Here is a 57,671-nt window from a genome sequence, read left to right on the forward strand (position 1 = left end):
CTGTTCAATAACATGAACGATCCGCAAAACCGTTATGCCCTGTGTCTGACCTGTGGTGACGTGAAGTAACGTTCATTTATACCGCAAACAGTCAGCCCGGAGCCTCTTCCCGAGACTCCGGGCTTTTTTTGGGTGGGACACCGGCAGCGAAGTCTTTATACTCACCGCAGTTGCTTTCACCTTTCTATAAAAAGAACACCTTCGATGACTAAAAAATCTATTTATGTTGCCTACACCGGCGGCACCATCGGTATGCAGCGTTCAGAACAGGGTTACATTCCGGTTTCCGGCCACCTGCAGCGACAACTGGCGCTGATGCCGGAATTCCATCGCCCTGAAATGCCTGAGTTCACCATTCAGGAATACGCCCCGCTGATGGATTCCTCCGACATGACGCCGGAAGACTGGCAACACATCGCTGATGATATTCAGGCACATTATGAAGATTACGACGGTTTCGTTATCCTGCACGGCACCGACACGATGGCGTTCACCGCCTCGGCGCTGTCGTTCATGCTGGAAAACCTGAGCAAGCCGGTTATTGTGACAGGGTCACAAATTCCGCTCGAAGCGCTGCGTTCTGACGGGCAAATCAACCTGCTCAATTCCCTGTACATTGCCGCGAATCATCCGGTCAACGAAGTGACGCTGTTCTTCAACAATCGTCTGTATCGCGGCAACCGCAGCACCAAAGCGCATGCGGATGGTTTTGATGCCTTCGCATCACCGAATCTGACGCCGCTTCTGGAAGCCGGGATCCACATCCGCCGCCTTTCCACGCCGTCTCTGCCGCAGGTGCCGGCCGCCAGTCTGAAAGTCCACAACATCACTCCGCAGCCTATTGGCGTGGTGACGATTTATCCGGGAATTTCCGCAGAAGTGGTGCAAAACTTCCTGATGCAACCGGTCAAAGCATTAATTCTGCGCTCCTACGGCGTGGGAAATGCGCCGCAGAAAGGCGATTTGCTGAAAGTTCTGAAAGACGCGTCGGAGCGTGGCATTGTGGTGGTTAACCTGACGCAATGTATTTCCGGTCGCGTGAACATGGGCGGCTATGCCACCGGCAACGCGCTGGCGCATTCGGGTGTGATCAGCGGGTTTGATATGACCGTTGAGGCGGCGCTGACCAAACTGCATTATCTGCTCAGCCAGTCGCACACCCCGGAAGCAATCCGGGAACTGATGCAGCAAAACCTGCGCGGCGAACTCACTGAATAAGAGGCGATATGAAATCTGCATTGTTGCTGGTTGATCTGCAAAATGATTTTTGTCAGGGCGGCGCATTAGCCGTTGCTGAAGGTGATGCCACGATTGCGGTCGCCAATCAGATGATGGCGTGGTGTAAAAAGCGCAATGTCGCCGTCGTGGCGTCTCAGGACTGGCACCCCGCAAAGCATCGCAGTTTTGCGGTGAACTCACATGCAGAAGCCTGGACGATGGGTGAACTGGACGGCCTGCCGCAGGTCTGGTGGCCAGTGCATTGTGTGCAAAACGAACCTGGCGCAGAGTTTCACCCGGCGCTGGAGACACAACGTCTGGATTTCGTGGTGCAGAAAGGCACGAATCTGGATATCGACAGTTACAGCGCGTTTTACGATAATGGACACCTTTCGGCAACTATGCTGAACGACTGGCTGAAAGCGGCCAAAATCACCCATCTGTACGTCATGGGCCTCGCCACGGATTACTGTGTGAAATTTACCGTGCTGGATGCGCTGACGCAGGGTTACGAGGTCACACTGATCACCGACGGCTGCCGTGGTGTAAATCTTCAACCGCAGGACAGCAGCGACGCCATTGACGCCATGCAACAGGCGGGCGCGAAAGTGAGCACCTCGGCTGAGGTTCTGGCGTAATTTCGTTTCGGGGCGTCTTTGTCTGGGGCGCCCCGATTCCCTGCACCTCCCTGAAATTAAAGAAGATGTCCTGAAGACTCAGGCGTGAAACTGAAAGTCCGAACACCTTGACGTTAATTTACCAAGTTTAATCTTGTTTAATTAACGAGATCGGTTAGGGTAGTCCTTCATTCATTTCACGAGGGACGTTTACATGCCTGTTTTGCACACAGCACATGGCGATATCGATTATCAGGACATGGGTGCGGGTGATACGACGCTTTTTCTCATGCCGGGTTGGTGCCAGCCGAAAACGGTTTTCCATGAGTTCGCTGCGCTGGCGGCCAGCAGCTTTCGCGTGGTGATTATCGACTGGCGAGGTCATGGAAAATCATCGACCGATGGCCGGGATTTTGACGGCGCGGCGTTATTAACCGACGCTCTGGCACTCATCGGACACCTCAACCTTCTGCGGGTAATCCCTGTTTCCGTTGCGCATGCCAGCTGGATAGCCTTTGATTTGGCGGAACGTTTACCAGAACGCGTGCCTGCAGTGGTCTTTCTTGACTGGATAATGAATCAACCCGCGCCGGAATTCTTCAGTTCAATCGAAGAGATGCAGGATGCAAATAGCTGGAAAAACGCCCGAAATGAACTGTACGAATTTTGGCTGGCAGGAAGCGAATCACCTGACATCATCCACCATCTTAAAACCGAAATGTCCGGATCCAGTTTCCAGCTGTGGCGACTTGCAGGACAGGTCATCGCCGATGCTTATCATCAGCACGGTTCGCCTCTGCGGCGCCTCGAAAAACTCCGTCATCCGCCAAAGGCTACCCACATTTATTCCCTCGACAGAAATGACGAATACCTGCTTTTACAACAGCGTTTCGCGGCGGATCATGACTTCTTTGCGGTGAAACGGCTGGAGAATGCCATCACGCATCTGGCCGTGCTGGAAAGGCCGGGCGATGTACTTGACGCGATGTTGGAAAATCTGGAGGGAGAACATCTCAGGAGAAAAACATGTTGAAAGTGATTGCAGAAGATTTTATTAAACCGGAGTCGATCGGCACAGTCATGCCATTTTATTCCGAGTTGGTTGAGGCCACCCAACGGGAACCTTTATGCCTTGCTTATCATCTGTTCATTGATGAAAAGGATCCGGGTCATTTCATTTTTATTGAAGAGTGGCCAGACCATGCAGCACTCGAGGCACATTGTGCCAGTGAGCACTTCAAACGGCTTGTCCCGCTGATTGATCAACACAAACGCAAAGACGCCACCTATATTCTGATGAAAAGTGCGTTATAACGGCGCCAGCTCTGAAAGATAATGAATGCCAGGGAATTCAGAAAACCCAAGCCCCGCAAACCGGGGCTTGTTACCTTCTGCTGACGCCGGCGGGTTAGAAGGGAATTCCCCCCAACACCGGTGCAACAGAAGGTATTTACCCGAAAGATTTTCTGTTACTCCGGTCTGAGCCGAATCAACGTCTCTTCCGCGAACTGTTGTTTCAGTTCCTGTTTGCTTTTCGTGACGATCTGGCCGTCGGTGCCGATGCTCATGTGTTGCGCATCCACGTTGTGACGCGACTGATACAGCATCACTGCCTGCAAACTGTGATCTTTTTGTTCCGGGGTCAGCGCCACGCCGTCGGGCCATTTGCCCAGTTCGACGGCCTGTGCCAGACGCGCGTAAATTTCCGGCGTCATCACATCAATGAGTTGATTTATTTCCATCTGCTACCCCTGTTCGTCACCATTATTCACGGGAATTTGAATAATTGCTGAATCGATTTTGTCGGTAAAATTACGTCAGGTTGTCTCTATCGCTCAGCCTGCGGTTTTATCGCCATTTTCACCGTCGATAAAACTCATCGACGCGGAGTTGACGCAATAACGCTCACCGGTCGGCTCCGGGCCGTCAGGGAAAACGTGCCCTAAATGCGCTTCGCAATTCGAACAGCGGATTTCCACCCGCTCCATACCGTGGGTATTGTCGGTCAGGTAAGTAATGGCGTCGTGTTCAACCGGCTGATAAAAACTTGGCCAGCCGCATCCGGAGTCATATTTGGTGTCGGAGTAGAACAGAGGCGCGTTGCAGACCAGGCAATGGTAGATGCCGTCGCGTTTATTGTGCAGCAGTTTACCCGTATACGGACGCTCCGTACCGTGTTCCTGCGTCACATAACGTTGAATTTCAGTAAGTTGTTCGAGTGAAGAAGATGATTTGGATTCATTGCTCATAATAATCGTTCTCTGACGAATAGAAAAATCAACTAAAATAACAGTTTATAATAACAAAAAATTAACAACAGGTCTGCCTGTTTTGTCCTAAACTGTAGGGCATCAGCGTTAGCCAGCTCCAACTTGTGATGGCGATCACAATCCTGCTCTTGTGACCCTTTATATTCAGTTTTTCGCCCCCATGTGGTTGTGAGCCGATTAAAAAAACGGAACGTGCAATAAGCGAACAACAGTAGGTCGTCGCTTTGACTTACAGCAATAATTGACACGATTCCGCTTGACGCTCAGCAAGGTTTTTGTAATTTTACAACCAACCTTTTATTCACTAAAAAAATAGCTGGTGGAATATATGACTATCAAAGTAGGTATCAACGGTTTTGGCCGTATCGGTCGCATTGTTTTCCGTGCTGCTCAGGAACGTTCTGACATCGAGATCGTAGCAATCAACGATCTGTTAGACGCAGAATACATGGCATACATGCTGAAGTACGACTCAACTCATGGTCGTTTCAACGGTACCGTAGAAGTGAAAGACGGTCACCTGGTTGTTAACGGCAAAACCATCCGTGTTACCGCTGAGCGTGACCCAGCTAACCTGAAATGGAATGAAGTGAACGTTGATGTTGTTGCTGAAGCAACTGGCCTGTTCCTGGACGACGCGACTGCACGTAAGCACATCACTGCTGGCGCTAAGAAAGTGGTTCTGACTGGTCCATCTAAAGATGACACCCCTATGTTCGTTATGGGCGTTAACCATAAAGAATACGCAGGTCAGGAAATCGTTTCTAACGCATCTTGCACCACTAACTGCCTGGCACCACTGGCTAAAGTGATCAACGACAACTTCGGTATCGTTGAAGCGCTGATGACCACTGTTCATGCAACTACCGCAACTCAGAAAACTGTCGATGGCCCGTCTCACAAAGACTGGCGCGGCGGCCGCGGCGCATCCCAGAACATCATCCCTTCTTCTACCGGTGCTGCTAAAGCAGTAGGTAAAGTTATCCCAGCTCTGAACGGTAAACTGACTGGTATGGCGTTCCGCGTTCCTACCCCTAACGTTTCCGTGGTTGACCTGACTGCACGTCTGGAAAAACCAGCGACCTACAAAGAAATCTGCGCAGTGATCAAAGCAGCTTCTGAAGCAGGCGATCTGAAAGGCGTTCTGGGTTACACCGAAGACGACGTTGTTTCTACCGACTTCAACGGCGAAAAACTGACTTCCGTATTTGATGCGAAAGCAGGTATCGCTCTGAACGACAACTTTGTGAAACTGGTTTCCTGGTACGACAACGAAACTGGCTACTCAAATAAAGTTCTGGATCTGATTTCTCACGTTTCCAAATAATTGGCAATGTTGATGAACTGATTGAAGGGCGACGCAAGTCGCCCTTTTGCTTTCTGTCAGATGCACTTTTTATCAGGCACATGAGTGCGATCAATCACAAAGCTTCCGTTCATCTGTAGTCTTGGTTCTTATCATCGTAATTATTTATCTACCCGATATAAAATCAACAGGACACCAGATAATGATCGAGCAACTCCTCTCCCTACCCGTTGTAAACCAAATCTCCACCACCATCAGCCAGCGTCAGATCGATGAACTCCCGGTTATCGTGGTTGCCCATCCGAAAGTTCATGCAGCCGTGGCCCTTCAGGGCGCGCATCTGCTGGCATGGCAACCGGAAGGCGAAGAACCGGTGCTGTGGATGAGCAGCGCCAGCGCATTCAAAGAAGGCGTGGCAATACGTGGCGGCATTCCAATCTGCTGGCCGTGGTTCGGCCCTGCCGGTAAACCTTCCCATGGTTTCGCACGTAACATGCCGTGGACACTGACCGAACACCAGGAAACCCAACAGGGCGTGGTGTTGACGCTGACGCTGAAAAGCTGTGAAAAAACGCGCGAACTTTGGCCACATGATTTCACGCTGACAGCCCGCTTCACGCTGGGTGAAACCTGCCACATTGAGCTTGAATCTACCGGTGATTTCGAGGCCAACAGTGCCCTGCACACCTATTTCAACATTGGCGATATCGCCGGTGTCAGCATTAAAGGTCTGGGCAACAGCTTTATCGATAAAGTTGACGGCGCAAAAGCCAAGCAGGAAGAAGGTGATTTGACCTTCACCGGCCAGACTGACCGCATTTACACCCAGCCGCAGGCGACCAGCGAAATCGTCGATCCTGTGCTAAAACGCACGCTGGTTATCGCACATGAAAACAACAGCGATGTGGTGGCATGGAACCCAGGCTCGGTATTTTCCGTCAGCATGGCGGACATGCCCGATGATGGTTATAAAACCATGGTCTGCGTGGAAACTGCGCAAGTTTCCCATCCGCACGTTTCTACCCATGCCGCTCCGGCGCGTCTGGCGGTAACGTTTTCCCTGCGCAAATAAACGGCTGGCGTTTGCATAAACATAACAAAGGGGCCATCTGGCCCCTTTTTGTCGTCTTAAGGTTGAAGTGATGATCTGGCGTCAGACCATATCCAGCGGCGTTTTATGGTTCGGCGCCGGGAATGCTGCGTCGATTCGCGCTATTTCATCTTCCGTCAGGCTGAGCGTCAGCGCCGCCGCATTATCTTTAACATGCTGAGGCTGAACCGCCTTCGGAATCGCGATCACGTTGCCCGTACGGGTGACCCACGCCAGTGCAACCTGCGAACTGCTGACGCCCCGCGCACTGGCGATATCCTGCATCACCGCTGACGTCAGCACGTCGTGACGTAATTTACCCGCCTGTGCCAGCGGGCAGTAAGCCATCACCGGTACGCCGTGTTCTTTACACCACGGCAGCAGATCAAATTCAATGCCACGGGCGGCGGCGTGATAAAGCACCTGATTGGTCATGCACGCCTGACCACCGGGGATTTTCCACAGTGCCTGCATATCGTCAGTGTCGAGATTCGAGACGCCCCAGCGGCGGATTTTGCCGGATGCCTGCAATGTCTCCATCGCCGTCACCGTGTCATGTAACGGAATCGAACCACGCCAGTGCAACAGGTACAGGTCTATACACTCCGTTTTTAAGCGCTTCAGGCTCTGTTCACAGGCGGCGATAGCTTTCGCGCCACCGGCATGGTGCGGGTACACTTTTGATACCAGAAACGCAGCATCACGACGCCCGGCAATGGCTTCACCGACCACCCTTTCCGCACCGCCGTCTGCGTACATTTCTGCGGTATCAATCAAGGTCATACCGGCGTCCAGCCCCTGCTGTAAAGCCCTTACTTCGGCGCGGAGATCGCTGTTTCGCTCCCCCATATACCAGGTACCTTGTCCGATTGCGGGAACTGTCGTGCCATCAGGGAATTGCACGGTTTTCGCTTTCATCTGTTTCCTCCGGTTGGGTCGTGGCTGAAAAGTTTATTCGATGGTTTTAAAGCTCACTGAACTCTAAATGTGCAAATGGGGCGAAACGCCCCATTAATGTGCAATATGTTCACCGTCGCGGTGCATTGCATCAGAAGGTGTAAGTAACACCTGTCCAGATAATCGCAGAATATGACTTATCGACCATCGGGCTGTCTTTCACTTCATCCGCCAGACGAATATAGCGGCCGGTGAAGAATGCCTGCCACTCGCGGGTAAAGTTATAACGTGCAGAAAGCTCAGCGTACGGGCTGAAGCTGTCATCGGCGGAATAGCTGCTCAGGCCGCTGCGACGTGATTCACCCTTGGTAACGCCATAGTAATAGTCATTCTGATTGCTGCTGTTGTACATCACACCAAAGCCCGGAATCAGCGCCCAGTTATCCTGGCGGATCGGGTACAGGTACGCCGCATCAGCCAGCAAACCGTTACTGTTATTCAATACATCGCCGTTGAAGGTAGCACGCAGCGTACCCCAGTCTTCGATATGTGAATACGCCAGACCCGCGTATAAGGTGCCGCGACGTTTGTTCAGATGTTTCATCTGATTGTCATCGCTGTCATCCGGGTCAAACCCGAAAGGTACGTATGTGGTGGTCGCGCTGAACTTGTTCTTATCGTCTTTCCACAGGTAGTAACCGGCAGTCAGTGATTTGAAATAAAAATCATCCCCCTCGTAAGAGACAATTGGCACTGGCAAGACTTTATTGTCATAACCGCGATACGGGTTGACGTCGCCCAGCGCAGATGCGCCGAGTGACCAGGTGCCAGCCACGGCTGCATGGCTGCAAAGCACTGCCGCGCCCACGATGGACAGTGTTTTAAGGTTTGAAATTTTCATTGTCTTAATTCCATTAAGTAAAAAATCGTGGCTAGTGTAAATGAACGTTAAACATTGCGCTTAGCATTTACAGTTTTTCAGATTGTGCTGAGACAGCTTTACTCAGTAAAACAGAGGCGATCGCATAATTTATCTGCAAAATATGAAATAAAAATGACTAAAGAAAACACTTTCGGCCCTGAAGGCACGTCCTGTAAGGCTTTTCAGACGATTTGCAGGAACTGAGTCATTGATATGACTTAAAAAACGCCAGAAGCAGAGAGGAAATTTTTCTAATGCCAAACTACGCTTATAAATAGATGAAAGACTTAGCCTGAACCGGTTGCCCGCTCCACCGATTTAAGACAGTTTTTAGTCATTCGCAACTGTCTGCATCCAAGGGGTTCTGCAAGTTGGCATAAGGGTTGCTGTATTCAGGTGGGATCTTTCTTCCGGGAGCGATTGTGTAGATCCAGATTTACGCTCTCATTAACCTGTGCTTTACCCCAGTCACTGGAATGGCAGACGCGATCCCAGGAACGAAAGGTAAAATAACGAAGGACGGGCATCGTATGAACATATTTGACCATTATCGCCAGCGCTATGAGGCTGCCAAGGACGAAGAGTTCACACTGCAGGAATTTCTTACCATTGCTCGGCAAGATCGCAGTGCTTATGTCAATGCGGCGGAACGTCTGTTGATGGCAATCGGTGAACCAGTGATGGTAGATACCGCGCTTGAACCTCGCCTGTCGCGTTTATTCTCGAACCGTGTTGTTGCACGTTACCCTGCATTTGAAGAGTTTTACGGTATGGAAGAGGCCATCGAACAGATCGTCTCCTACCTGAAACATGCCGCGCAGGGCCTGGAAGAAAAGAAACAAATCCTCTATTTACTGGGCCCGGTGGGTGGCGGTAAATCCTCACTGGCCGAACGGCTGAAATCCCTGATGCAACGCGTACCGATTTATGTGCTGAGCGCCAACGGCGACCGCAGCCCGGTAAACGATCATCCGCTGTGTCTGTTTAATCCGCAGGAAGATGCGCACATTCTTGAAAAAGAATACAACATCCCTCCGCGCTACCTCGGCACCATCATGTCGCCGTGGGCCGCGAAACGTTTACACGAATTTGGCGGCGACATCACCAAATTCAAAGTCGTGAAAGTCTGGCCGTCGATCCTCGAACAAATCGCTATCGCGAAAACCGAGCCTGGCGATGAAAACAACCAGGACATCTCCGCGCTGGTCGGAAAAGTGGATATCCGTAAACTGGAAAACCATGCGCAAAACGATCCTGATGCCTACGGTTATTCCGGCGCGCTGTGCCGTGCTAACCAGGGTGTGATGGAATTCGTCGAGATGTTCAAGGCACCGATTAAAGTGCTGCACCCGTTACTGACGGCAACGCAGGAAGGTAACTATAACGGTACTGAAGGCATCTCCGCCCTGCCGTTCAACGGCATTATTCTGGCGCACTCCAACGAATCTGAGTGGGTGACGTTCCGTAACAACAAGAATAATGAAGCCTTCCTTGACCGTGTCTACATCGTGAAAGTCCCTTACTGCCTGCGCGTGTCCGAAGAGATGAAAATCTACGACAAACTGCTCAGCAACAGTGAGCTTTCTCATGCACCATGCGCGCCGGGAACCCTGGAAACGCTGGCCCGCTTCTCGATTCTTTCCCGCCTGAAAACGCCGGAAAACTCCAGCAGCTATTCCAAAATGCGGGTATACGATGGTGAAAGCCTGAAAGATACCGATCCGAAAGCCAAGTCCTATCAGGAATACCGCGATTATGCGGGCGTGGACGAAGGCATGAACGGGCTGTCCACGCGTTTCGCGTTTAAAATCCTCTCCCGTGTGTTCAACTTTGACCATGTGGAAGTGGCGGCCAACCCGGTGCATCTGTTCTACGTGCTGGAACAGCAAATCGAGCGCGAACAGTTCCCGCAGGACGTTGCTGAAAAATATCTGGAGCACCTGAAAGGTTATCTGATCCCGAAATACGCCGAGTTTATCGGCAAAGAGATCCAGACCGCTTATCTGGAATCCTACTCAGAATACGGACAAAACATTTTCGACCGTTATGTGACGTACGCTGACTTCTGGATCCAGGATCAGGAGTATCGCGACCCGGATACCGGACAACTGTTTGACCGTGAATCGCTGAATGCCGAACTGGAAAAAATCGAAAAACCGGCCGGGATCAGCAATCCAAAAGATTTCCGTAATGAGATTGTCAACTTCGTGCTGCGTGCCCGTGCCAATAACAGCGGCCGTAACCCGAACTGGACCAGTTACGAAAAACTGCGCACGGTCATCGAGAAAAAAATGTTCTCCAATACCGAGGAGTTACTGCCGGTTATTTCGTTCAATGCCAAAACGTCGACCGATGAACAGAAGAAACATGATGATTTTGTCGACAGAATGATGGAGAAAGGATATACACGCAAACAGGTTCGCCTGCTGTGTGAATGGTATCTGCGCGTGAGAAAATCCTCGTAACAGGGGATCGTTGGCAACGCCGTTTGGGGGAAATATGACGTATTTTATTGACCGTCGGCTTAATGGCAAAAATAAAAGCGCGGTTAACCGCCAGCGCTTTTTGCGCCGCTATAAGTCGCAAATCAAACAGTCGATTGCCGAGGCCATTAACAAGCGTTCGGTTACCGACGTCGACAGCGGGGAGTCAGTGTCGATCCCCAATGCGGATATCAATGAACCCATGTTCCATCAGGGCCGCGGTGGCTTACGCCACCGTGTTCACCCCGGCAATGACCACTTTGTGCAGAATGACCGCATCGAGCGACCGCAAGGGGGCGGTGGCGGCGGCAGTGGTCAGGGCGATGCCAGCCAGGACGGTGAAGGCGAAGATGAATTCTCCTTCCAGATTTCCAAAGACGAATATCTCGATCTGTTATTTGAAGATCTGGCGCTGCCTAATTTGAAAAAAAATCAGCATAAACAGCTGAATGAGTATAAAACCCATCGCTCCGGTTATACCTCTAACGGTGTGCCGGCCAACATCAGCGTGGTGCGTTCTTTGCAAAACTCGCTGGCGCGCCGAACAGCGATGACGGCCGGTAAAAAACGGGAGCTGCGTGAACTGGAATCGACGCTTTCTGAGGTTGAAATCAGCGAACCGGCACAGTTACTGGAAGAGGAACGGCTGCGCAAAGAGATTGCTGAGCTGCGGGCGAAAATCGCTAAAACGCCTTTTATCGATACCTTTGATTTACGTTATCGCAACTATGAGCGTCGCGCCGAACCTTCAAGCCAGGCGGTGATGTTCTGTCTGATGGATGTCTCGGGTTCAATGGATCAGGCGACCAAAGACATGGCCAAACGTTTTTACATTCTGCTTTATCTGTTCCTGAGCCGGACGTATAAAAACGTCGATGTGGTCTATATCCGTCACCATACACAGGCAAAAGAAGTGGATGAACAGGAGTTCTTCTACTCGCAGGAAACCGGCGGCACCATCGTGTCGAGCGCACTTAAGCTGATGGATGAAGTCATTCAGGAACGTTACGATCCGGCGCAGTGGAACATTTACGCCGCGCAGGCCTCCGATGGCGACAACTGGGCTGACGACTCCCCTCTGTGCCACCAGCTTCTGGCGCAGAAGATCCTGCCCATGGTGCGTTATTACAGTTATATCGAAATCACCCGCCGCGCCCATCAGACGCTGTGGCGTGAATACGAAGTGTTGCAGCAGAAATTCGGTAATTTCGCGATGCAGCATATCCGTGAACAGGAAGATATTTATCCGGTCTTCAGGGAGCTTTTTCACAAACAAACTGAAAATGGATAACCGAACCCGTCAATGTCAAAAGCCGGCACAGATGCCGGCTTTTTTGTTGTTCATGACAGTGTCATTTCGCTCATCCCCCTTTCAGGAAGTTAATCGCCAGTAGCAGCGGATCCTCCTGCTCACCGTTCATCTGCGGGGCTTCTTCTCTGGCGCGGGCAAGCCATAACGCCACCCGTGCCCGGCTGATTTCCTCCCCATTCGATGCAAACATCAGGCAGCACTCGCCTACCATTCTGCATGCTTCCTCAAATGCCAAATTTGAATTTTTCAGGCTGTGCTCCCGTTAATCTGCAAGACAATATGATGAGGTAGTTATCGGCAGATTTTGAGGAGAGTTTGTTTTTTTTACCTAACTTTTACGTAATTTATTATTAAAGGAGGAAAACGTCGAGCAGTGTGGAAAGGAATGAACAGAGGTTTATCGCCCGTCACAAGCAAAAAAAAACCAGAAGATTGCTCCTCTGGCTTTTTAAATTCTTCTTCCCGGCGGGAAAATTACATGCCGTACACCAGGTTCACAGAAGTGACGGTGTCGGTTTTATCCGGCGCACTGGCAGGTGGTTTGGTGTTGTACGTCACGTCATAAGCCACTTTCAAAGAGAAGTGGCTGTTGATGGCAACGGTCAGCGCGGTTTCGGAGTTCAGCGTGGTTTCATCGTTCGCTAATACTGAAACGCCCTGAGTGAACTTCGCGGTATCGCTGATCTGATAACCGTAAGTGCCTGAGCCGTAAGCCAGCGCACGGGTGGAATTGCCGCCTGCCTGGAATTCATCATGACGCACACCCGGACCTGCTTCCAGATTCAGCGTGTGGACCGGACCGCTCCAGATCTGACGACCGTAACCGACGGTGGCTACATCGCGCGCGCGATAACCGTTGTAGCGGTCACTCAGCCAGCTTGCCTGACCAAACAGGTAGTTAGCGTTGTCCATATTGTAACGGGTACGCGCACCGGCCTGATATTTCTCGGATGAACGGACACCGGAAGAGGAGGTGTTACGTGCAGAACCCCACAGGCTGTAAGCGGTGTTGGTATCAAACCAGGTCATGGTGGTATCGGCATTCAGCGTGGAGTTGCTGGTGTTACCGGTTTGTGCACTGTAACCCGCCTGAACATTCCCTACGAACGGCTTCTTCGCCTGAGCGGGATCATCTAACGCAGTGAAAATAGTAGTGTCTGCAAGGCTTGAGATACTGAACAGCGCTGCACCGCAGACTACGGCACACGCTGGTAAACGACGTACAACCCGAAAAAACATTTTGCTTCCCCAATAAGACTTAAGGCAAATAACGATATTGAACTACACGATTTATGCCATTAATTAGGATCCGTTAATCAAGCCTGGCAACTCCGTTTCGATGGCACATACATACAACTATTTTTACCGCAACAAATATAACGTACTCAGCCCGCGAGATCTTAATAAAGCGACCTTTTTAGACAGTTCCTAACCACTTATATTTTTTGCATAACTTCCTGCCATAAAAAAACGCAATCATTACACTTTCCCGCCTTGATTTTTCTTTTCAGGGCGTGAACGTCATGACTGCATCCTGAGGCGCAGAAGCCGAGTCCGGCAGCGTACAGATTTGCGCCGAACGATCTGCTGAATCTTGTCCTTTTGAGCGATGCGGGGTAGGTTTATCCTGATAACGTCTTATTTTTTGCCTCGGGTTCCTCGAAGGCAGCCTTCAGGAGGAGTGGTCAATGGCTTTACAACAAGAGATTATTCAGGCTCTGCACGTTAAACCGCAAATCGATGCCGCGCAGGAAGTGCGTGTCAGCGTCGATTTTCTCAAAAATTATCTGCTGGCCCATCCGTTTATTAAATCACTGGTACTGGGCATCAGCGGCGGGCAGGATTCTACTCTCACCGGCAAACTTTGCCAAACGGCAATTAGCGAATTACGTGCGGAAACTGCCGACGACAGCTATCAGTTCATTGCCGTGCGCTTGCCTTATGGCGTGCAGGCCGATGAATCCGACTGTCAGGATGCCATCACCTTTATCCAGCCGGATCAGGTCCTGACCGTCAATATCAAGAACGCCGTATTAGCCAGTGAAGCGACGTTGCGCGAAATCGGTATCGAACTCAGCGATTTCATCAAGGGGAACGAAAAAGCCCGCGAACGCATGAAAGCGCAGTACAGCATCGCGGGCATGAAGAAAGGTGTGGTGGTCGGCACCGATCACGCGGCAGAAGCCGTGACCGGCTTCTTCACCAAATACGGCGATGGCGGCACCGACATCAACCCGATTTTCCGTCTGAACAAGCGTCAGGGGAAAGCGTTGCTTCGGGAAATGGGCTGCCCGGCGCACCTTTATACTAAAGCACCAACGGCGGATTTAGAAGAAGACCGCCCTGCCTTGCCGGATGAAGTGGCGCTCGGCGTGACTTATGAACTGATCGACGATTATCTGGAAGGAAAAAAGATCGACGACTCCTCGGCGAAAATCATCGAAGGCTGGTATCTGCGCACTGAGCACAAACGCCAGCCGCCGGTCACCGTGTTCGACGATTTCTGGAAGAAATAATCACGCGGTAAATCCCGCGTCAGCACGGACAGGCTTTGAATGTCCGTGCTTTTTCCCGCCCCGCTCTTCTGCCGCACCGCCCTGATTGTCACAAGTTGCTTTTCATTCATTAACTAAATCATTACCCTTATCGTCCTTTCGGATGACTGACAGTGATGTTTTCAATGCAAAAATTCCTTTTCCTGTTGCTGAGCATGGTATTGCTTGGCCCGCTCGGTATTGATTTATACCTGCCCGCCATCCCGGCAATTGCCGTGGGTTTAGACAGCTCAGAGGCAGTGATTCAGTCCTCCATTTCCTTATTCATTCTGGTCATGGGGCTGGGGCAACTGGTGGCCGGGCCGCTGGTGGATAAATTCGGTCGTCGCCCGATCGCGATTATCGGCGTGCTGGTGTATCTGGCGGGGGCAATTATCGCCGCCACGTCCGTGGCGCCGTGGATGTTCCTGCTCTCACGCGTGGTTCAGGGGCTGGCGGTCTGCTGCACCTCGGTGGTGATTTTCAGCGGCGTGCGTGACCGCATGAGCGGCAACGATGCCGCCCGCGCTTACGGTTTTCTCAACGGCACGCTGAATATTATCCCGGCACTCGCCCCGCTGATAGGTGGCCTGATCGCCCAGTTTTACGGCTGGCGTGCGCCCTTCTGGGCGCTCAGTGGATATACGATCGCCATTCTGCTGCTGGTCATTTTCAAACTGCCGGAAACCCGCCCTGCGGATACGCTCACCAACCGCGGTCTGCCGTTCCGCCAGTACGCCCGCATTTTATCGGATCCGCGTTTCATCACCTTTGCGCTGGTCAATGCCGGAGCCATGGGCATGGCGCTGACTTACGTCTCGCTGGCACCGACGGTACTGATGAACGTTGCCGGGCTGTCTCCGCTGGAGTTCTCCATCGTCTTTGGCGCAAACGGCTTCTGGATTATGGCGGTGAGCTTTGTGGCTAACCGCATTATCCGCAAGGTGGGACGTCCGGTGTGTCTGAAAACGGGGGGCATACTGATGTTCGCCGGTTGTTTAGGGCTGATTGCAGGGATCACGCTGGTTCCGCCGGCAGAGCAAACCGCCACCTGGTTATACATGTTGCCGGTTGCCAGCGCCTGTGCCGGACTGGCATTCCTGATGGGCCCGGCGACCAGCTACGCGCTCGAACCTTACTCCAGCGAGGCAGGTGTCGCCTCAGCGCTGGTAGGTTCGGTACAGATGGCCGGTGGCGCGATACTTGGGTTTATTGCGATGGCACTGCCGTTGCAGCCGAAGCTGAGCGTGGCGCTGGTCATGCTGGCGGGAGGATGTCTGGCGATGCTGGCGCGTCGCGCCAGCAAAAAATCAACGGGCAATCTGACCCGTCTGGAACGTTAATACGGCTGTTTATTCGACAGTCGTCACTGGTACGCGGGGGGCCAGCGCGGTCAGCAGCTCATAACCCAGCGTACCGGCCGCCGTTGCCACCTCATCCACCGGAAGATGATTCCCCCACAGCTCGACCGGTGCGCCAATCTGCGCCTGCGGGCATGGCGTTAAATCCACCGCCAGCATATCCATTGAGACCGTCCCGACCGTGCTGGTGCGCACGCCGTCCACCCAGACCGGCGTACCGGAAGGCGCATGGCGCGGGTAGCCGTCGGCATAACCGCAGGCGACCACGCCGATACGCTGAGCCTGCGCCGCCGTATACCGTGCGCCATAGCCCACGCGGTCGCCACTGTTCAGCGTCTGAATGCCGATAAGCTCGCTGCGCAGCGTCATAACAGGGCGCAGACCGGTACCGGCGATGTCCTGCCACTGCCCGCTCGGCGATGCGCCATACAGCACAATGCCCGGCCTCACCCAGTCGTAATGGGTCTGCGGATGCCACAGCGTCGCGGCAGAGTTCGCCAGACAACGCGGCCCGCCGATCCCTGCGCCAGCCTGCGCGATGACCTGCATTTGCGCGTCCACGCCTTCGGCGCTGTCGGCGGTGGCGAAGTGGCTCATCAGCGTGATTTCCCCCACCTGGCCGAGTTCCCGCAGCTTTTTCCACATCGCAGGAATACGCTCAGGGGCAAACCCCAGCCGGTTCATGCCGCTGTTCACTTTCAGATAGACGTTCACCGGGTGACTGACTTGCGCCTGCGCCAGCGCGGCAATCTGCCATTCACTGTGAACTGACGTGGTCAGGCGATACTGATCGAGGGTGGCGATATCTGCCGCGCTGAAAAAACCTTCGAGCAGCAGAACCGGGCCTTCCCAGCCTGATTCACGCAGTAAAATCGCTTCTTTAAAATCGAGTAAGGCGAAGCCGTCCGCGCCGGATAAGCTTTTCCAGATACGTTCGATGCCGTGACCGTAGCCGTTGGCTTTCACCACGGCCCAGATTTTACTGTCCGGCGCGAAACCCCGGATGACATTGACGTTATGTGTGAGCGCAGAGAGAGAGATAGTGGCAGAAATCGGGCGAGGCATACCAGCTCCGGTAGTGATCAAAGTAACGCCGGTGCAGCACAGCGGCTGCACCGGCGGAAATGCGCAGCGGGATCAGCCCACCGGATGCATTTTATGCGGTCCCGCCGGGCGGGCAATAAAGTCCGGGCTGTAGCGCTCAACGGACAAATCATCAGAGGGGATAGCCGGCGTCACGCCGGACATAATGTCTGACAGCAACTGGCCGGAGCCGCAGGCCATGGTCCAGCCCAGCGTGCCGTGACCGGTATTGAGGAACAGATTTTTGATGCGGGTGCGTCCGACAATCGGCGTGCCGTCCGGCGTCATCGGCCTCAGACCGGTCCAGAAAGTGGCCTGTTCGACATTGCCTCCGTTCGGGTATAAATCTTTCACCACCATTTCCAGTGTTTCGCGGCGCGCCTGCGCCAGCTTCAGGTTGAAGCCGACGATCTCCGCCATGCCGCCCACGCGGATACGGTCGTCAAAACGGGTGATAGCAATTTTGTAGGTTTCATCCAGCACGGTGGAAACTGGTGCAGAAGCGGGATCGGTAATCGGGATCGTCAGTGAATAGCCTTTCAGCGGATACACCGGGATCGACACCAGATCGGCCAGCAGCGCGGTGGAATAGGAACCGAACGCCACAACATAAGCATCCGCTTTAACGATGTCATTGCCGCATTGCACGCCGGTAATTTCGCCGTTTTCCACATGCAGCTTATCCACCGTGCGGTTAAATTCAAACACCACGCCGGCCTGACGCGCCATCTCCGCCAGCCTGCGGGTAAACATCTGGCAGTCGCCGGTTTCATCGTTTGGCAAACGTAACCCGCCGGTCAGCTTGTGCGCTACCTGTGCCAGCGCGGGTTCAGCGCTCGCCAGCTGCGCGGACTCCAGCAACTGATACGGCACGCCCGCGTCTTCCAGCACGGCGATATCTTTCGCGGCGCTTTCAAACTGCTGCGCGGTACGAAACAGTTGTAATGTGCCGCCCTGACGCCCTTCATACTGAATGCCGGTATCTTCGCGCAGCGCTTTCATGCAATCGCGGCTGTATTCTGCCAGCCGGACCATGCGGCCTTTATTGGTCTGATAATGGTTCATGTCGCAGTTGCGCAGCATCTGCCACATCCATTTGAGCTGGAACTGCGTGCCGTCGAGGCGGATCGCCAGCGGCGCGTGTTTCTGAAACATCCATTTCACCGCCTTGACCGGAACGCCGGGAGCCGCCCAGGGTGCCGCGTAGCCCGGTGAGATCTGCCCCGCATTGCCCGCGCTGGTTTCTTCTGCCGGGCCGGACTGACGATCGATAACCGTCACCTGATGACCCGCTTTTGCCAGATACCATGCACTGGCGACACCGACCACACCACTGCCTAAAATCACTACACGCATATCGACTCCACTCAACGCCCAAACAAAGCATAATATTCTGATGACAGGAAATTAACCTGACTGTTAAAAATCGCCAACACAGGCGTTCATAACCGTGAGTTGTTTCACAATTATTTATCGTTCATACCAGCAAATTTATCAATAGGCGGAAATAAATAACGATATCACGCAACATTTATGCTGCGCAGAGAGAAACTTATGGTTTTATGAAAGCAATGACAGCATTGCTGTCACTGAGTTTTAAGGCCATCAGCCCGGCTTTCATAACGGGCATTTATTCTTGCATACAAGCTATTTGTCAGAATAAACCACTACAAAGAAGTCGCGCGGTGATATTCCCTCATTTATTGCGCAGAACGCAGGGCAGACGCCTGTGGCGTTTATCACCCCGCTAAAATTTGCTGCAGATCACTTTTCCGGCCACGGGCGAAAAAATCTCCTACACTTCGATCGGTTCATGTTGAGCAACTTTTCATCCAGCCTGAGGGGACGATGTGTGAATAATTCAAACTTTCTGACACTTAAAGATGGTACGCAGTTGTTTTACAAAGACTGGGGAAGCGGGCAGCCGGTGGTGTTCAGCCACGGTTGGCCCCTGACTTCAGACGCCTTCGAAGATCAGATGCTGTTTCTGGCCAACAACGGTTATCGCGTGATTGCCGCCGACCGCCGCGGGCATGGCCGCTCCTCGCAGTCGTGGGACGGCAACACCATGGATCAATACGGCGATGATATGGCCGAGTTAACCGCGCACCTGGATCTGAAAGATGCGGTGCACGTCGGGCACTCTACCGGCGGCGGTGAAGTCGCCCGCTACATTGGCCGTCACGGCACCTCGCGCGTGGCAAAAGCGGTGCTGATCGCAGCGGTGCCGCCGATCATGATCAAAACGGATTTTAACCCGGACGGTTTACCCCTTTCCGTTTTTGACGGCATTCGCGACGGTGTGCAGAAAGACCGCTCTCAGTTCTTCCGCGATCTGCCCGACGCATTTTATGGTTTCAACCGTCCTGGTGCCGAGGTGTCCGAAGGGCTGCGCGAAAGTTTCTGGCTTCAGGGAATGCAGGGGTCCATCAAATCCCTGTATGACTGTGTGAAAGCGTTTTCGGAAACCGACCAGCGCGAAGATCTGAAAAAGATGACCATCCCGACGCTGGTCATTTACGGCGACGACGATCAAATCGTGCCGCCGGTGTCCTCCAGCGAAGCCGCGCTGAAACTTCTGCCGGACTGCAAAAGTAAAGTCTATGCGGGCGCATCGCATGGCCTGTGCAGCACGCACAAAGAGGAAATCAATCAGGATCTGCTGGCGTTTATCCGCATTTAACCCCCCGCAGCCCCTGAACGCCACCCCCGCCCTGCCCGCAGGGCGTTTTTTATCCGGCAACCCGCACGTTGACAGCGCGCAGACCGGGGGATATAGAATGGCAGAGGAATGGATTTCTGGTGTTTATCAGGCAGCAAAATCAGATTGAGCTACGATTATTAATGGACGTGCGAAATCTTAAGAAAAGGTTGTGAATCAAACACTCTGTAGCGTCCATAACTGAATGAGGGTGCGGCTTATGACGACAGTGACCCAAAAGAAAAATACTGAGGACAAACGTCTTAGCGATGGACCGGACTGGACGTTTGATTTGTTGCAAACCTATCTCGCTGAGATTGATCGGGTAGCGAAGTCTTACCGGCTGGACACCTATCCCCATCAAATCGAAATCATCACCTCCGAACAGATGATGGATGCCTACTCCAGCATCGGCATGCCCATCAACTACACACACTGGTCGTTCGGCAAAAAATTCATCGAAACCGAGCAACTCTACAAACACGGCCAGCAAGGTCTGGCGTATGAGATCGTCATCAATTCCAATCCCTGTATCGCCTATCTGATGGAAGAAAATACCATTACGATGCAGGCGCTGGTGATGGCTCATGCCTGCTACGGGCATAACTCTTTCTTTAAAAATAACTACCTGTTTAAAAGCTGGACCGACGCCAGTTCCATCGTCGATTATCTGCTGTTCGCCAAACGCTACATCAGTGAGTGTGAGGAGCGTTACGGTACTGATGAAGTGGAGCGGTTGCTCGATTCCTGCCACGCGCTGATGAATTATGGCGTTGACCGCTATAAACGTCCGCAAAAAATCTCGCTGCAGGAAGAGCTGGCGCGACAAAAAAGCCGCGAGGAATATCTGCAAAGCCAGGTGAATACGCTGTGGAAAACCCTTCCGCGCAAAGACGCCATCGATGCACCGGAACAGGCGCGCCGTTTCCCTTCCGAACCGCAGGAAAACCTGCTGTATTTCATGGAAAAAAATGCCCCGTTGCTGGAGCCATGGCAGCGCGAGATTTTACGCATCGTGCGCAAAATCAGTCAGTATTTCTATCCGCAGAAACAGACTCAGGTGATGAATGAAGGCTGGGCGACTTTCTGGCATTACACCATCCTCAATCATCTGTATGACGAGGGGAAAGTCTCTGACCGTTTCATCCTGGAATTCCTGCACAGCCACACCAACGTGGTATTCCAGCCGCCTTATAACAGCCCGTATTACAGCGGAATCAACCCGTATGCGCTGGGCTTTGCGATGTTCCAGGACATCAAGCGCATCTGTCAGGAACCGACCGAAGAAGATCATTACTGGTTCCCGGACATTGCCGGATCGGACTGGCTGACCACGCTGCATTTCGCGATGCGTGATTTTAAAGATGAGAGTTTCATCAGTCAGTTCCTGTCGCCGAAAGTGATGCGTGATTTCCGCCTGTTTACCGTGCTCGATGACGATCACAATAACTATCTGGAAATCGCGGCGATCCACAATGAAGAAGGCTACCGCGCTATCCGTCAGGAGTTATCAGCGCAATATAATCTGAGCAATCATGAACCTAACATTCAGGTGTGGAACGTCGATTTGCGCGGGGACCGTTCGCTGACGCTGCGTTATATCCCGCAGGATCGCGCGCCGCTGGATAAAAGCCGCCGCGAAGTGATGAAGCACGTTCATCGTCTCTGGGGCTTCGATGTGTTTATCGAGCAACTGAACGCCGACGGCAGCGTCGAACTTTTGGAGCGTTGCCCGCCGCGCCCTGCGCCGCTCTGACGGGCGAACGTCTGCGATGAAAAGAGTCGATTCAGGCATTAAAAAAGGGCGCTCAGCGCCCTTTTCTCATTTTACTGTTCAGACCTGACGGACTGGTTTTTTACTTCTTTTGATCGGTAAGATCACCCGGCATGGTGCCTTGCATACTGTGCCAGATTTCGCCGCTCTGACGGCCATAATTGCGCACGCAATCCACAATCTGCTCGTAACTTTTTTCGTGGCAGATGTCTGACAATTTCTTGTAGAACGCGATAGCCAGTTTACGGGCTTCAGGATTGGAGAAGTAATAACGCCCGACGCGCGTGTACAAACCGCGCAATCCGTTGATGATCAGACCGTAAATCGGATTGCCGGACGCAAACGCCAGGCCGCGGAAAATGTCGTAATCCAGCACGGTAAAGGCTTCGGCCTGGTCTTCAACCACCTCGGCGGTAGCCAGCACTTTCTGCGTCTCTTCCGGGTTAGTGCGCATCGCTTTGCGGATGAAAATTGTCGCGATATTGGTACGCACGGAAAGAAGATTGTCGATCAGCTGCGGAACACTGTCGTGATCCAGACGCGCCAGCGTTTCAAGAATATTCAGGCCGGAGGTTTCCCAGAAGTTGTTCACTTTCGTCGGCTTACCGTGCTGAATGGTCAGCCAGCCGTCGCGGGAAAGACGCTGTAACACTTCACGTAAGGTCGTTCGGGTTACCCCAATGAGTTCTGAAAGTTCTCTTTCAGCCGGTAAGATTGAACCGGGCGGGAACCGACTGTTCCAGATGCTTTCGATGATATACTCTTCGGCAAAACCGGCAGGACTTTGTGCCTTAATAACCATGTGTTTGTCGTTCCGTTTGGGGCATTTATTGGGGGTAAAGTTGAGCTCATCATACCAGATGAAAATCCCCGGTTATAGGCCGCAGTGACAGGCAATGTGGAAACTGTGCAGGGGTTGGCATAAATTTAAATTTTTGAATCACTTGTTGCCGCTGTCTGCCCCGTCATTGCTAAATTAATTATGATGCTATTTGATTAACCATTTGAAATATAAATGATAATAACAGGAGCCTTTGGGGAAATATGGATACCACCTTCACGCGCGCGTTTATAAAAAACTTTCTGGGTCAGTCTCCCGGTTGGTACAAAATCACTATTTTGGTCTTTCTGATTGTTAATCCGCTGGTTTTCTTCCTGGTCAGCCCCTTTCTGGCGGGCTGGTTACTGGTGGTGGAATTTATTTTCACCCTGGGCATGGCGCTGAAATGTTACCCGTTACAGCCCGGCGGTTTGCTGGCTATTGAAGCGGTGATGATCGGCATGACCAGCGCAGAGCGCATCCGTGAGGAGATCTCTGCCAATCTGGAAGTGATCCTGCTGTTGATTTTCATGGTGGCCGGAATCTACTTCATGAAGCAACTGCTGCTGTACGTTTTCACCAAGCTGCTGTTGAACCTGCGCAATAAAATCGCGCTTTCCCTGGCGTTTTGTTTTGCCGCAGCGTTTCTTTCCGCCTTCCTGGATGCGCTGACGGTGATCGCCGTGGTGATCAGCGTGTCGGTCGGGTTCTATTCCATTTATCACAACGTTGCCTCGAATCAGCCAGAAGACGCCGGAATCAGCGACGACAGCGCCTTTACCGGAAACTCGCAGCGTCAGGCAATCCTTGAGCAGTTCCGCGCCTTTCTGCGCAGCCTGATGATGCATGCCGGTGTCGGCACCGCGCTGGGCGGCGTGATGACCATGGTGGGAGAACCGCAAAACCTGATCATCGCCAAAAGTGCAGGCTGGCAGTTTGCCGACTTCCTGATCAGGATGTCGCCGGTCAGCGTACCGGTGTTTATCTGTGGGTTTATTGTCTGCGCGCTGGTCGAGCGTTTCCGCTGGTTTGGTTATGGCGCGCAGCTGCCGCAGCCGGTCTTTGAAGTCCTGAAAAAGTTCGACCAGAAAAACAGCGAAAACATGACGAAACAGGAGCAAATCAGGCTGGCCGTGCAGGCGCTGATCGGCGTCTGGCTGATTGCCGCGCTGGCATTTCATCTTGCCGAAGTCGGCCTGATCGGGCTTTCGGTGATCATCTTCGCCACCGCGTTCTGCGGCGTGACCGATGAACATGCCATCGGCAAAGCCTTCCAGGAATCGTTGCCGTTTACCGCCTTGCTGACCGTCTTCTTTGCCGTGGTCGCCGTGATCATCGAGCAGCACCTCTTCAGCCCGATCATTCATTTCGTTCTTCAGGCTGCCCCGTCGAACCAGCTGTCATTGTTCTATCTCTTTAATGGCCTGCTGTCGTCGGTGTCAGATAACGTGTTCGTCGGCACGGTTTACATTAACGAAGCCAAAGCCGCGCTGGAAAGCGGCGCTGTCAGCCTGCAACAGTTCGAGCTGCTGGCGGTGGCGATCAACACCGGCACCAATCTGCCGTCGGTGGCGACGCCTAACGGCCAGGCGGCATTTCTGTTCCTTCTGACGTCTGCGCTTGCGCCGTTGATCCGCCTCTCTTACGGAAGAATGGTGTGGATGGCGCTGCCTTATACGGTAGTGATGACGCTGGTCGGCCTGCTGTGCGTGCAATACCTGCTGCCGGGAATGACGGAGTGGTACACGCAGATGGGATGGATTTCGCTGGCCTGATAGCACAGGCGCAAGACCCGGTAATTTCTGATGCGTATGCCGTGGAGGAAATTACCGAAATTAAAAGTCGAATTCTCCGAATTCACGCAATTATTTACCTAATTTTCATGCAGACAGGCTGGCAGCGGGAAGCAATTGGTTTACACTGCGTCTCAGTAGCTAACTGCAGGGAAAAAATTTCTATGTTGCAATATCTTAACCGCTGCTCACAGGGACGCGGTGCCTGGCTTCTGATGGCACTGACCGCGCTGATCCTTGAGCTGGTTGCGCTCTATTTCCAACACGTCATGTTGCTTCAACCATGCGTGATGTGTATTTACGAGCGTTGTGCTTTGCTGGGTATTCTCGGTGCCGGTCTGGTGGGTGCCATCGCGCCTGCTACCTGGTTGCGTTATGCCGGTATTCTGATTTGGTTATACAGTGCTTACGAAGGGATCCGCCTGTCATGGGAACACACCATGATCCAGCTGCACCCCTCTCCGTTTGCCACCTGTGATTTCGCCGCGCGCTTCCCGACCTGGCTGCCTCTGGACAAATGGTTCCCTGGCATGTTCGTTGCCACCGGTGACTGTGCAGAAAAGCAGTGGGAATTCCTGACACTCGGCATGCCACAGTGGCTGGTCGTGGTGTTCAGCGTATTTATGATTATCGGTGTGCTGGTGCTGCTCGCTCAGTTTGTGAAGCCGAAACGCCGCGATTTGTTTGGCCGTTAATCTGCAAATACCGTTCTGAATTAAGCGCCTGCGGGCGCTTTTTTTCGTCTGAGCAACCATAAACCGGTGCACACCTGCCATGCGGTGATGGTGTAAACCGACAGGCGTTCAATCAGGCCTGTTGGCAGTACGTCCAGCGAAATCGTCATCATGCTGATGAGGCCAATGCAGCCGGACAGCAGACTCAGCGCCGAAAATATCTCCCACCCTGAAATACCGCGCTTCATCCACCCTGCGCTCAGCAGGCAGACATTTCCGCCAGCGATCGCCAGCACGGCGCCCGTCTGATGCAGCGTCACGCCGCCGGTACCACCGCCGCTGTGAAAGAGTGCGATGAGCACGCCGCCCACGCCGTGCAGCAGCCCGAAAAACAGAAACAGCGCCTGCCCCTTTTCATGAAACACTGCCCTTAACAGCCAGCAGGCGATGAAAAATAAAACGCCTTCCAGCGCAAATCCGCTGTTCATCAGACCATGAAGCGGGGAGCAAATGTCGCGTCCGTCCGCCGTCATACCACAAGATGCGATCCCCAAATCACTGATGTAATTCTGACGATAAGAATAGTCAGGTGCGCGCCACGCCAGCGCACTGATTTTCTCCGCCGCGACATACTGCAATCCGCCCAGCGCCAGGCAGAGCGCCCCGCCTTTTTGCCACCCTGTGAGTGTCTGCATCCGCACCTTCTCTCTGACCTGATGCTGTGATTCTAGCGTAAGTTCAGGCAGTTGCCCGCGGGGCAAAAAAAAGCGTCCAGTTAGCGCTCAGTTTTCCTGAACGCTAACGGACGCCTTTTTGATAACTTTGATCAGCCTTCCGTGGGGTGAACCCTGTGGAATAAATAATGCAGCTTCTATGCCAACTCACTGTGAAATCACAAACACCTGATTTGTCAGTGCTTTGACTACAAGCTGCAAGATCACAGCTTTACTTTTTGCACACTTTATCGACATTTAATCAACAAATTCCCTGTTGATGTGCAGCGTTGATAAAAAGTGCAACGTCGGTGATACCTGTATTACTGTCAAAATTACTCTTTCGTAATCGAATCGAGATACAACTGGCTACCCGCCACATTCTGGCTTGCGCCCTTCACGTTATCGCGGATTGCCACCAGCAATTTACTCTGTAGCGCCACAACAAACGGTGAACTGCGTTGCAACTCGCGCTGTAAATCTGCATAGAGCGCTTTACGTTTGGTCGGGTCGGACTCTGCCGCTGCCGCACGCGTTTGTTTACTGATTTCCGGGATCACCCACTGAATGCGCTGCGCCAGGGTTTTTGGCCCGTTGGGCACGTTATAAGCGAAGGTACTGGCGTTGGTGTTCGGATCGAGATAATCCGCGCCCCAGTAGGTGAAGATTGACTGGAATTTATGCGCCCGCATGCGGGTCAGCACATCGCTTTCCACCAGCGGATGCACCACAAGATTGATATCGGCTTTGGCAAAACTGGCCTGCAACGCCTGAGCAATATCGGAATACGGTGGCTGGTTAATGACGATCAAATCGATTTTAGTCCCCGGCGCAATTCCGCCTTTGCTGAGAATCGCTTTGGCTTTTGCCACGTCATATTTAAACGGCTGATCGTCAATCGCCCCCGCCAGACCGTCCGGCAGGAAGGTCTGATGAATGCCGTATTGCCCTTTCAGCAGTTCGGTTGAAATCCCCTGATAATCCACCAGCCAGCGGGCCGCTTCCCACAGTGCAGGATTCGCCAGCGCCGGTTGGGTGGTGTCACCGACATTAAACGCCAGATAGAACACCTTCGCCGCCGGGAACTGCGCCACGTGCACGCCCTTCTCGTTTTGCAGCGAGCTGAACTGATCCGCACCTAAATCATAGGCCACATCGGCGTCGCCATTGACCACCAGCAGACGACGGGTGGACGGATCGCCCACGTTTTTGAACAGTACGTTCTCAAGCCTGGCCAGCGGTTTCGCGTTCGGATTACGTTTAAAGATCAGCGCTTCGTGCGGCACATAGTTACGCACTACATAGGCGCCGCTGCCCGCCGAACGGGAGCGCAGCCAGCTGTTACCGAAATCGTCTTTATCGGTGTGTTCTTTCAGCAATTTGCTGTCGACGATCCCCGCCACCGGTGCAGAGAGAATACTCAGCACCAGACCGCTGCCGATATCCGCAGGCCAGGTCAGCTGCACTTTATCGTCAGCCAGTTTTTTCAGATTGCCGTCAACATTTTCCGGCGTCCATCCCAGCTCTCCAAGAATAAACGACGGGCTTTTATTGAGTTTAACGACGCGGGTAAACGAATAGATCACATCATCGGCGGTGACCGGATTGCCGCTGGAAAATTTCAGTCCCGGCTTGAGGGTGAAAATCAGGCTACGCCCGTCCGCCCCCGCCTGCCAGCTGGCGGCGATATCGGGATCGAGCTGGTCCGGATGCTGGCGGTCAGACACAACCAGTTGCTGATACAGGTTAACCAGATTGCCGGAGCTGACGGTTTCAAAACTTTCCGCCGGATCCAGACTGATGATCCCTTCCAGCGATCCCGCCACCACCAGCGTATCGGCTGGCGTCGCCGCATCCACACGGGTTACCGCCATCATGAGTAAAAATAACAGGGAAGGCACTCGTACTTTCATTAAGGTCGATCTCCACAGATGAAAAGACATTTTTTTCGAGTGTAGACGGGCAACCTCAGCGCAAGAACCATCAATAAAAGCTTTGTTATTTAATAAATTAGATTTAGCTCAAAACATATCCCTTGGCCATATGCACCGCACGATCACACATATGATCGATCACGTCGGCATCATGGCTGACCAGCAACATGGTCAGATCCCCTGCGGATTTTAAATCGTTGAGCAGGTTGAGGATTTCTGCCTGCACCGACATATCCAGGGCGGAGGTCGGTTCATCAAGCAGCAACAGCTTTGGTTTGAGCAATAAAGCACGCACAATCGCGACGCGCTGACGCTGTCCGCCAGAGAGCTGATGCGGATAGCGTTTCATCAGCGCCGGATCCAGCCCGACCTGCCGGAAACCTTCGGCAATTTTTTGCTCAATGTCCTGCTCTTTGATGATTTTCAGTGGCTCTGCCAGCGTGCGCAGCAGTTTATGTTTCGGATGCAGCGAGGCATACGGATCCTGAAAGACCATCTGCACGTCGCGGCGCAGGCTGCCGGTAAACGGTTTGCCGGGTTTGACCTGCTGCCCGAGCAGCGTCAGGCTGCCGTCCCACTGGCCGTTCAGACCCGCCAGCACCCACAGCAGCGACGATTTACCGCAACCGGACGGCCCCACCAGACCGAAGCATTCGCCCTTGTTGATGGTCAGATTCACGTTATGCACCACGGTGCGCACTTCATGCCCCATACGGTGGGAAACGCTTAACTGTTGCAGTTCAGCGATAGCTTCACTCATGGCGAGGCTCCTTTTTCAGCGACGCCAGAAGCTCGCGATCCAATACCGGCAGACGTTCGCCGTGAGTAAACTTACTCGGACGACACGACCAGAGCGTCTGCGTGTACGGATGCGTGGCATGCGCCAGCTGGTCCGCCGCAAGTTCGTCCAGCAGTTCGCCTTTGTACATCACCAACACGCGCTCACAGTAGTGCGCCACCTGTTGTAAATCATGGCTGATCAGAATCAGCCCCATGTTACGTTGCTCGACTAAACGCTCGATAAGCCCCAACACCTGTTCACGCATGTCAAAATCCAGCGCCGACGTCGGTTCATCTGCGATCAGCCATTGCGGATCGTTGATCAGCGCAATCGCCAGCATCACACGCTGCCCCATGCCGCCGGAAAGCTGATGCGGATATTGCTGTTGCAGAAATGCCGGATTCGGCAGGCCGACGGCGCTGAGCATCTCCGTCACTTTTTCCTGGCGCTCTTTGCGCCCGAGACGGGTATGCAGGCGCAGCGGTTCTTCCACCTGCTTGCCGATTTTTTGCGTCGGGTTCAGCGCATGTTTGGGATCCTGCATCACCATCGAGACGCGGTTACCGCGCAAACGGCTCCACTCGCGCTCTTTCAGCGTGGTCAGATCGTTATCGCCCAGCGTCAGCTGCGTCGCGCGCATCTGACAAGGGTGTGGCAGCAAGCCCATCAGCGCGCGGGCGGTGAGGGATTTACCGGAACCGGATTCCCCGACCAGCGCCACACGCTCCTGCCCGACGTTCAGGGAGAGCGATTTCACCAGCTCTACCGGACGTTCGCCCGGCAGCCAGATGGTCATATCCCTGGCAATCAGCCGGTCGTTTTGCAGCGTTTTGGCATGATTGTGTTTTTGATGAAGAGAGAGCGCATCAGTTGCCATGTCGTGGATCCATTTTGTCACGCAGGCCATCGCCCAGCAGGTTGAAAGCCAGGCTGGCAAACAGAATTGCCCCGCCCGGTGCAGCGGCGACCCACCACTGATCGAAAATCACTTTACTGCCCTCAGCCACCATCGAGCCCCATTCGGCGGTCGGCGGCTGAATCCCCATGCCGAGGAAACCCAGACCGGCAGACGCCAGAATGATGCCGCCCAGGCTGAGTGCCGCACGCACTACCGCGCTTGGCAGACACAACGGCAGAATATGGCCGAACATCAGCCGGAAACCGCCAATGCCCTGCATGCGCGCGGCTGCCAGATAATCACTGCGGCGCAGCGCCAGCGTTTCCGCCCGCGCCTGACGCGCAAACGGCGGCCAGCTGGTAAATGCCAGCGCCAGCGCACCGTTCATCAGGCCGGGGCCGAGGATGGCGACCAGCGCCAGCGCCATCACCAGACTCGGCAGTGACATCACGATATCGGTCAGGCGCATCACAATACGCTCAAACCAGCCACCGATGTAACCGGCACTGATGCCTATCAGCAAACCGACCGGAATGGTCAGCAACAGGATCAGCGAAACCAGCAGCAATGTCGGACGCGCGCCGTACACCACGCGCGAAAGCAGATCGCGGCCAAAACCGTCAGTGCCCAGCCAGTAGGCGTGCGAAGGCGGCAGCAGGCGCAGTTCGATGTGCTGAATATTCGGGTCAAAGGGTGCAAGCCAGGGGGCCAGCAGCGCGGTCAGCACCAGAATCACCACCAGCACCGTGCCGATGGAAAGTGTGGTAATGCGCCGCGCAGGTTTCCAGACGGGCGTGTCGGCCTCAGCCTCAACCTGCGTCGGTTGTTCGGGGATCATTTGTGTCATAAGCAGCCACTACCGGGTTCGCGGATCGAGCAGATAAGTAAGGGCGTCAGCCAGCGCATTAAGCAGCACGAAACAGGTGCCGATCAGCAGCGTAGCGCCAAGAATTGCCGGGGTATCGGCGGCGAACAGTGCTGTAGTCAGATAACGTCCGACGCCCGGCCAGGCAAACACCGTTTCAGTCAGAACCGCACCTTCCAGCAGGCTGGCGTAGGAAAGCGTCAGCACGGTAATCAGCGTCCCCAGCACGTTGGGAAACACATGGCACAGCAGCACGCGCACCCTGCCCGCGCCTTTCGAACGCGCCAGAATCACATACTCTTTGTTCATTTCACCGAGCATCGAGGCTCGCAGCAGACGGGTAATCCCGGCCATCGACAGCATCGCCAGCACCGTCACCGGCAACCATAAATGGCTGATGGCGTTGTAGAACATGTCGCGGTCGCCGGAAAGCCAGGTATCGATCAGCACAAAACCAGTACGCGGCGTCATGGTGTACATATACACATCGTCAAGACGCCCCGGCCCGCCAGCCCAGTGCAGCACGGCGTAAAACAGCAACAGGCCGAGCAGGCTCAGCCAGAAAATCGGTACGGAATAGCCGAGCAGCGACACCAGTCGCGCCACGTTATCCAGCCAGCTTCCCGGCTTCCACACCGCCAGTAACGCCAGCAGAATGCCGAAACTCCCGCCGAGCAGAATGGCGCAGGTCGCCAGTTCCACCGTTGCCGGGAAGGTGCGCATCAGATCGCTGGCAACCGGCTGGGCGGTGATGCGGGAAATCCCCATATCGCCATGCGCCAGATGATCGAGATACCGGGCGAACTGCACCGGCACCGACTGATCAAGCCCTAAATCGCGACGCACCTGGGCATAGGTGGCTTCGCTGGCGTGATCGCCTGCGACCTGCAACGTCGGGTCAATCGGCGCGAGATGGGAAAGCGTAAAGGTGAACGCCAGCAGGCCGAGCAACGTCAGCGCCAGCGAAATCACGCCGGTCAGCAGACGGCCTGACCAGCGCCAACCCTGCCGGACGAATCCGGCGGGTGTTGAACTGTCTGTCATTACTTGGTGACCTTGCTGTAGAAGACCATGTCAGGGTTGATGCCCTGCACGTACCCTTTGATGTTGTCACGCACAGCAATCAGGCTTTTGGCTTGCAGGCCGATGACGAACGGTGAGTTCTTCTGCACTTCCAGTTGCAGCTGACGGTAATCCGCCACGCGTTTGGCCTGATCCGGTTCCGCGATGGCGGCCAGCGTCAGTTTGTTCAGTGCAGGAATTGACCAGTTAGCGCGCCATGCCAGCGTTTTGCTGCCGTCTTCCGGGTTGAAGGCAAACGCCGAGGCGTTGGTGTTCGGGTCAAAGTAATCCGGGCCCCATGAAGACATGTACGCGTCGTAATCATGTGACTTCACTTTGGTGGAAATCTGCTGACTCAGACCCGGATCCAGTTTCACGGTCACGCCACCCTGCGCGAAACTGGCCTGCAACGCCTGGGCAATATCGAGATACGGTGGCTGATTAGAGGTGGAAAGCGTAAAGCTGACGTTAGTCAGACCGGCCTTCGCCAGAATCGCTTTGGCCTTCGCCGGATCATAGGTGTATGGCGTGTCGTTTACGGCGCCGAGGTAACCTTCAGGCAGGAATGACTGATGCACCTGGAACTGATTTTTCATCAGGTCGTGGGCGATGTGGTTGTAGTCGAACAGATAACGCGCCGCTTCCCAGAAGGCCGGGTTGCCCAGCGCCGGGGAGGCTTTGGCGTTGAACTGCATGAAATACAACGAGGCGTAAGGGATAGCCAGCGGTTTCACCCCTTTCTTCCCTTCGAGCGCGGCCATCTGGTCTGAACCGAGGTTACGCGCCATATCGGCATCGCCCTGCTCAATCAGCAGACGGCGGGCCGCAGGATCAGGCACGTTTTTGATCAGGATGGTTTTCAGCTTCGGCGCGCCTTCAGGCGACGTCGGGTTAGCCGCCAGGATCACCACTTCATGCGGGATATAATTGCGGATCTGGTACGGACCGGAACCGGCGGAATGGTTGCTCAGCCACTGGTGGCCCAGATCATCCCCTGCGGCATTGGTTTTCACCAGTTTGCTGTCCACGATGGAAGACACCGGCGCAGACAACAGGCTCAGCACGAAAGACGGGCTGACGTCGGCGGTCCAGCTGATTTTTACGTGCTGATCGTCGATTTTGGTCAGGAAGGTATCGACGTTTTTGTCGTTCCAGCCCAGCTGCGTCAGGATAAATGACGGCTCAAGATTCAGTTTCACCACGCGGGACAGAGAGAAAATGACGTCATCGGCAGTCAGCGGGTTGCCACTGGCAAAGGTCGCTTTCGGTGACAGCGTGAACGTCAGGCTGCGGTTATCTTTTGCCGCTTCCCAGGAGGTCGCCAGCGTCGGTTTTAAATCGATCGGATTGGTCGGGTCAGACTGCACCAGACGCTGATAAATGTTATTGAAAGCCTGCACCGTCGTCAGCTCAAAACCCTGAGCCGGGTCGAAGCTGGAGGTATCATCAATGGACTGAGCGATCACCAGTGTGTCCGGCGGTGTGGCTGCCTGAACAGAGAAAGTAGCCGCAATAGCCGTAAACAGGACGGACGGTAATAAAGCTTTCATCAAGACAGACTCTCCAAAGTAGCGAAATTGCTCTTATTTAATAACCAATACACGGAGTGTAAAGTTTCTTCAACTCCCCAGAAAGTCTGATAAATACTATCGTTATGCGAATTTTGCATAACGTTATCTGATTGGTTATTAAAGCGACGGAATGCGGGCTGGCAGGGAATTGTTACTGTACAAAAGTGGGAGAAATACTCCCTTTCGCCGTGTGGGAAAGGGAGTGACTCAAAATCAGAAGTCGTAGGTCGCGGAAAGCTTGAATTCGCGCGGATCGCCCTGCGTCAGATAACCGCCGGTGGCAGAGGCCCAATACTTCTCGTTGGTGACGTTTTCCAGATTGGCGCGCCAGGTCAGCGTGCTCTGCCCGACAGGCATGGCATAGCGCACGCCGAGATCAAGACGCGTCCAGCCATCCACTTTCAGTTTGTTGGCTTCGTCCGCATACTGCGAACCAGAACGGATCACTTTACCGGTCGCGGTCACGCCGCTGCCGCCGGGAATATCCCACTCTCCGCCCACCACCCACTGATAACGCGGCACACCGACGGCATCGTTTCCATCATAGGTGCCGCCCTGCGTTTTGGTCATTTCCGGGTTCATCCAGGTCACGCTGCTGTTGACGCGCACACCCAGCACCGGCTCACCAAAGACGTTCAGCTCGACCCCACGGTTTCGTACTTCACCGTAGTTGCCGTAGGTATAACCCTCGCCGGTTGCGCGGTACATGCCAATCGGTTTTTTGATTTCGTACAACGCCAGTGAACCCGCCACGCGACCAAAATCGGCTTTCACACCCACTTCGTTTTGTTTCGACGTTTCGATGCCGCTCACCTGCCCGCCGTTGGTGACGATGCTGCCGTTATAGGTGGTGCCTGCGGTTTCGCCCGCCTGTAAGGCTTCGATGTGGTTGGCGTAGAAGGAGTAGTGTTCCCACGGCTTGACCACCAGACCGAAGGCTGGCGTCACTTTCATTTCGTCAAATGACGTATTTTCTGACCCGTCGTAATTGTAGTTTTTCACCACCACGTTCTGGCGGCGTAAACCGGCAATAAACTGCAGACGATCGTCGAGCACGGACATCGTGTCAGACAGCGAAACGCCGTAAGTCCGGGTGCGGTTACGCACCAGCGGATCGCTCATGTCGCCGCCTTTGTACAAGTTGGTCAGCGGTTCACTGTAATCAACGGGGTCGTAAATGTTGGTCCTGATCGATGCCGCCGTCATGGTGTAGGCAGTTTTGTATTTGCGGTACAACGTCGAGACACCGAGGTTCACGCTATGGTTGACGAATCCGGTGTCGAACTTACCGCGAACGCCTGCCTGTGAAGATAAGCTGTCGGCAAAATAGGGTACCGTCATGCGGCTCATGGTGGCGTTGCCGTCATTGTCCTGCAACGTCGGCGAACTGTATTTACCAAATTCGTGCGTATGGTTGGCGCCGGCTGCCGCGTAGACAGTCCAGTTATCGGCCACGTCATACTCGCCTTTCAGCATGCCGAATTCGTTTTCCATATCGGTCGAGGCATATTGCTGGCCGTAATTGCCGGTGGCAGAAGGCACGTCAGGGATTTTAGTGGCTTTGCCGAGATACACCACCGGACGCCCGCCGTGGACACTGGTTTTGCTCATCCCGAAATCCAGTGAGGAACGAAAGCGGTCGCCGCGGTAGTCCAGCCCGAGAGAGCCAAGCGTCAGACGACGTTTTTCATCATCGATCGCGCTTTCTCCTTCGCGATGAACGGCGTTTACCCGCACGCCCCACTGGTTGTTATCACCAAAACGGCGGCCAACATCCACTGCGCCGCCCACCTGGGAAGACGACGTGTAATCGACCGATACGCGGTTAATTGCGGTATCCGTGGCGCGTTTTGGTTCAATGTTGACGTTCCCGCCCACGCCGGTGCCGCCCGGAGGTACGCCGTTGAGGAAGGCGCTGGAGCCTTTGAGCAGTTCCACGCGATCGGCAAATTCCATGGGCAAGATCTGGCGTGGCAGTACGCCGTACAGGCCGCCGTACGAAATATCATCGCCGGAGAGTTCAAAACCGCGGATGACAAACGTTTCTGAATAATTGCCATAACCGTAGCCAGTTTGCACCGCAGCATCGTTATTCAGCACATCGCCCAGCGTACGGCTCTGCTGATCCTGAATCAGCTTGTCAGTAAAGCTCACCACGTTAAACGGCACATTCATGGCGTCCTGCTCGCCGAGGATCCCCAGACGCCCGCCGTTGGCGATCTGCCCGTCGAGGTAAGCAGGAACAGTGTCGTTGCCGCCCGATGTGAAAGTTTGCGGTGCCGCGCTGATGGTAATGGTGTCACCCTCTTTCGCCGGTGCGGTCGCGGGAGCCGCGAAGGCAGGCAGCGTCAGCATTCCCAGCGCAGCAGAAATGACGGCGGGTAACATTTTGCGTTTAAAAACAGGCGTACACGGTGAAACAGAAGAGTGAAAAATTTCACTTTGAGTATGCATGAGAGTTCCCTGAAAAGTTCAAATGGTAATAGTAATAATTATCAAAACGATTTGAATTATGCTGATCGGGACTCTAATTGCAACCGACTTCGGTGTAATAACCTCAGGGTAAACAGGATGTTAAAAAGGTTATTTATTGTGGATTAGGAATTTTATTATTCGTCAGGCGGGTAATTCACTGAAATCAGGGGAATAAATAATACGGAAGGAAAACAGACTGCGTATGGACATCACGCAGCCTGCAAAACGTAAACGACAGCGTCAGCTCAGGCCGGGCACATCGAAGCCGGGAGAAACCGCCAGCAGCATACGCACCTGCTTCACCAGTTCACTCATGCAGTCATCGCGCATACCGTAGCTTTCAAGCTCTTTCTCAAGGGCAAACAAGTATTGCGCATTGGTGCCCAACGGGCCACTCGCCCTGGCGATCAGCGGCGCAATGATCTGATAATCGGTGTCCGCTTCGTACTGAGGGTGCGAGGGATCCATAATAAACACCAGCGCAGTGACGATGCGCCCGTCATCGAGCGCCAGTTCGCACCAGGTCGGGCGGTAGCAGCCGGTGAGCATTTCACGCTTCCACAGCAGCTCCAGCTCCTCGTGCAGCTTATCTTCCGGCAGGCGGAATGCCAGGCCGGTCGTCTGGCCGCCGTCACGCAGCGCCAGCATACGTCCCGGCTGCGCGTGGGTGCCGCGCCCTGCCGTCAGGCGTAAACAGAATGCACGATGATAACCGTGCAGAGTGGCAGGCCGTGCCTCTTCCGAGTCGAAGACCGGGTTCCACATCAGCGAGCCATAACCAAAAATCCACACAGGACTGTTGTCAGGGCGTCTCGCCAGCGTGCAATCGAGTGAGGCGGCGCGTTGTTCGGAGGTTAATAACATCGATTCGTCGATGCTGCCGAATGCTGTCTTACAATCTGCGTTACGCAGAAAATCTCGGGTTAACATTCATTCCCTCCTTCATTACGACGTACTTTTGAACATGCCATGCTGTTGACGCTGTGTTCTCCGTTATCGCGGTTAGTGATGGTCTGCGGGGCGATCAGGTTTAAGATTTTTGGTATACCCCACTCTTTGAAACCTTATTCGTTTCTCTCGTTGCAATCAAGGTTGAGAACGATCACAAAACGAAAATAAAGTGATTATTTTATGAACATTGTATGAATGTTGAATTTTAGGCGGGAATATCACAGATAAACCGACAAGATCTGCCTCGCCGCAAGACCGGTGCTACGCTTGCGGGAGGCAATGCACAGGCCGCGTGTGAATCGCCTTATCTGAGCGAAAAAAGCGGTTTTTCACCTGTTCAGCCTGTGGGTATCGTGATTATTTACATAAGTTGACGCAATGCCTCCATAAGGTAAATATGAAAATCCAATTGCTTGATTACTATTGTTTTAATTATTTAACACGGCAAGTTAAGTCTGTGGATAATCGCCTTTAATTCGCCACACCTGCTGATAAACAGGCAGTACGTCGTTTTTTTGTGGTTAACCTGCATTATTTTCTGTTAATAGATTAATTTATCTACTATACTTAACAGGTTACACCATTACGCGACAGCGCGTTTTTACTGATAACCGACGGACAGGCGGTTATTGTTTTCTTCGTGACACCCGCTTTGCAGGGTCACGCATGTTTATAAGGAGAAAAATCATCATGGTGTCGTCTCAGGAACATCCCAAAATCAAAACCCGCCATCAGGAATATTCCCTGATTTTTCCCATTGCCGCCCTTATCGTCCTGGTTTTTTGGGGCAACAGCAGTAACTTTCCATCAGTCGTTGGTATCAATCTCATTGCTCTGGTGGGGATCCTTGCCAGTGCATTCAGCGTAGTGCGTCATGCGGACGTGCTGGCACACCGTCTTGGCGAACCTTATGGCTCGCTCATCCTCAGCCTTTCAGTGGTCATCCTCGAAGTCAGCCTGATTTCTGCCCTGATGGCGACCGGTGATGCCGCTCCCGCGTTGATGCGTGACACCTTATTCTCGATCATCATGATCGTCACTGCCGGCCTGGTGGGCGTTGCCCTGCTGCTGGGCGGTCGTAAATTTGCGACTCAGTACGTTAATCTTGGTGGTATCAAACAATATCTGATGGCGATTTTCCCGCTGGCCGTTATCGTGCTGGTTCTGCCTGCTGCGCTGCCCGGCGGTAACTTCTCCACCACGCAGGCTCTGTTTGTCGCCGTGATTTCCGCCGCCATGTACGGCGTGTTCCTGCTCATTCAGACCAAAACGCATCAGAGCCTGTTTATTTACGAGCACGAAGATGACGATGAAGAAAGCGGCCACGGAAAGCCCTCTTCCAAAAGTAATCTGACGCACACCTTATGGCTTATCGTGCATCTGGTGCTGGTTATCGCCGTCACTAAATTCAATGCCAATCCGCTGGAAAGCCTGCTGACTGAACTGAACGCCCCTGCGCAGTTCACCGGTTTCCTGGTGGCGCTGTTGATCCTCTCCCCTGAAGGGCTGGGCGCGCTGAAAGCGGTGCTGCAAAACCAGGTACAGCGTGCGATGAATTTGTTCTTCGGCTCGGTGCTTGCGACCATTTCCCTGACCGTTCCGGCGGTGACCGTGATTGCCACCCTCACCGGTCAGGACCTGATTTTCGGCCTCGACCCGGCGAACATCGTGGTGATGCTGGCGGTGCTGATCCTGTGTCAGATTTCATTCTCGACCGGACGTACTAATGTCCTGAACGGAACGGCGCATCTGGCCTTATTCTGTGCCTATATGATGATTATTATGCTTTAACCCTGGCAGATAAACGCCATAACAAGAAAGGCCGCTCATCGGAGCGGCCTTTTTATTGTCATCAATTCGGTCATTTATGGGGAATTAATTATGAGTAAGCATTCAGCGTTCTCTGGCACAACTCAGAGCGCACGCAATCCTGTTTACCAAACTTAATGATGCCCACCATTTCGTCTTCTTCGAAACGGGATAATGCATCGCTGAGCCCTGATACTACGCCACGTGGTAAATCACACTGGGTAATATCACCATTCACAATCACCGTCACATTTTCACCCAGTCGGGTCAGGAACATTTTCATCTGACTGGCGGTGACATTCTGCGCTTCATCCAGAATAACCACTGCGTTTTCGAAAGTGCGTCCGCGCATGTAAGCAAAAGGCGCAATTTCCACTTTCCCAATTTCCGGCCGCAAACAATATTGCAGGAATGAAGATCCCAGGCGACGTAATAAGATGTCGTAGACCGGGCGGAAATAAGGGGCAAACTTCTCTGAAATATCGCCTGGCAGGAAACCGAGATCTTCATCGGCCTGCAATACCGGACGTGTCACAATAATCCTGTCGATTTCTTTGTGAATTAATGCCTCAGCTGCTTTCGCAGCGCTGATGAAAGTTTTGCCGCAACCGGCTTCACCCGTGGCAAAAATTAACTGCTTATTCTCTATGGCTGATAAGTAATGACCTTGAGCTTCGGTACGTGCTTCGATTACGGAGTGGTCGCGTGTATCCCGTGCCATTCCAATCGATTCCAAACCGCCCATCTGTACCAGTGATGTCACAGATTCTTCCTCGCGCTGGCGGTGACTGCGTGAGTCGCTACGAATGACTCGTTTTGCTTCACGGCGAGCTTTGATCACTGCTTTCTGTCTTCCCATAGTGGCACCTTACAGTTTGATTCACTTAACGCTAAGGCGGTTTCCCGCACGGTTATGTTTCACTCACAAATGAGGTTTTGGTCTCCTTTTAGACCAATTGAAGCCAATGAATAACGTGAAGAGGAAAATCGATCCCATTGATTAAGAAATAATCTCCTGGCTGTTTTCTTTTCACGAAGAGGCATTGTCAGTAATGAACTGAATGTCAATAATGACAAACCGCTGACCCGCACAATAAAATTGCCAGAATTAAAGCCAATGCTGTTCGCACCAGTGTGAAAGAGTCTCCCGGATTTAGGAGAAGAAGAGTCAGTTAAAGAACAGGGTTGTTGTTGCGTGGATGAAAACATCAGTGAAGAAAGATAGGAATATGCTGAAAATGCGTGACGGAATAATAAAGAGTCGGAAGCCTTGCCCTCGTTTGCAGTGACGCGACAACAACGAGTGAATGAGTGAAGCCTGTTATTTACTCTCACCAGCCCAAACAAGGACTTTACCATTCGCGCTCCCCGCAGTGTTATTAACGGCATTGGCCGTACACTCAGAAAAACCTTTTACAGTGCTGCTCAAAAACCTATTTACCGTACCACTCAAAAACTATCGCGCTATGATTTCAGTATAATGACAGCTGAAATAAATGCGTTACTAAAATGTAAAAAAATTTGTAGTCTTCGTCAACAGGATCTTGAGGATCTTTTTGGGATCCTCCCTCAGGTTATTTTTCCCCGCTGATTTTACTGCATAAGGTAAAGCAGGCGATCGACCCGCTGACGGCGAAAAGGATCGGAATTAAAAAGTCATGATCAACCCGCGTAAACTCCATAATCAGCACCACGGCAGTTAACGGCATTTTCATTGAAGAGGCCAGAAACGCCGCCGCCCCGATAATGGCAAAGGCGCCAAGCGAGGTGCCGGGCCAGAACATATTCCACACGGCACCCAGAATACAGGCCAGCAGCGCGCCGTTAGACAGCCCTGGCGTCAGCAATCCGCCCTGCGCACCGGCGCGCAGCGTACTCCAGGTGATCACCAGTTTGCCGGTCAGCACCGTTGCCGCCAGCACCACGGTGATCTGATTATCAAAACTCAGCTGTGCTGGCCCCTTCCCGTTGCCCAGCAATTGCGGCAACCAGCCCGCCAGAATGCCGATGAACGCAAAGTTCAGCAGATTGAAAATAATCAGCCGGGCATCGCGCGGTGCCTGCGCTTTTGCGCGATTGGTCATGCGCGTAAACCCGTATGCGGCCACGCCAAATACCGGCCCCATCACCACTGACCAGACCATCAGTGAGGGCGTGGTATTCAGTTGCATCAGATGATACTGCGATTCATTGCCAAGCCCGATCCACGCCACCAGCGCCGCAATGGAGGAAGTCGCGATAGCCGGTAACAGTAACCGCCAGCTGAACGCGCCGAGCAACACTTCAAGTACAAACACCGCGCCACCCAGCGGTACGTTATACACCGCCGCCAGCCCGGCGCCTGCCCCGCAGGCAATCATGATCTGCGTTTCACGCACCGTCAGGCTGAACCGCCCGGCCAGCCAGCTGGCAGACACCGCCCCGATCTCGCGCGGCGCGACTTCTCGCCCGAGCGGCGAACCGAGCGCCACGGTAATAATTTGCAGCAACGCATGGAGCGTGGTGCTGACAAGAGGCATACGCGGTTGATCAGATTTCACCGCCGCCGCAATGCTGACCAGCGGCTTGCCCCAGCGGTAAAGCGCCCACCAGCCGAACCCCGCCACGGCGCCACACAAGACCAGCACCGCCAGACGCCGCGAGCGCGTTGCCTCGCTGACACCCTGTAAAAAGCTTTCGTTGCTGATGATAAAGTCGGGGCTATAGCCAAACGCAAGGTGCTGGATGAAATGCAGCAGCAGCGCCAGCAGCATGCCGCCGAGACCGGCCAGAATGCCGGTACACAAAGTGGCTGCGGTCAGCCGCCATAACGGGCTGGTTTCTGCGGGAGGATTCAATTGGGGCATGTCAGGGTTTCACTGATTCTGTTGATGTTAGATGAACAGATTACACAAACTCAGTTAAACCGCGCATCAGCCAGAGGGCATTTTCCACAACAAATTTTTCACAATCGCGTGGTCACAATCGCGTGGTCACAACGCACAGCGGGACTCCTCCTTCCGGCAGGAAGGAGGAGCAAGCATTACGCCTCGATCAGCGTTTGCCCGAGATAATGTTTCTCATCCTGCACACCTGGCAGCGTGAAGAAGAAACCGCCGCCTGTCGGGCGGATATACTCTTCGAGCGGTTCGCCGTTCAGGCGTTTTTGTACCGTGAGAAAGCCTTTTTCCAGATCGTGCTGGAAGCAGACGAACAGCAGGCCCATCTCCAGTTGGCCGGAATTGGTGACGCCCAGAGAATAGCTGTATCCACGACGCAGCATCAGATTATCGTCAGTGGCTTTGGTGCGCGGATTAGCCAGACGAATATGCGCATCCAGTGGGATCACCTTCCCTTCCGGGTCTTTAGTGTAATCCGGCACGTCGTGCTCTTTTTCCATGCCCAGCGGCGCACCTGTGGCCTTGTGGCGGCCAAAGATGGTCTGCTGCTCCTGCAACGGCGTGCGGTCCCAGAATTCGACATGGAACGGGATAATCCGGGTGGCCTGATAGCTGCCGCCGACGGTCCACGCGGGTTCGCCCTGATCGGCGGTAACCCAGATGGCTTTGTCCATCAGCGCCTTGTCTTTACTGTCAGGATTGGCCGTGCCGTCTTTGAAGCCCAGCAGATTGATCGGCGTTTCTTTGCCCTGGCTGCGCGCAGCGTGGGACGAAATAAACCCGTCGCGGCGCCAGCGCACGCTGAGCAAATCCGGCGTGTATTTGATGATGTCACGCAGCGCATGAACCACGGTATCGCTGTTGTTGGCGCAAATTTGCAGCAGCAAATCGCCGTGGCAAAGTTTGGCATCAAGAGAATCGTTCGGGAAACGCGCCATGCGCTGAAGTTTCAGCGGCTTGTGCGCGGCCAGCCCAAAACGTTCATCGAACAGGGAATCACCGGCGGAGAGCGTCAGGGTGAGATTATCCGGATAAATCTCGCTGCCCATGACGCCGGAATCCATCGGCGGGAATTTAGGATCCACAGAAGGCGCGGTGCCACCGGTGGTCAGGAAGCTGAAACGGGTGTCGAGCAGCCGGAACAGACGTTCCAGATCGGCCTTCGTTGTCGCCAGCACATCAAACGCCACCAGCATCATCGACGCCTGTTGTGGCGTCAGAATACCGGCCTGATGTTCACCATAATAAGGCTGCCTGCCCCAGCGTTCGTCCGGGGACACCGTACCTGGCGTGTACTCTGGTTTTGCACCGGGTGTTTTTTCGGCCTGCACAGTGGATGCGCCGCCCAGGGCAAATGCCCCGCCTAACAATCCCACGCCTTTGAGCAAACTGCGGCGTGAAGAAGAAACGTCATCCTGATTATTGTTTTTATGACTCATTACTCTGCCTCGGAAATTTAAAAGCGCCCGTCCCGGTCAGGGGAAAGGCGCTGAAAAATCAATCTAAACCAAGAACACCACGCAGTTTGGCTAAATCTTCTGCCAGGGTGGTGATTGGCCCTTTCATTGCGTTACGGTCTGCATCAGACAGTTTTTCGTAATTCTCATAACCGTCTTTGGTTTTGTATTTATCCAGCAGCGTATCGACGGTTTTGAAGTTAGCGTCGATTTTATCCAGCAACGGTTTGTCGGCTTTTTCCAGCAACGGACGCAGCAGGTTAACGATTTTCTGAGCGCCATCGAGGTTGGCACGGAAATCCCACAAGTCGGTGCGGCTGTAACGGTCTTCTTCACCGCTGATTTTGCTGGATGCCACTTCTTCGATAAGTCCCGCTGCCCCGCCGACCACTTTGCTTGGCGGGAAGGTCAGATCGGTAATGCGTTTTTGCAGATCCACCGTATCGGCGTACAACTTATCGGCAAATTTCTCGGTGCCCTTCGTGGTTTTATCGGCGAAGAGGATTTTCTCCAGACGGTGGAAACCGGTGAAGTTAGGGTCTTCCGCTTTTTTCTCGAAATCGTCTTCACGGGCGTCGATGCTGCCATCCAGATCGGAGAACAGTTCGGCGATGGGCTCAATGCGCTCGTAATAAACGCGGGTGGAAGCGTACAGGGATTGCGCTTTTTTCAGGTCGCCCTTTTTAATCGCCTCAGTGAACGCTTTGGTGTGGGAAACCAGTTCACCCACCTGCTGGGTCACATAGACTTTATATTCCGCAATCGGGCCAACCAGCGCCATGGCGTCCGGTTTGGTGGCGGCCGCTGCGCCTTCTGCGGTCACGGTCAGTTTGCCTTTTGGATTGCTCAGCAGTCCGCAGGTCATGTCGTATTCGCCCGGTTCCAGGTTAGCCGTCATTTTCTGGGTGAAACCTGGCGCGATATTTTCGCGCTCTTCCACCACCATCACGCCTTTCAGAATTTCCCATTCCAGACCTTTCTGGCTGGCGTTATGCACGACAAACTGCGTTTTACCGGCAGGCACGGTCAGCGCCATCGGTTCACACTGTTTATCATTAACGGTAATTTTTACCTGACGAACATCAGCAGCCAGCACGTTGGCGCTCAGCGCAAAAGCGGGCAGAGACAACAGTGCAATCTGTAAAGCTTTACGGCGAAACAGCGGGGATGAATAGGACATGTACCACTCCATGACAAACTGTGTGAAGAGACAATTAACGTAAAATCAGCGTTGTGTTTTGTGCCCGGCAGATGCCGCAGCGGCCACAGGCGATTTGCTCTGCGGCATAAAGAACAGGAACAGCGCCGGGATCAGATACAGGAAATACACCGCAACTTCACTGACGGTCGGCGCTTCCTGATACCCGAACATGCCTTCCAGCAGGGTTCCGAACAAAGAGTGCGTGGAGAGCGTCCCGCTCAGGTCAAAGGCGATATCCTGCATACGGTTCCACAACCCTGCTTCGTGAAACGCCCGGATGGCACCCGCAGCCAGACCGGCGGCGACAAACAGAATAAACAGGCTGGTCCATTTAAAGAATTTCGCCAGATGCAGCTTCACGCCGCCGTAATAGATGAGGAAACCGAGCACGATCGCCGCGCCCAGGCCGAGCAGTGCGCCAATCGGCGCTTCGATACCGACGTCTTGCTGGAACGCCGCCAGCAGGAAGAACACCGATTCCAGCCCTTCGCGTGCTACCGCAAAGAACACCATCGCCACCAGCGCCCAGCCCTGCCCGCGGCTGGAGTTGAGCGCGTTATCAATCGCGCCTTCCAGATGTACTTTGATTGAACGCGACACCTTACGCATCCAGAACACCATGTAGGTCAGAATGCAGACGGCCACGACCGCCACAATGCCTTCGAACAACTCCTGCTGCTTTTGCGGAAACTCGCCGGTGGTTTCATTGATGAAAATACCCAGCGCCAGACACAATGCTGCCGCCACAATCACGCCAATCCAGACCACGCCGAGCCACTGCCCGCGCTGCGTCCGTTTCAGATAACTGGCGATAAGGCTGACGATAAGCGCGGCTTCCAGCCCTTCGCGGAACATAATGAGAAACGGAACGAACATAGCGGAACTCCCGTAGAACAAATGACTTACAGTTTGTGCAAGCACTCTGTAAAGAAAAGTAAAATCGAAACGATAGTGATTATCATTCCTGGCGAGATAAATACAAGAGGCCACATGCTGTTTTTTGAGCACGGGAGGGGAAAAGCGCACGAAAAAATATTGCCGGTTGTTTCAGCACCCCGGATACAGGGTGCCGTAAAAGAAAACGGAGCCCTGAAGGCTCCGTGAGGTCACTGTCTGATTCACCGCCGGGGCGAAAATCAGATGCTGTTATATTCGGCTTCCGCCGTGTTGAAACGTTCTTCAACCGCTTTTGACGGCTTGCTGCCGGTCAGGCTGACAATCCAGATAGCCAGCGAGGCGAAGATAAAGCCGGGGATGATTTCATACAGCTCGGCCCAGCCGTACTGTTTCCACAAAATCACGGTAGCGGCACCGACCACCATCCCGGCCAGCGCGCCGTTGCGGGTCATGCGTTTCCACATCACCGAGATCAGGATAACGGGCCCGAATGCCGCACCAAAGCCTGCCCAGGCGTAACTCACCAGACCCAGCACGCGGTTTTCAGGGTTTGCCGCCAGCGCAATCGCCACCAGCGCCACCACCAGTACCATCAGACGACCAATCCACACCAGCTCACGCTGGCTCGCGCCCTTGCGCAGAAACGCCTTATACAGGTCTTCGGTAATAGCACTGGAGCACACCAGCAACTGACAACTCAGCGTACTCATCACCGCAGCCAGGATAGCTGAGAGTAAAACACCGGCAATCCACGGATTGAACAGCAGTTTCGCCAGTTCGATAAACACGCGCTCACCGTTTTGCGTCACGTTCCCCGCTTGGCCCGGATTATTGCTGAAGTACGCAATGCCGAAGAAGCCGACCGCGATGGTGCCCGCCAGACACAGAATCATCCACGTCATGCTGATGCGGCGCGCGCTGCGAATGGTACGGTGAGAATCCGCCGCCATGAAACGCGCCAAAATGTGCGGCTGGCCGAAATAGCCCAGCCCCCAGCCCAGCAGCGACAGGATAGCCACCAGATTCATGTTCTTAAACATGTCGGTGTATTGCGGGTTTTTAGCCTGAATGACCATCATTGAGGTATCAATACCGCCAACGGCGAGGATGACGATCACCGGCGTCAGGATCAGTGCAAAAATCATCAGACTGGCCTGCACGGTGTCCGTCCAGCTGACGGCCAGAAAGCCCCCGATAAAGGTATAAATGATGGTTGCCGCCGCACCCGCCCACAAGGCGGTCTGGTAGGTCATGCCGAAGGTACTTTCAAACAAACGTGCACCGGCCACGATGCCGGAGGCGCAATAGATGGTGAAAAAGACCAGGATCACCACCGCCGAGATAATGCGCAGCAGTTTGCTGGAATCTTCAAAACGATGGGTAAAGTAATCCGGCAGGGTCAGCGCGTTATTGTTGGCTTCGGTATGCACACGTAAACGCCCCGCCACCAGTTTCCAGTTCAGATACGCGCCGATGGTCAGGCCGATGGCGATCCAGCTTTCGGAAATGCCGGAAATAAAAATCGCCCCCGGCAATCCCATCAGCAGCCAGCCGCTCATGTCCGACGCCCCGGCGGAAAGCGCGGTCACCACGCTGCCTAAACTGCGGCCACCCAGAATATAATCATCAAAGTTTTTGGTCCGTAAATACGCGATGAGTCCAATCAAAATCATCCCGAAAATATAAACACAAAACGTCACCAGCATCGGTGTGTTCATTGTCATTGTTTTCTCCACTTCTTGTTATTTGTCGTGCTTATGAGCGATGCATATTCCATGCAGGCCGGCACCTGTCTGTCCTGACGCGGCGATAAACGCGGTCAAGCTCATGCCGGGGCGAGATGATGGCTGAAACCCGTAAAGGATGCAGCATTACTCTCCATATTTTTTCTTTTTACAGGTGGGTAATCGGGTTTTTATTCAAATTTCCTGTCGGGCGGATACTGGTTTAGCACACCATTGAATTCAAGATAATTAACAAATCAGATACACAAACTTCACGCTCCATCACACTTATTCTGATAACCGGTTGCACGTTACAGACGCAAAGGTTGCACCCTCCACAGCATCACAAAGGAACCCGCACAGCGGCCTCTGTGAGGTCAGCGCGGTTGTTAAGATGTTAAAAATGCCAGCCAAATCACATCAGGCAGACTTCATGCGTGAATGAGGTTGCACAAGGTTGCAACATAGAAGATATTGCTTGCCATAAACATAATGAAATCACCTGAACCTCTTTATATGGAGTATTGGCGCATGGGTATGACGACGATGGGCGTGAAGCTGGACGAAGGCACGCGCGACAGGCTTAAAGTGGCCGCACAGCAAATTGACCGCACGCCGCACTGGCTGATTAAACAGGCGATCTTTTCCTATCTTGAACGGCTGGAAAATGGCGACGCGCTGCCGGAAATCCCTTCGCTGAACGGCGCTGCGGCTGAAAACGCCGAGGATACCCCGCCGCTGACGGTTCAGGAATCGCATCAGCCCTTCCTCGATTTCGCCGAGCAGATCCAGCCGCAGTCCGTCAGCCGCTCCGCTATCACCGCCGCCTATCGCCGCCCTGAGCCGGAAGCCGTTTCCATGCTGCTCGAACAGGCGCGTTTACCTGCGCCACTTCATGACGCGGCGCAGAAACTGGCTGCCGACATCGCCACCAAACTGCGTAACCAGAAGAGCGCCAATGGCCGTGCCGGTATGGTGCAAAGCCTGTTGCAGGAGTTCTCCCTTTCCTCGCAGGAAGGCGTGGCGCTGATGTGTCTGGCGGAAGCCCTGCTGCGCATTCCCGATAAACCGACGCGCGATGCGCTGATCCGCGACAAAATCAGCAACGGTAACTGGCACTCTCACCTGGGCCGCAGCCCGTCGCTGTTCGTCAACGCCGCCACCTGGGGTCTGCTGTTCACCGGAAAACTGGTGGCCACGCACAACGAAGCCAGCCTGTCTAAATCTCTCAGCCGCATTATCGGTAAAGGCGGCGAGCCGCTGATCCGCAAAGGCGTGGACATGGCGATGCGCCTGATGGGCGAACAGTTCGTGACCGGCGAAACCATTGCCGAAGCGCTGGCCAATGCCCGCAAGCACGAAGATAAAGGTTTCCGTTATTCCTACGACATGCTGGGTGAAGCCGCGCTGACAGAAAAAGACGCACAGGCCTATTTGCACTCTTACCAGCAGGCGATCCACGCGATCGGTAAAGCCTCCAATGGCCGTGGCATTTATGAAGGCCCCGGCATTTCCATCAAACTTTCCGCCCTGCACCCGCGCTACAGCCGTGCGCAGTACGAACGCGTCATGGAAGAACTTTACCCCCGCCTGCTGTCGCTGACCTTGCTGGCCCGCAGCTATGACATCGGCATCAACGTCGATGCCGAAGAGGCTGATCGTCTGGAAATCTCCCTCGATTTGCTGGAAAAACTCTGCTTTGAGCCGGAACTGGCGGGCTGGAACGGTATCGGCTTTGTGATCCAGGCTTATCAGAAACGCTGTCCGATGGTGATCGACTACCTGACCAGCCTGGCGCAGCGCAGCCGTCGCCGCCTGATGATCCGTCTGGTAAAAGGCGCGTACTGGGACAGTGAAATCAAGCGCGCCCAAATGGACGGGCTGGACGATTATCCGGTCTACACCCGCAAGGTTTACACCGACGTCTCTTATCTGGCCTGTGCCCGTAAACTGCTGGCCGTGCCGAACCTGATTTATCCGCAGTTCGCCACCCACAATGCCCACACCGTCGCTACCATTTATCAGCTGGCCGGTAACAACTATTATCCGGGTCAGTACGAATTCCAGTGCCTGCACGGCATGGGCGAACCGCTGTACGAGCAGGTTGTCGGTAAAATTGCCGAAGGAAAGCTCAACCGCCCTTGCCGCATCTATGCCCCGGTCGGCACCCACGAAACGCTGCTCGCCTATCTGGTTCGCCGCCTGCTGGAAAACGGCGCTAACACCTCTTTTGTCAACCGCATCGCCGATGCCACGCTGCCAATCGACGAACTGATCGCCGATCCGGTTCTGGCCGTTGAAGCGCTGGCCGCCACGGAAGGACAGGTCGGATTGCCGCACCCGCGCATCGCCCTGCCACGCAATTTGTACGGCGATAAACGCGTCAACTCTGCCGGGCTGGATATGTCCAGCGAGCACCGTCTGGCCTCGCTGTCCAGCGCCCTGCTGCAAAGCGCCAGCCATACGATCACCGCACAGCCGATGATCGATGCGCCCACTGACGACGGTGAATTTTTGCCGGTCATCAACCCGTCTGAACATACCGACATCGTCGGGCACGTGCGTGAAGCCACAGAAGCGGAAATCAGCCGTGCGCTGGACGCTTCCGCCACGGCTGGCGCCATCTGGTTTGCGACGCCTCCCGAAGAGCGCGCCGCAATCCTGCAACGCGGTGCAGAATTGATGGAAGCGCAGTTGCAAAGTCTGCTTGGCGTGCTGGTGCGCGAGGCTGGAAAAACCTTTAATAACGCCATCGCCGAAGTGCGCGAAGCGGTGGATTTCCTGCACTACTATGCCGGCCAGATCCGCGAAGATTTCACCAACGACACGCACCGTCCGCTCGGCCCGGTGGTGTGTATCAGCCCGTGGAACTTCCCGCTGGCGATTTTCACCGGTCAGATCGCCGCCGCACTGGCCGCAGGCAACAGCGTGCTGGCAAAACCGGCGGAGCAAACGCCTCTGATTGCGGCGCTTGCCGTCGGTATTCTGCACGAAGCCGGGGTTCCGGCCGGGGTACTGCAACTGCTGCCGGGCAAAGGCGAAACCGTCGGTGCGCAGCTGGTCAATGACGAACGCGTTCGCGGCGTGCTGTTCACCGGCTCCACCGACGTGGCGGGTATTTTGCAACGCAACATTGCGGGAAGACTCGATCCGCAGGGGCGTCCGACGCCGCTTATCGCCGAAACCGGCGGCCTGAATGCGATGATTGTCGATTCCTCCGCCCTGACCGAGCAGGTCGTGATGGACGTGGTGGCCTCCGCCTTCGACAGCGCCGGTCAGCGTTGTTCTGCTCTGCGCGTGCTCTGCATTCAGGATGACGTGGCCGATCACACCCTGCAGATGCTGCGCGGTGCCATGGCCGAATGCCGCATGGGCAATCCGGAACGCCTGTCTACCGATATCGGGCCGGTGATTGACGCCGATGCCAAAGCCGGTATTGAAAAACATATCGATGCCATGCGCGCCAAAGGCCGCACGGTGTATCAGGCCACGCAGGAATTGGCGGCTGATCAGCAGGAATGGAACCGCGGCACCTTTGTAAAACCGACGCTTATCGAGCTGGAAAGCTTTGATGAGATGAAGAAAGAGATCTTCGGCCCGGTACTGCACGTGGTGCGTTATGCCCGTCAGGATCTGGATAAGCTGATCGGTCAGATTAATGCCGCCGGTTACGGCCTGACGCTGGGCATTCACACCCGCATCGACGAAACCATCCACCGTGTGACCCAGCAGGCGCACGTCGGCAACATGTACGTGAACCGCAACATGGTTGGCGCTGTGGTTGGTGTACAGCCGTTTGGCGGCGAAGGCTTGTCCGGCACCGGCCCGAAAGCGGGCGGCCCGCTTTATCTTTATCGCCTGCTCAGCAGCCGTCCGCCATTTGCCGTGCAACAAACCTTGCTGCGTCAGGATCGCGATCTGCCGCTGGACACGTCCGTGCGCGACGCGCTGCTTGCACCGCACCGCGCGTTGCAACAGTGGGCAACCCGCAGCCAGCAACCGGCCGCCTTTATCGACGTCTGCACGCGCTTCGCCGAAAGCAGCCAGGGCGGCACATTGCGCACCCTGCCGGGGCCAACGGGTGAACGCAACACCTACGCCCTGTTACCCCGCGAACGTGTTCTGGCACTGGCCGATAATCAGGCCGACGCCCTGCTCCAGCTTGCCGCCATCACCGCGACCGGTTGCCGGATCCTGTGGCCGGAAGCGCCGTTACAGCGCGAACTGTTCAGCCAGTTACCCGGGGCGGTACAGGAACGCGTGGACTTCGCACAAGACTGGCAAAACGATGCGCCGGTCTTCGATGCGGTCATCTACCACGGCGACGCCGACCAGCTGCGGGAACTGTGTCAGATTATCGCCAACCGCCCTGGCGCCATTGTGTCAGTGCAGGGCTTTGCGCGCGGCGATGACAATGTGTTGCTGGAGCGCCTGCTTCACGAGCGCTCATTGAGTGTGAACACCGCCGCGGCGGGAGGAAATGCGAGTCTGATGACCATCGGGTGAGGGTTGATATAACTGGCCGCTGCAATGGCGGCCTTTAACCCTGACCGAAACAGTGTCGGTTTCTCAGTTGCAGTGATCGCTTAACCCGTTGTGCCGACAACGCCAGAGAGGGAGGAAAGTGCCTCCCTCTTTGATCTCCCACGTTTTTTTCAAACATGCGCTACCGCGGACACCACGTACGTGTTCTGTGCCCCCCGCATGTGACGCAACCCCCGACACGTAGCCCGCCAGCCACAACATCTGTCTCCTCTGTCATAAATCCGTCATCCCTCTGACTTACCCTGCCAGTAACAAAATAAATCAAACTGTGTATTTGTATTTCTTTCGCTTTATTAAAAGGAGTTTTGACAATGCAACAACCTGTATCTCTGCTCGCCCGCGCCATCGCTGCCGCCCTGCTGCTTTCCGCTTCTGCCGGGTCTTTCGCTGATGAAAACAGCGTACTGACCGACCGTGCGGCAAAAGGCGTCCTGACCGAACAAGGGGGCGCACGCCGTCTCAGCGGTGATCAGACAGCCGCGCTGAAAGCCTCGCTTTCTGACAAAACGGTCAAAAACGTTATTTTGCTGATCGGCGACGGCATGGGTGATTCTGAAATCACCTCGGCGCGAAATTACGCGGAAGGCGCAGGCGGTTATTTCAAAGGCATCGACGCCCTGCCGCTGACCGGCCAGTACACCCATTATTCTCTCGATAAGAAAACGCAAAAACCTGACTACGTCACCGACTCTGCCGCTTCAGCCACCGCCTGGTCCACCGGCGTGAAAAGCTATAACGGCGCGATTGGCGTGGATGTAAACGGTAAGGATCACCAGACAATCCTTGAAATTGCGAAAGCCGCCGGAAAAGCCACCGGCAACGTGTCGACCGCCGAATTACAGGACGCCACCCCGGCCGCGCAAATTGCCCACGTCACTTCCCGTAAATGTTACGGTCCGCAAGAAACCACTGAGAAATGCGCCACTAACGCGCTGGAAAACGGCGGCCGTGGCTCCATCACCGAACAGTTATTGCAGACGCGCGCCGATGTGACGCTGGGTGGCGGCAGAAAATCCTTCAGCCAGCTGGCTAAAGCCGGTGATTTCCAGGGCAAATCCTTGAAAGATCAGGCGCTGGCGCAGGGATATGTGTGGGTGGAAAACGCCGGTGAGCTCAGCGCGGTAACCCAAGCCGACCAGAAAGAACCGGTGCTCGGCCTGTTCTCCGAAGGCAACATGCCGGTACGCTGGCAGGGTCCGAAAGCCTCGTATCACGGCAACATTGATAAACCTGCCGTCACCTGCGAAGCCAACCCGCAGCGAACTGCGGATATCCCGACGCTTGCCGCCATGACTGAAAAAGCCATCGATCTGCTGAAAACCAATGAAAAGGGTTTCTTCCTGCAGGTTGAAGGCGCATCGATTGATAAACAGGATCACGCCGCGAACCCGTGCGGACAGTTTGGTGAAACCGTTGATTTAGACGAAGCCGTGCAAAAAGCGCTGGAGTTCGCCCGTCAGGACGGCAACACGCTGGTTATCGTCACCGCCGACCACGCGCATTCCAGCCAGATCATCGAAACCGACGCCAAAGCGCCGGGTCTGACACAAACGCTGACCACGAAAGATGGCGCACCGATGACCATCAGTTACGGCAACTCAGAAGACGATTCCCAGGGCCACACCGGCACGCAACTGCGCGTTGCCGCGTTCGGTCCGCACGCAGGGAATGTGGTGGGCCTGACCGATCAGACTGATCTTTTCTTCACCATGAAGGGAGCAATGGGGATTCAATGAGATTAGAACGGTAACGTTCGTCGCCTAAACGGGCGTTAGGTCAAGACCGTGGGTTGCCACCCACACCGGCCTTAAGGGGGGCTTATCGCCGCCCCCCTTAAGAATCCCGGGCTCTTTCACTGCGCGCTATCGCTCGCGGGCTATATTCCAGCGGCTCCGGCTATTGCCGCAAACGCCGCCGCTGCGCGGTCCTCTCATTTCAGGTTCGAACCCGCTCGGAAAAACACCCTCGCGGTTTCTCACCGTTCATTCGACGTCGTTTTGAGCGCGGCCAGAGGCTATGTAAAACGAAGGTTTTTATTCTCCTCCTGCGAAGTGGGAAGAGAAAAGCACAACCAAATACATCGTTCGACTTTAAAAATGCCATTGGCCGCGCTCAAAAATCACGCTGGAGGGAGTGGCACCGTTTTCAACTTTTTAATTCAAAACTTAAGTCTCAATGATCTTTTGAATGACATAGCCATTAGCCGCGCTCAAAAATCACGCCGGAGGGAGTGGCACCGTTTTCGACTTTTTAATTCAAAACTTAAGTCTCTATGATCTTTTGAATGACATAGCCAGTGGCCGCGCTCAAAAATCACGCCGGAGGGAGCGGTGGAAAACCGCGCGTCTGTTTGCGCGGGTTGTAACCCGAGCGGAGGGCACCGCGAAGCGGCGGGATTTTGCGGCAATAGGAGGAGTGTCTGAAACATAGCCTGCCAGCGGCAGCGCGAAGTTAAAGAGCCCGGGGGGTCTTGGGGGGCGGCGGCGATATGCCGCCCCCCAAGTCGGTGTGGGCCGACGCCCACGACCTTGAACTTGAACTTGAACTTGAACTTGAACTTGAACTTGAACTTGACCTTAAGCCCGAGTGGATGGCAACCCACAGCCCATGTGGGTGGCACCCCACGCTATCAACCTACGACAACACCCCGCTATTCCCCAACTCCCATAATTTCCTGCGAATCAGCTGTTTAAGCTTCAGCGCGGCCTGCGATACCGGTTGGTCGCGGCGGTTGAGCAGGATCACTTCAAACGGCAGCGGTTCGAGCACTTCGCAGATCTTCAGCTGATCGACATATCGCCGGGCGGTAAAAGTATCGACCACGCCGACGCCGCCACCGGCCAGCACCATGTCGGCGATCACTGAGTAGGTTTTTATGTGCAGCGAAGATTGCGGGGTCAGGCCGTTTTCGCGCAGGACGCGGTTGAGCACCAGCCCGAGCGGATCCTGCTGTTGCAGCATCAGTAATTCATTTTCACACAGCCACGCCAGCGAAACGGGGCCTTCGACCGGGGAATCCTTCGGTAAAAGCGCCACCATGTTGGCCTGGTAAATCGACTCGGAAACCAGCTCCTGTGTCGCGGGTTCGCCGAAGGCCAGCGCGAAATCCATTTTGTATTGCAGCAAATCCTGGCTCAGCGTATTGAAATGCCCGGTCACCAGTTCGACACTGCCGCCCGGTGTCTGGCGGCGAAAATCCACCAGCACCGGCGCCATCACGCTGTGGCCCAGCGCGTGCGCCGAGCCGATACGCACATGCTGGCCTTCGCCCTGCCGCAGTTGTTCCGCCAGTGCGCCGATGGCCTGAATATGGCTGAACAACGCCTCCACTTCCGGCATCAGCCTGCGTCCTTCCGGTGTCACAATCAGCCCCTGAGGTGTGCGGTCGAACAGCGTGAAACCCAGTTGCTGTTCGGCGTGATTGAGCACCCGGCTGACGTTGGGCTGCGAAACGTTGAGCAGACGCGCCGCGCCGCTGACGCTGCCCGCCTGTAAAACCGCCTGAAACACTTCAATGTGGCGTAAGCGCATTACGGCCCTATTTCTGCGTGGTCGCTAAGTACGAGAAGGCACTTAACAGACTGATAATGTTCGCAACCGTCGGGCTGTGATAACCGACGGTCACCGCATCAAGACGCTCAACGCCGGGGATCAGGCAGAATAAATCCGCCAGTACCGGTCGGGCCGTCATCAGCTCGAGATGATACGGCGCGCTGAAACGCCCGGCGGTGAGGGGCGCGGGTTTGCTGACGGCAATCGTCGCCTGTTTGCGGATTTTTGCGCAGGCGATGGACGGGCTGTCTGATTCGGCAGCGTTCGCCGAAATCGCACGTTTTACGCAGACGTACTGCGATTCCGGGTAATGGTTGTGGATCCAGGTCTCGAGATGGTCATCGCCGGTCACCAGCCACAGCGGGACGCCCAGTTCAGCCCCGGCGGCGGCGTATAAATCACTTTCGCCGACTACGTTGCCGTTAAGTTTGACGCGGTAAAAAGCGCGGCCATTGATGGTGTGCGCCAGTACGCCGTTTTCGCCCGCAGCGGTGTGAAAACCGACAAACATCAGACCATCGTATTGCTGTTGTTGCAGCCCTTCAACCATCGACAGGCCGCGCGGTTTACCCTGCACCAGACGGGCGCGCGGGTCGATTTTATCGGCGCGCAGGTTTTGCATCATCGCGTGGCTGTCGGCGACCGTCACTTCCATCGCCCCACCGGCAAAGGCACCGTCAATGGCGGCGTTGACTTCCCCTTCCATCAGCGCACGGGCGGCGTCGTAATCCGCATTGCCGGGGCTGCATTGTTCAGGGCGCATCACGCCCGCGATCCCTTCAATATCTGCAGAGATAAATACTTTCATCATTCGTTCCCTATTTGGTTGGGTGACCAGACTCCCCCGGCGTTCTCCTCGTGAGAGGGGAAGGCGCCAGGCGAGTTCGCCAGATTATCTAATACGTCACTTAACCCCAGCCGGTAGTGTCCGTCGAATCCACAGACCGTTTCTGCGCTCAGTAAGGCATCAATGATCGCGTGCTCGGTGGCGTCCGCCGCCATCGCCAGCAGCGGTTCCAGCGCACCGTCGGATAACGTGACACTGTCACGCTGAGTTGAAAAAGCCAGCGCGATATCCCCCGAGCCGTGCCCCCAGTAACTGCCAAGGCGACCTAACCCGGCACCGGCGCGTTTGGCGATGCGCGAGAGCTGGCGGCTGTCGAGATAACGGTCGCAGGCCATGATGATGATCACCGAACCGGCGTCAACCTGCGGGGCAAGTTGCGGTAAAACCTGCGCGATCGCCTCGCCCGCCCGTACACCGTCGAGCGTCAGTTCTGAGAGTTTGCCAAAGTTCGCCAGCACCAGAACGCCCAGCGTGGCATTCAGTTCTTCACACCAGCGGGAAGCGGTGCCAATCCCACCTTTCAGGCCGAAACTGCTCATGCCGCGTCCGGCACCGACGCTGCCACGGGCGAAAGACGTTGCTGCGCTGTCGATGGCCGTTAACGCGTCATCTTCACACACCGCCATGGCCTGAATGTCGTTAAGGTAGAAGTCATTGCACTCGAGGATCACCGGATTGATGGTCGCATCCGGGCGGCCAATCTGTGGAAATTGCTGGCAGCTGCGGGCGATCATCGCGTTGAATATCGCACCGGTGGCGAAAGTGTTACTGAGTAGGATCGGGGTTTGCAGTTCGCCCAGTTCCATCAGCTGAATCAGCCCCATCGGTTTGGCAAATCCGTTGAGCACCGCCACGCCACAGGGCAGCGGATGCTGATAAAGCGTGTCCCCCGGCGGCACAATCGCGGTGACGCCGGTCTGCACGTTTCCCGCCGCCAGCGTGCTGTGACCGACGGTCACGCCGTCAACGTCAGTGATCGCGTTGGTGGCGCCGCATGCATATCGCGGGCGAAAGATCTGGCGCGTGGTGCGCCAGCGGTGCAGCAACGCGGCCAGCGCCTGTTGCGTGAATTCATCATGTTCAGGGGCTTGCGGATGCATCACTCTTCCAATTCAGCGGGTTAAGTCAGTTTTACTATTTCTTCAGTTTAGGATCCAGCGTATCGCGCAGCGCGTCGCCGAGCAGATTAAATGCCAGGACTGTGAGAAATATCGCAAGCCCGGGGAAAACGCTGACGTTCCATTTTCCCGCCATCATCATATTGCGGCTCATTGCCAGAATATTGCCCCACTCAGGGACATCCGGCTCCGGGCCAAGCCCGATAAAGCTCAGGCTGGCCGCCGTCAGAATACTGGTTCCGATGCGCATGGTGAAATAGACAATCACGTTCGACAGCGTGCCCGGCAGAATGTGGCGCAAAATGACCACCCTGTCCGGCGCGCCGACGCAGCGAACCGCTTCGACGTAAGCACTTTGTTTGATCGATAATGTGGCGGCGCGCACGATGCGGGCAAATACCGGCACGCTGAACACCGCGACTGCAATAATCACGTTATTCAGACCGGGGCCGAGGATCGCCACCACCGCAATCGCCAGCAACATACCCGGAAAGGCGAACAGTACGTCCGAGCCGCGCATGATCAGCATATCGAGCCATTTGCCATAATAGCCCGCCAGCAACCCCAGCAATACCCCGGCGATCATGCCAAGCGTGACCGAGAAAATACCGACGTAAAGTGAGATCCGCGCGCCAAAAATGATGCGGCTGAGCACATCGCGGCCCAGATCATCGGTGCCGAACCAGTGTTCCGCCGTCGGCCCGACGCCGAGCGCCATCCAGTCCGGCGTCATCGGGTCATAAGGCGCCAGCCACGGCGCGAACACGGCCACCAACACCAGCAGCAGGATAAATCCGCCGGAAACCAGCGCCATCGGGTGGCGTAAAAACGTGTGAAAAAAGTCGTACCACGGTGAACGGATATCGTCGTTATGCGCGATAACCGCAGCCGGTGTGGTTTCTTCCAGCACAGAGACGAGTTCGGTCATGTGCAGCTCCTAACGCAGACGGATAGCGGGGTTGACTACGGCATACAGCAGGTCAACCAGCAGATTTATCAGAATAAATTCAAACACGAACAGCATCACCAGCGCCTGAATCACCGGCTGATCCTGCGTTTTGATGGATTCGATCAGCAGCCAGCCTAATCCCGGCCAGCTGAACACGCTTTCGACAATGATCGAGCCGCCGAGCAAAAAACCGAACTGCAAACCGAGCATGGTGATGATCGGGATCAGCGCGTTGCGCATGATGTGTTTCCAGGTCACCAGCCGCGCACGCAGGCCTTTTGCCCTGGCGGTGCGCACATAGTCTTCCTGCGCCACGTCGAGAAACGCCGAACGGGTAAAGCGCGCCATCACCGCCGCCACCGAAGAACCGAGGGTGATCGCTGGTAATATGATGTCGGTCGGCTGGTTAAATCCGCTGACCGCGAAGAGCCCGAACGGCATGGCGACAAACTGGATAAGCAGCAACCCGAGCCAGAACGGCGGCATGGAAATCCCGCCGACGGCCATACTCATCAGCGTCCAGTCCTGCCATTTTCCGCGCTTGAGTGCGGACACCACGCCAATCACCAGCCCCAGCACGACAGACCA

At 54.6% G+C, this 57,671-nt stretch carries 47 protein-coding genes (2 of these 47 cut by a window edge); 18 read left to right on the forward strand and 29 right to left on the reverse strand.

The features are described from left to right. The 5 genes from sppA to ABSH60_RS00230 form a co-directional block, all read left to right on the forward strand. Positions 1–69 carry the final stretch of a signal peptide peptidase SppA gene (sppA, locus tag ABSH60_RS00210; protein WP_056770334.1) on the forward strand. 1,785 nt of this gene lie to the left of the window's left edge, so 69 of the gene's 1,854 nt are visible here — the last part of the coding sequence; its start codon lies beyond the left edge, outside the window; the stop codon is at positions 67–69. Between the two features lie 135 nt (positions 70–204). Beyond that, a complete protein-coding gene (gene ansA, locus ABSH60_RS00215; RefSeq protein WP_056770331.1) occupies positions 205–1,218 on the forward strand; it encodes an asparaginase in 1,014 nt (337 codons plus the stop codon). Between the two features lie 8 nt (positions 1,219–1,226). After that, entirely contained in the window at positions 1,227–1,856 is a 630-nt protein-coding gene (pncA, locus tag ABSH60_RS00220) for a bifunctional nicotinamidase/pyrazinamidase (protein WP_122095219.1), read from the forward strand. Between the two features lie 193 nt (positions 1,857–2,049). Continuing rightward, a complete protein-coding gene (locus ABSH60_RS00225; protein ID WP_390972187.1) occupies positions 2,050–2,868 on the forward strand; it encodes an alpha/beta fold hydrolase in 819 nt (272 codons plus the stop codon). After that, positions 2,862–3,149: a putative quinol monooxygenase gene (locus ABSH60_RS00230; protein WP_136377235.1), complete on the forward strand. Its 288-nt coding sequence runs from the start codon at positions 2,862–2,864 to the stop codon at positions 3,147–3,149. The genes ABSH60_RS00225 and ABSH60_RS00230 overlap by 7 nt, the downstream gene beginning before the upstream one ends. Positions 3,150–3,304: 155 nt before the next feature. On the opposite strand, the gene ABSH60_RS00235 is transcribed toward ABSH60_RS00230, so the two are convergent. Continuing rightward, positions 3,305–3,577: a YeaC family protein gene (locus ABSH60_RS00235; RefSeq protein WP_056770320.1), complete on the reverse strand. Its 273-nt coding sequence runs from the start codon at positions 3,575–3,577 to the stop codon at positions 3,305–3,307. A 93-nt stretch (positions 3,578–3,670) separates the two neighbouring features. Continuing rightward, positions 3,671–4,084 (reverse strand): peptide-methionine (R)-S-oxide reductase MsrB, encoded by a 414-nt coding sequence (msrB, locus tag ABSH60_RS00240; protein WP_056770316.1) that lies wholly within the window; start codon positions 4,082–4,084, stop codon positions 3,671–3,673. A gap of 349 nt (positions 4,085–4,433) precedes the next feature. On the opposite strand from msrB, the gene gapA reads away from it, so the two are divergent. Next, the gene (gapA, locus tag ABSH60_RS00245; protein WP_056770313.1) at positions 4,434–5,432 is read left to right on the forward strand and encodes a glyceraldehyde-3-phosphate dehydrogenase; all 999 of its coding nucleotides are present in this window, start codon (positions 4,434–4,436) and stop codon (positions 5,430–5,432) included. A 181-nt stretch (positions 5,433–5,613) separates the two neighbouring features. Next, the gene (locus ABSH60_RS00250) at positions 5,614–6,483 is read left to right on the forward strand and encodes a D-hexose-6-phosphate mutarotase (RefSeq protein WP_390972190.1); all 870 of its coding nucleotides are present in this window, start codon (positions 5,614–5,616) and stop codon (positions 6,481–6,483) included. Positions 6,484–6,564: 81 nt separating this feature from the next. Here ABSH60_RS00250 and ABSH60_RS00255 read toward each other — a convergent pair whose 3' ends face one another. Beyond that, positions 6,565–7,419: an aldo/keto reductase gene (locus ABSH60_RS00255; protein WP_390972192.1), complete on the reverse strand. Its 855-nt coding sequence runs from the start codon at positions 7,417–7,419 to the stop codon at positions 6,565–6,567. Positions 7,420–7,549: 130 nt separating this feature from the next. After that, the gene (locus ABSH60_RS00260) at positions 7,550–8,299 is read right to left on the reverse strand and encodes a MipA/OmpV family protein (protein WP_056770306.1); all 750 of its coding nucleotides are present in this window, start codon (positions 8,297–8,299) and stop codon (positions 7,550–7,552) included. A 551-nt stretch (positions 8,300–8,850) separates the two neighbouring features. On the opposite strand from ABSH60_RS00260, the gene yeaG reads away from it, so the two are divergent. Together yeaG and ABSH60_RS00270 are read left to right on the forward strand one after the other, a co-directional pair. After that, positions 8,851–10,785, forward strand: coding sequence for a protein kinase YeaG (yeaG, locus tag ABSH60_RS00265; protein WP_056770303.1), 1,935 nt, complete (start codon positions 8,851–8,853; stop codon positions 10,783–10,785). Positions 10,786–10,819: 34 nt separating this feature from the next. Next, positions 10,820–12,094, forward strand: a complete 1,275-nt coding sequence (locus ABSH60_RS00270; protein WP_056770300.1) for a YeaH/YhbH family protein — start codon at positions 10,820–10,822, stop codon at positions 12,092–12,094. A gap of 70 nt (positions 12,095–12,164) precedes the next feature. Here the strand turns inward: ABSH60_RS00270 and ABSH60_RS00275 are convergent, their stop codons facing one another. Both ABSH60_RS00275 and ABSH60_RS00280 read right to left on the reverse strand, forming a co-directional pair. Next, positions 12,165–12,326 (reverse strand): hypothetical protein, encoded by a 162-nt coding sequence (locus ABSH60_RS00275; protein ID WP_122095209.1) that lies wholly within the window; start codon positions 12,324–12,326, stop codon positions 12,165–12,167. A gap of 263 nt (positions 12,327–12,589) precedes the next feature. Next, entirely contained in the window at positions 12,590–13,354 is a 765-nt protein-coding gene (locus ABSH60_RS00280; RefSeq protein WP_056770295.1) for a YdiY family protein, read from the reverse strand. Positions 13,355–13,803: 449 nt separating this feature from the next. Here ABSH60_RS00280 and nadE point away from each other — a divergent pair, with 449 nt between their 5' ends. Together nadE and ABSH60_RS00290 are read left to right on the forward strand one after the other, a co-directional pair. Continuing rightward, complete coding sequence (gene nadE, locus ABSH60_RS00285) at positions 13,804–14,631, forward strand: ammonia-dependent NAD(+) synthetase (protein ID WP_122095207.1); 828 nt, start codon at positions 13,804–13,806, stop codon at positions 14,629–14,631. Positions 14,632–14,795: 164 nt separating this feature from the next. Next, a complete protein-coding gene (locus tag ABSH60_RS00290) occupies positions 14,796–15,992 on the forward strand; it encodes a multidrug effflux MFS transporter (protein ID WP_122095622.1) in 1,197 nt (398 codons plus the stop codon). Between the two features lie 9 nt (positions 15,993–16,001). On the opposite strand, the gene dadX is transcribed toward ABSH60_RS00290, so the two are convergent. Both dadX and ABSH60_RS00300 read right to left on the reverse strand, forming a co-directional pair. After that, positions 16,002–17,075 carry a catabolic alanine racemase DadX gene (dadX, locus tag ABSH60_RS00295; protein WP_390972196.1) on the reverse strand — a complete coding sequence of 358 codons (1,074 nt, stop codon included), beginning with the start codon at positions 17,073–17,075 and terminating at the stop codon, positions 16,002–16,004. A gap of 72 nt (positions 17,076–17,147) precedes the next feature. Further along, complete coding sequence (locus ABSH60_RS00300) at positions 17,148–18,449, reverse strand: D-amino acid dehydrogenase (protein ID WP_122095203.1); 1,302 nt, start codon at positions 18,447–18,449, stop codon at positions 17,148–17,150. Positions 18,450–18,906: 457 nt separating this feature from the next. Between ABSH60_RS00300 and ABSH60_RS00305 the strand changes: the two genes are divergently transcribed. Together ABSH60_RS00305 and ABSH60_RS00310 are read left to right on the forward strand one after the other, a co-directional pair. Then, positions 18,907–19,776, forward strand: coding sequence for an alpha/beta fold hydrolase (locus ABSH60_RS00305; protein ID WP_390972198.1), 870 nt, complete (start codon positions 18,907–18,909; stop codon positions 19,774–19,776). 238 nt (positions 19,777–20,014) lie between these two features. Then, a complete protein-coding gene (locus ABSH60_RS00310) occupies positions 20,015–21,550 on the forward strand; it encodes a SpoVR family protein (protein ID WP_056770281.1) in 1,536 nt (511 codons plus the stop codon). Positions 21,551–21,650: 100 nt separating this feature from the next. Here ABSH60_RS00310 and fadR read toward each other — a convergent pair whose 3' ends face one another. Next, positions 21,651–22,370, reverse strand: coding sequence for a fatty acid metabolism transcriptional regulator FadR (gene fadR / locus ABSH60_RS00315; RefSeq protein WP_056770278.1), 720 nt, complete (start codon positions 22,368–22,370; stop codon positions 21,651–21,653). A gap of 242 nt (positions 22,371–22,612) precedes the next feature. Here fadR and nhaB point away from each other — a divergent pair, with 242 nt between their 5' ends. Then, positions 22,613–24,163, forward strand: coding sequence for a Na(+)/H(+) antiporter NhaB (gene nhaB / locus ABSH60_RS00320; protein ID WP_390972201.1), 1,551 nt, complete (start codon positions 22,613–22,615; stop codon positions 24,161–24,163). Positions 24,164–24,345: 182 nt separating this feature from the next. After that, positions 24,346–24,876: a disulfide bond formation protein DsbB gene (gene dsbB / locus ABSH60_RS00325; protein WP_136376655.1), complete on the forward strand. Its 531-nt coding sequence runs from the start codon at positions 24,346–24,348 to the stop codon at positions 24,874–24,876. A gap of 20 nt (positions 24,877–24,896) precedes the next feature. Here dsbB and ABSH60_RS00330 read toward each other — a convergent pair whose 3' ends face one another. The 9 genes from ABSH60_RS00330 to ABSH60_RS00370 form a co-directional block, all read right to left on the reverse strand. Further along, the gene (locus ABSH60_RS00330; protein ID WP_390972203.1) at positions 24,897–25,550 is read right to left on the reverse strand and encodes a DUF998 domain-containing protein; all 654 of its coding nucleotides are present in this window, start codon (positions 25,548–25,550) and stop codon (positions 24,897–24,899) included. Between the two features lie 353 nt (positions 25,551–25,903). Continuing rightward, on the reverse strand, positions 25,904–27,481 hold the full coding sequence (locus ABSH60_RS00335) for an ABC transporter substrate-binding protein (protein ID WP_056770266.1): 1,578 nt from the start codon (positions 27,479–27,481) through the stop codon (positions 25,904–25,906). A 103-nt stretch (positions 27,482–27,584) separates the two neighbouring features. Then, the gene (locus ABSH60_RS00340) at positions 27,585–28,262 is read right to left on the reverse strand and encodes an ABC transporter ATP-binding protein (RefSeq protein ID WP_056770263.1); all 678 of its coding nucleotides are present in this window, start codon (positions 28,260–28,262) and stop codon (positions 27,585–27,587) included. Further along, on the reverse strand, positions 28,255–29,160 hold the full coding sequence (locus tag ABSH60_RS00345; protein WP_371414284.1) for an ABC transporter ATP-binding protein: 906 nt from the start codon (positions 29,158–29,160) through the stop codon (positions 28,255–28,257). Before ABSH60_RS00345 ends, ABSH60_RS00340 begins: the two co-directional genes overlap by 8 nt. After that, positions 29,150–30,028, reverse strand: a complete 879-nt coding sequence (locus ABSH60_RS00350) for an ABC transporter permease subunit (RefSeq protein WP_390972206.1) — start codon at positions 30,026–30,028, stop codon at positions 29,150–29,152. Before ABSH60_RS00350 ends, ABSH60_RS00345 begins: the two co-directional genes overlap by 11 nt. Positions 30,029–30,037: 9 nt before the next feature. Beyond that, positions 30,038–31,090, reverse strand: a complete 1,053-nt coding sequence (locus ABSH60_RS00355; protein ID WP_056770260.1) for an ABC transporter permease — start codon at positions 31,088–31,090, stop codon at positions 30,038–30,040. Beyond that, positions 31,090–32,658: an ABC transporter substrate-binding protein gene (locus ABSH60_RS00360; protein WP_122095193.1), complete on the reverse strand. Its 1,569-nt coding sequence runs from the start codon at positions 32,656–32,658 to the stop codon at positions 31,090–31,092. Before ABSH60_RS00360 ends, ABSH60_RS00355 begins: the two co-directional genes overlap by 1 nt. Positions 32,659–32,892: 234 nt before the next feature. Beyond that, positions 32,893–35,133 carry a TonB-dependent siderophore receptor gene (locus tag ABSH60_RS00365; RefSeq protein WP_390972209.1) on the reverse strand — a complete coding sequence of 747 codons (2,241 nt, stop codon included), beginning with the start codon at positions 35,131–35,133 and terminating at the stop codon, positions 32,893–32,895. Between the two features lie 261 nt (positions 35,134–35,394). Further along, positions 35,395–36,084 carry a gamma-glutamylcyclotransferase gene (locus tag ABSH60_RS00370; protein ID WP_056770253.1) on the reverse strand — a complete coding sequence of 230 codons (690 nt, stop codon included), beginning with the start codon at positions 36,082–36,084 and terminating at the stop codon, positions 35,395–35,397. Between the two features lie 711 nt (positions 36,085–36,795). Between ABSH60_RS00370 and chaA the strand changes: the two genes are divergently transcribed. After that, a complete protein-coding gene (chaA, locus tag ABSH60_RS00375; RefSeq protein WP_390975640.1) occupies positions 36,796–37,896 on the forward strand; it encodes a sodium-potassium/proton antiporter ChaA in 1,101 nt (366 codons plus the stop codon). Between the two features lie 88 nt (positions 37,897–37,984). On the opposite strand, the gene phoH is transcribed toward chaA, so the two are convergent. From phoH to putP, 6 genes are all read right to left on the reverse strand, one after another. Next, entirely contained in the window at positions 37,985–38,773 is a 789-nt protein-coding gene (phoH, locus tag ABSH60_RS00380; protein ID WP_056770246.1) for a phosphate starvation-inducible protein PhoH, read from the reverse strand. 715 nt (positions 38,774–39,488) lie between these two features. After that, the gene (locus tag ABSH60_RS00385) at positions 39,489–40,760 is read right to left on the reverse strand and encodes a chloride channel protein (RefSeq protein WP_390972211.1); all 1,272 of its coding nucleotides are present in this window, start codon (positions 40,758–40,760) and stop codon (positions 39,489–39,491) included. Positions 40,761–40,936: 176 nt separating this feature from the next. Beyond that, positions 40,937–42,232 carry an iron uptake transporter deferrochelatase/peroxidase subunit gene (efeB, locus tag ABSH60_RS00390; protein ID WP_056770238.1) on the reverse strand — a complete coding sequence of 432 codons (1,296 nt, stop codon included), beginning with the start codon at positions 42,230–42,232 and terminating at the stop codon, positions 40,937–40,939. Positions 42,233–42,290: 58 nt separating this feature from the next. Next, positions 42,291–43,430 (reverse strand): iron uptake system protein EfeO, encoded by a 1,140-nt coding sequence (efeO, locus tag ABSH60_RS00395; RefSeq protein ID WP_390972213.1) that lies wholly within the window; start codon positions 43,428–43,430, stop codon positions 42,291–42,293. Between the two features lie 45 nt (positions 43,431–43,475). Then, positions 43,476–44,327, reverse strand: a complete 852-nt coding sequence (gene efeU / locus ABSH60_RS00400; protein WP_122095183.1) for an iron uptake transporter permease EfeU — start codon at positions 44,325–44,327, stop codon at positions 43,476–43,478. A gap of 260 nt (positions 44,328–44,587) precedes the next feature. Next, positions 44,588–46,072 carry a sodium/proline symporter PutP gene (gene putP, locus ABSH60_RS00405; RefSeq protein ID WP_136375077.1) on the reverse strand — a complete coding sequence of 495 codons (1,485 nt, stop codon included), beginning with the start codon at positions 46,070–46,072 and terminating at the stop codon, positions 44,588–44,590. 531 nt (positions 46,073–46,603) lie between these two features. On the opposite strand from putP, the gene putA reads away from it, so the two are divergent. Next, positions 46,604–50,578, forward strand: coding sequence for a trifunctional transcriptional regulator/proline dehydrogenase/L-glutamate gamma-semialdehyde dehydrogenase (gene putA / locus ABSH60_RS00410; RefSeq protein ID WP_390972216.1), 3,975 nt, complete (start codon positions 46,604–46,606; stop codon positions 50,576–50,578). Between the two features lie 350 nt (positions 50,579–50,928). Further along, positions 50,929–52,353, forward strand: coding sequence for an alkaline phosphatase (gene phoA, locus ABSH60_RS00415; protein WP_390972218.1), 1,425 nt, complete (start codon positions 50,929–50,931; stop codon positions 52,351–52,353). Between the two features lie 898 nt (positions 52,354–53,251). Here phoA and ABSH60_RS00420 read toward each other — a convergent pair. The 5 genes in view from ABSH60_RS00420 to ABSH60_RS00440 are tightly spaced (at most 34 nt apart) and all read right to left on the reverse strand, a layout consistent with a single transcriptional unit that may run on beyond the window. Continuing rightward, on the reverse strand, positions 53,252–54,148 hold the full coding sequence (locus ABSH60_RS00420) for a LysR family transcriptional regulator (RefSeq protein WP_056770220.1): 897 nt from the start codon (positions 54,146–54,148) through the stop codon (positions 53,252–53,254). 7 nt (positions 54,149–54,155) lie between these two features. After that, a complete protein-coding gene (locus tag ABSH60_RS00425; RefSeq protein WP_390975642.1) occupies positions 54,156–54,977 on the reverse strand; it encodes a M55 family metallopeptidase in 822 nt (273 codons plus the stop codon). Next, on the reverse strand, positions 54,977–56,116 hold the full coding sequence (locus ABSH60_RS00430; protein WP_390972220.1) for a P1 family peptidase: 1,140 nt from the start codon (positions 56,114–56,116) through the stop codon (positions 54,977–54,979). Before ABSH60_RS00430 ends, ABSH60_RS00425 begins: the two co-directional genes overlap by 1 nt. 34 nt (positions 56,117–56,150) lie before the next feature. Beyond that, on the reverse strand, positions 56,151–57,062 hold the full coding sequence (locus ABSH60_RS00435; protein ID WP_390972222.1) for an ABC transporter permease subunit: 912 nt from the start codon (positions 57,060–57,062) through the stop codon (positions 56,151–56,153). A 9-nt stretch (positions 57,063–57,071) separates the two neighbouring features. Beyond that, on the reverse strand, positions 57,072–57,671 hold the 3' portion of the coding sequence (locus ABSH60_RS00440; protein WP_056770212.1) for an ABC transporter permease subunit. It continues 321 nt past the right edge of the window; the window shows 600 of its 921 coding nt (coding positions 322–921); the start codon falls outside the window, past its right edge; the stop codon is at positions 57,072–57,074.

Source organism: Rahnella sp. R3(2024) (assembly GCF_042920125.1).
GTDB classification, from domain to species: domain Bacteria; phylum Pseudomonadota; class Gammaproteobacteria; order Enterobacterales; family Enterobacteriaceae; genus Rahnella; species Rahnella rivi.

Bases quoted from the DNA above. Each gene is read 5' to 3' on its own strand.
- putA (WP_390972216.1), top strand. From the start codon at position 46,604: ATGGGTATGACGACGATGGGCGTGAAGCTGGACGAAGGCACGCGCGAC.
- ABSH60_RS00430 (WP_390972220.1), bottom strand. From the start codon at position 56,116: ATGCATCCGCAAGCCCCTGAACATGATGAATTCACGCAACAGGCGCTG.
- ABSH60_RS00340 (WP_056770263.1), bottom strand. From the start codon at position 28,262: ATGAGTGAAGCTATCGCTGAACTGCAACAGTTAAGCGTTTCCCACCGT.
- chaA (WP_390975640.1), top strand. From the start codon at position 36,796: ATGGTGTCGTCTCAGGAACATCCCAAAATCAAAACCCGCCATCAGGAA.
- ABSH60_RS00310 (WP_056770281.1), top strand. From the start codon at position 20,015: ATGACGACAGTGACCCAAAAGAAAAATACTGAGGACAAACGTCTTAGC.
- ABSH60_RS00385 (WP_390972211.1), bottom strand. From the start codon at position 40,760: ATGCCCCAATTGAATCCTCCCGCAGAAACCAGCCCGTTATGGCGGCTG.
- ABSH60_RS00330 (WP_390972203.1), bottom strand. From the start codon at position 25,550: ATGCAGACACTCACAGGGTGGCAAAAAGGCGGGGCGCTCTGCCTGGCG.
- ABSH60_RS00335 (WP_056770266.1), bottom strand. From the start codon at position 27,481: ATGAAAGTACGAGTGCCTTCCCTGTTATTTTTACTCATGATGGCGGTA.
- ABSH60_RS00225 (WP_390972187.1), top strand. From the start codon at position 2,050: ATGCCTGTTTTGCACACAGCACATGGCGATATCGATTATCAGGACATG.
- ansA (WP_056770331.1), top strand. From the start codon at position 205: ATGACTAAAAAATCTATTTATGTTGCCTACACCGGCGGCACCATCGGT.
- ABSH60_RS00370 (WP_056770253.1), bottom strand. From the start codon at position 36,084: ATGTTAACCCGAGATTTTCTGCGTAACGCAGATTGTAAGACAGCATTC.
- ABSH60_RS00360 (WP_122095193.1), bottom strand. From the start codon at position 32,658: ATGAAAGCTTTATTACCGTCCGTCCTGTTTACGGCTATTGCGGCTACT.
- nhaB (WP_390972201.1), top strand. From the start codon at position 22,613: ATGGATACCACCTTCACGCGCGCGTTTATAAAAAACTTTCTGGGTCAG.
- phoA (WP_390972218.1), top strand. From the start codon at position 50,929: ATGCAACAACCTGTATCTCTGCTCGCCCGCGCCATCGCTGCCGCCCTG.
- ABSH60_RS00305 (WP_390972198.1), top strand. From the start codon at position 18,907: ATGTTGAGCAACTTTTCATCCAGCCTGAGGGGACGATGTGTGAATAAT.
- pncA (WP_122095219.1), top strand. From the start codon at position 1,227: ATGAAATCTGCATTGTTGCTGGTTGATCTGCAAAATGATTTTTGTCAG.
- ABSH60_RS00275 (WP_122095209.1), bottom strand. From the start codon at position 12,326: ATGGTAGGCGAGTGCTGCCTGATGTTTGCATCGAATGGGGAGGAAATC.
- msrB (WP_056770316.1), bottom strand. From the start codon at position 4,084: ATGAGCAATGAATCCAAATCATCTTCTTCACTCGAACAACTTACTGAA.
- nadE (WP_122095207.1), top strand. From the start codon at position 13,804: ATGGCTTTACAACAAGAGATTATTCAGGCTCTGCACGTTAAACCGCAA.
- dadX (WP_390972196.1), bottom strand. From the start codon at position 17,075: ATGCCTCGCCCGATTTCTGCCACTATCTCTCTCTCTGCGCTCACACAT.
- ABSH60_RS00300 (WP_122095203.1), bottom strand. From the start codon at position 18,449: ATGCGTGTAGTGATTTTAGGCAGTGGTGTGGTCGGTGTCGCCAGTGCA.
- ABSH60_RS00345 (WP_371414284.1), bottom strand. From the start codon at position 29,160: ATGGCAACTGATGCGCTCTCTCTTCATCAAAAACACAATCATGCCAAA.
- efeO (WP_390972213.1), bottom strand. From the start codon at position 43,430: ATGTCCTATTCATCCCCGCTGTTTCGCCGTAAAGCTTTACAGATTGCA.
- ABSH60_RS00255 (WP_390972192.1), bottom strand. From the start codon at position 7,419: ATGAAAGCGAAAACCGTGCAATTCCCTGATGGCACGACAGTTCCCGCA.
- gapA (WP_056770313.1), top strand. From the start codon at position 4,434: ATGACTATCAAAGTAGGTATCAACGGTTTTGGCCGTATCGGTCGCATT.
- ABSH60_RS00250 (WP_390972190.1), top strand. From the start codon at position 5,614: ATGATCGAGCAACTCCTCTCCCTACCCGTTGTAAACCAAATCTCCACC.
- efeB (WP_056770238.1), bottom strand. From the start codon at position 42,232: ATGAGTCATAAAAACAATAATCAGGATGACGTTTCTTCTTCACGCCGC.
- phoH (WP_056770246.1), bottom strand. From the start codon at position 38,773: ATGGGAAGACAGAAAGCAGTGATCAAAGCTCGCCGTGAAGCAAAACGA.
- ABSH60_RS00435 (WP_390972222.1), bottom strand. From the start codon at position 57,062: ATGACCGAACTCGTCTCTGTGCTGGAAGAAACCACACCGGCTGCGGTT.
- putP (WP_136375077.1), bottom strand. From the start codon at position 46,072: ATGACAATGAACACACCGATGCTGGTGACGTTTTGTGTTTATATTTTC.
- fadR (WP_056770278.1), bottom strand. From the start codon at position 22,370: ATGGTTATTAAGGCACAAAGTCCTGCCGGTTTTGCCGAAGAGTATATC.
- ABSH60_RS00270 (WP_056770300.1), top strand. From the start codon at position 10,820: ATGACGTATTTTATTGACCGTCGGCTTAATGGCAAAAATAAAAGCGCG.
- ABSH60_RS00230 (WP_136377235.1), top strand. From the start codon at position 2,862: ATGTTGAAAGTGATTGCAGAAGATTTTATTAAACCGGAGTCGATCGGC.
- ABSH60_RS00425 (WP_390975642.1), bottom strand. From the start codon at position 54,977: ATGAAAGTATTTATCTCTGCAGATATTGAAGGGATCGCGGGCGTGATG.
- ABSH60_RS00365 (WP_390972209.1), bottom strand. From the start codon at position 35,133: ATGCATACTCAAAGTGAAATTTTTCACTCTTCTGTTTCACCGTGTACG.
- dsbB (WP_136376655.1), top strand. From the start codon at position 24,346: ATGTTGCAATATCTTAACCGCTGCTCACAGGGACGCGGTGCCTGGCTT.
- efeU (WP_122095183.1), bottom strand. From the start codon at position 44,327: ATGTTCGTTCCGTTTCTCATTATGTTCCGCGAAGGGCTGGAAGCCGCG.
- ABSH60_RS00235 (WP_056770320.1), bottom strand. From the start codon at position 3,577: ATGGAAATAAATCAACTCATTGATGTGATGACGCCGGAAATTTACGCG.
- ABSH60_RS00260 (WP_056770306.1), bottom strand. From the start codon at position 8,299: ATGAAAATTTCAAACCTTAAAACACTGTCCATCGTGGGCGCGGCAGTG.
- ABSH60_RS00280 (WP_056770295.1), bottom strand. From the start codon at position 13,354: ATGTTTTTTCGGGTTGTACGTCGTTTACCAGCGTGTGCCGTAGTCTGC.
- ABSH60_RS00290 (WP_122095622.1), top strand. From the start codon at position 14,796: ATGCAAAAATTCCTTTTCCTGTTGCTGAGCATGGTATTGCTTGGCCCG.
- yeaG (WP_056770303.1), top strand. From the start codon at position 8,851: ATGAACATATTTGACCATTATCGCCAGCGCTATGAGGCTGCCAAGGAC.
- ABSH60_RS00350 (WP_390972206.1), bottom strand. From the start codon at position 30,028: ATGACACAAATGATCCCCGAACAACCGACGCAGGTTGAGGCTGAGGCC.
- ABSH60_RS00355 (WP_056770260.1), bottom strand. From the start codon at position 31,090: ATGACAGACAGTTCAACACCCGCCGGATTCGTCCGGCAGGGTTGGCGC.
- ABSH60_RS00420 (WP_056770220.1), bottom strand. From the start codon at position 54,148: ATGCGCTTACGCCACATTGAAGTGTTTCAGGCGGTTTTACAGGCGGGC.